Source organism: Eubacterium oxidoreducens (assembly GCF_900104415.1).
GTDB classification, from domain to species: domain Bacteria; phylum Bacillota; class Clostridia; order Lachnospirales; family Lachnospiraceae; genus Eubacterium_C; species Eubacterium_C oxidoreducens.
The window spans coordinates 57,672-115,342 of sequence record NZ_FMXR01000007.1; the positions used below are offsets into that span (position 1 = coordinate 57,672).

Below are 57,671 nucleotides of genomic sequence, written 5' to 3' on the forward strand. Positions count from 1 at the left end.
GCTGGAAATAGATGGAGTGCATTATCTTCACATCATAATCGCGGTGCCGCTGGCGCTGGCTTTATATGATAAGTATATGGATTTTGGAATGGCCAAAAAAGTGTGCATGGCTTTGGGTGTCTTAATAACGATAGCGGTCAGCCTTGTGCCAATCAAAAATTATATGGAGACACTTGCGACGGGGATTCCAAGGGCGCACAGTGATTTCTATGCGGACCTTAAGGAATTTATCAGTAACAATGATAATCCGCAATATGGTATGATAGATACAGATCTTTCTTTCTTTTTGATGATTGATTATATGCCAAAGCAAAAATATTTTACAGATCAGACGAATCTGTCGGCATATCTAGATGAAGTGAGCGAAGAAGTAGAGCGCTATAAGAATCATGAAGAGGAAATAAATGTCTTGCTTATTACGGAGCGAGGATTTAAGGGGCAGGAGTTAGATGGATTTCAATTGGCAGAGGTATATCTCAAGCTAGGCGGAAGTATATTTATTTACGTTTATTAAGGAGAGGGATAAGATGAGAACGAATTCAGATTTTATTAAGCGAGAGTTAGCCGGGGAATATATTCTTGTTCCGACGGGGGAGATGGCGTCGGTCATTAGTGGAATGATTACAATGACGCAGACCGCTGCATTTATCTGGGATCAGTATGATCAGTGCGACAATCTTGAGCAGATTGTGACACGTCTTATGGAGGAGTTTGATGTGGATGAGCAGACTGCGCGTGAGGACGTGTATGGGTATTCGAAGGAACTGTACAAAAAGCAGATGATTATGGAGGTTCCGGAATTAGAGGAAGAATAGGGAAGTTGATTTATGGGAAATAACAATAAGCAAAACGATGAATTTCGTGGGCTTAATAAGTTGCTAAAGTCACAGGCAGTAAAATTCTTGTTTGAGAAGTTTGGCGATGGAACTTATACGGAGTTTATTGATGACTGGAAATGGATCTTTTCATACAGTAAGAAGTATAAGTGGATTATTGTATTTTATACACTATTGGGATTATCCGGTTCTACACTGTCACTTGTTGCGGCGGTTATTGGACAGAAGCTGATTGATATTATTACCGGTTATCAATATTCAAAATTATGGCTGCTGATTTTGGCAATGGTAGCCAGTACTTTATTTAGTATGATCAGCGACAGTATTTTAGGTCGTTTTAATCTAAAAATCAGTATTTATGTGAACAATGATATTCAGGCAGAGATTTTTAATAAGATTATTGACTCCGACTGGCAAAAGCTGACAGAGTATCAAAACGGTGATTTGCTAAACCGTTTTAATTCAGATGTCGGAACGATAGCCGGTAACGCAGTATCCTGGGTGCCGAATGTCATTATTGCGATTTATACATTTGTTGCAACCTTTGTGGTGTTGCTTTCCTATGATCCGGTGATGGCGATTTTTGCATTTGCAACTTCTCCGGTTCTTTTGCTGGTAAGCAGGCGGGTAATGAGAAAGTCACGAGAATATCAAAAACGGGTTATGGAAATGAACTCCGGTATGATGAGTTTTGAAACCGAGACGTTTTATAACTTTGATTCGATTAAGAGTTTTGGCGTTACCAATCATTATGAAAATGAACTTCGCGGATGGCAGCAAAAGTATAAGGATTACAATCTTGAATATAACTTATATACCATTAAGTTGAATCTTGGCTTGTCATCGTTATCAACAAGTGTTAGTATGATAGCCTTTTTGTATTGTCTGTTTCGCATGTGGGAGCGCGTAATTACTTATGGTGAGATGTCGGTTATCCTATCACAAAGCGGTAAGCTGGCAAGTTCGTTTAGCTCCATCATCGGGATTTTCCCGAGCATGATTAGCAGTGCGGTATCGGCACATCGAATTCGTGAAATTGTGGATCTTCCAAAGGAAGTGCATGATCCGGAATCGGCTGAAAAGCTGCGCCCGTTAGCAAAAGATGGATTTACGGTTCGCATGAAGACGGTTGATTTTTCTTATGTAGAAGATAATCAAATCATTACAGGACTTGATTTCGTGGCGCAGCCAAATGAAATTGTAGCTTTGATCGGTCCAAGTGGGCAGGGAAAGACAACAATGCTTCGATTGATATTAGGACTTATTCATCCGCAGGAAGGTGAAGCGTTAATAGAGGCTTCAGATGGTTCGGCGTATCCGATGAATGCCGATCTTCGTGAATTTTTTTCATATGTACCACAGGGAAATACTATGCTGGCTGGTACGGTTGCAGAGAATCTTCGTGTTGTAAAAAATGATGCGACGGATGAAGAAATTGTGGAAGCGCTTAAAATTGCATGCGCCTGGGATTATGTGGAAACGCTTCCGGATGGAATTAATGGAAAATTAGGGGAACGTGGTCGCGGATTGTCAGAAGGACAGGTTCAGCGTATTGCAATTGCAAGAGCGGTACTTCGCGATGCACCGATTCTGCTTTTGGATGAGGCAACAAGTGCGCTGGATGAAGAGACGGAAGCACAGGTGCTTTCCAATATTATCAAACAGCGTCCAAATAAGACCTGCATCGTGTCGACACACAGGCCGAGCGTGCTTTCGATGTGTCAGAGAATTTATCGAATTAATGAAGCGGTACTTGAAGAAGTGCCTTATGAGAATCTATAAGTAATTACCCCTGTCCGGGGTTTCGGACAGGGGTGATTTTTTTACGTAAATACATCTATGTCAAAAGATGGGTTAATGGTTGCATTGCCAAGGGAAATGAGGAGCTTTACGATGGATTCCGATGATTCCTTACAATCGCGTTGTAGCCACTGATGGATAATGCGGAATTCTCCGGCAAGCAGGTATTCCCTTAGGTAGAGATCCATGGTTTTAGAATATTTGCTTAAAGACTCGTTAATCGTGCTTTGAATAGATGTGCGAAATAGCAGTTTCTTTGGAAACTCCGGGTCTACATCAGAAGTCATAAGAAGCTGACAGATTTCAAGATTCTCTTTTAGATAATCAAGCAGGCTAATGAGGGGCGCCGAGTTATCTGCCGGGTCCTGGTCGAGCGTCGCTAGTGTTTCATCAATGCGAAGAAGAAGATCGTCTTCAATTGCATGAAACAGATCGTACTGAGAACCATAATACTTATAGAAGGTAGAACGGTTGATGTCTGCGTGTTCACACAAAGTTCGGATGGAAATCTTGGGTAGCGGCGTGGTCCGCATAAGCTCTAAAAGACTTTCCTTTAACATTTCTTTTGTCATCTTCGCTCTTCGATTATTCTTTACATTCATCTCTTAATTTCCCCCACTTAATGCAATATTTAGAAATTATCGACTACAAAATGCCAGTATGTGTTGCAATAATAGCCAATTTTAAAAAACAGTTGGTTGAAAAAGCAACACATGTCTATTATATTAACACATGTACACTTTTTCAAGCGAGTCTTGACGAAAAGAGAGGAACGAAGATCAAGAGGCGAGGTGGAGAGATACATGAAAAAGCTATCTGAATTTTTAATAAAGAGAAATCGGATCATCCTGGGCGTTTTTATACTCCTTGCGGTGATTTGCGTATTGCTGATTCCAAAGGTGAATGTCATCTACGATATGACAAAGTATCTGCCGGAGAATTCTGCAATGAAGCAGGGGCTTGAGACATTAGAAGAGCAATTTCCGGATGTGTCGATGACGGATTCAACAATTCGGCTGATGTTTACCGGGCTTACGCAGGATGAAAAAGAGTCTATGCAAGAAGAGCTAGAAAGCATCGAATATGTGGATGAAGTCGCCTATGACATCGATGATGAAGATTATAATAACGGTGTTTATACGCTATATGAACTTGCGATTCCGTATGAGGACGGCAGTGATGAATTGGCATCGGTAACCGATGAAGTGAAGACAAGATATGTCGAATCCGAGGATTATACGGCGCAATTTGACTCAACCGCGATGGAGATTCCAATCGGCTCAATGCTGGTTGCGGTACTGGTAATGATTGCCATCTTATTTGTGATGTGTCAGTCATGGGTAGAGCCGATTCTATTTATCATTACGATTGGTGTCGCTGTGTTATTGAACATGGGAACCAACGCATTCTTATCGGGGGTATCGAATACGACGCATTCGATTGCAGCGGTGCTGCAGTTGGTATTATCCATGGATTATTCCATCATTTTGATGAATCGTTACCGGCAAGAGCTTACGATAACGCCAAATAAAAAAGACGCAATGCGAAAAGCAATTCAAAATGGATTTTCTTCTATTACGAGTAGTGCGATAACGACCATTGTAGGAATGCTGGTGCTTGTCTTTATGAGCTTTAAGATTGGACAGGATATGGGAATTGTGCTGGCGAAGGGTGTATTCATCAGTATGATCTGTATCTTTACCGTGCTTCCGGGACTCATTTTGATGTTCCACAACCTGATCTTCAAGACCGGAAAGAAAGTGCCACAGCCGCCGATGAAACCATTTGCCGGATTCAGCTTTAACGCAAAGCATGTGGTCTTGGTGGCATTTGCCGTATTGTTTGTACTGGCATTTATGCTGAAGGGAAATACCGCAATTACCTTCTTAAATGAGTCTCCGTCGGAGATTGACGAAATCTTCCCGGATACGAATGACATCGTAATGGTATATGAAAACGATCAAGACGACAAGGCAACGGATATGCTGACGGCACTCGGAGATGATGAAAATGTAGACAGTGTGCAGTCGTATTCGATTTCAATCGGCAAACAATATACGGCAGCAGAGCTTGCCGACGAGCTGGCGGACATGGACGACGTGGATATGGGAACCGAGCTCGATGAAGATACCATGAAGATGATGTATTATTATCATTTTACTGGTGGGGAAGTCGGAAATATTCCGGCGGCGAATCTGATGAATTTCATCGTGGATGATGTCATGAACAACGATACCTTTGCAGATGAGATGGACGATTCTGTTAAGGATAACGAAGAACAGATCCGCAAGTTTGCGAATAAAGAAGCGCTCTTAGAGGAGAAAACGGCTTTAGAGATGGCAGATTTTTTTGAGATGGATAAAGAGCAGGCTGAGCAGCTCTATCTGTTTTACTATATTGAACATGGAGGCATTAACACCGGTAAGCTTTCGATACGTGACTTTGCTGACTTTATTGTAAATGACGTTGCAAAAGACCCGGATTACAGCAGTGAGTTTTCCGCTGAGAATATCAAGCAGATGAAGCAGCTTCTTACCTACACCGACAAGGCGAAGGTAACGAAGAAGCGCACATACTCAGATCTTGCGGGTATGCTTGAGATGGATAAGTCCCAGGCGAAGCTTTTATATGTCAGTTACTTCGCATCGCAGGATACATCGCTTAGCAAGATGACGTTCCACGACCTGGTGCAGTTTTTAAATACGGATGTGGTAAATGATGAAACGCTTTCTTCTAATATGGATAAATCCGCGAAGAGTCAGCTTGCTTCCTTGAAGCATTATGCAAATAAGAGCGCCATCAGCAAGAAAAAGAGTGCGGCCAAACTGGCAAAGGCATTCTCCATGGACGAAGAGACCGTTACCCAGCTGTTTATGCTGAAAGTCATGTCTTCTGCAACCACGCAGATGACGCAGCAGGAGATGTACATGGAAGCTGCGAAGATGAAGATGAGCGAGTATGAGTTTGTGAATTTCATTTTGACGGATGTGGCATCAAATGAAAATTATGCTGCAATGTTTGATGCAAGTGCGCTGGAGTCATTAGGACAGCTTCAGTCGATGATGAACCTTACCGTATCCGGCACGAAGCTTAGCTATAAGGACGCAGCTGCATTGATGAGCATGGATGCTTCAGATATGAAGATGTTGTACGCTTATCATGACATGGGTTCTAAGAAAAATACCTGGAAGTTGTCGATGCAGCAGGTGGTCAATTACATCTTAAATCACCAGGCTGATTTTAGCGGTTCCATGAGCAAATCAGAGCTCAAACAGATGAAGACGCTTAAGAAGATTATGGACGCGTCCGTGGATGGGAAAACATTTACGGCTTCTGAAATGAGTGATATGATAGGAGTAGGAAATGATGAGGCCAAGATGCTTTATACCTTGTACTTATACGAGAATGATAAAGCAGACAGTTGGACGCTTTCACCGTATGGATTTATCACATTTTTAAATGATGAAGTGCTTACCAATGACGACTACGCGGATGAGATTGATAAGGAAGATGCCAAGGATCTTAAGAGTGGAGCCAAGATGGTTAAAGCCGTTGTATCCGGCAAGGCTTATTCGTGTAAAGAAATGGCCAAGTTGATGAGTGGCATGAGCGATGACATGGATGAAGAACAGCTCGAACTTCTCTACATGTATTACTTTAGCCAGGAAGCGTATGATGATTCATGGACCATGTCTTTTGAAGATTTCATTCATTGCATGAGCGATGAAGTAATGGAAGATGACCGTTTTGATGATGTGATTGATTCGTCCAATAAGGAAGAGCTTGACGATGCCAAGGAAACCATTGAAGATGCGGTGGAATCGCTTGTTGGAAAGGATTACAATCTGGCTATGATTTCAACAACGCTTGATGCGGAATCTGAGGAGACATTTGCTTATCTGGATAAGCTTCATGATTCGTTTGATGAGGAGCTTGGAGAGGATTCTTATTACCTGATTGGTAACACCGAGATGGCGTATGAGATGAATCAAACCTTCTCTTTAGAGCTGAACAAGATTACGCTTCTTACGGCGATTGCAATCTTCATAGTGGTATTGATTACATTTCGAAATGCCGCAGTTCCGGTAATCTTGGTATTGCTGATTCAGACAGCGGTTTATGTGATGCAGTCGAGCATGGGGCTTCGAGATATGAGCATTAATTATCTGGCGCTTTTGATTGTGCAAAGTATCCTGATGGGTGCGACAATCGACTATGGAATTCTATTTACGAATTACTATCGTGAGAATCGTAGAACGAAATCCATAAAGCAGTCGCTATACGGTGCCTATTCCGGTGCAATCCATACGATTATGACTTCCGGCCTTATTATGATTTTAGTTACATTTATTATGAGTTTTGCGTTCAGCGATCCGACGATCGGTCAGATCTGTCAGACGATATCGCTTGGAACGTTAACTGCCGTAATTCTGATCCTGTTTATTCTTCCGGGAACGCTGGCTGTCTTTGACAAGTTGGTATGCGGGAAGAATCGGGCATCGAAGACGGAATAAGACAAAATGTCATGACTAGAAAGGGAGGAGAAGACTATGGCAAAGAATAAAGTTATCTGCATCGGTCGTCAGTATGGTAGTGATGGTAGAGCAATCGGAAAGGCGGTTGCGGAGAAATTGGGAATTCCGTATTACGATAAGGAACTGATGGAAGAAGCGATTAAGGATACGGATCTTCCAAAGGACATACTTCGTAAGGTGGATGAGAAGGTTCCAAACTCGTTGTTCTTTGAAGTGTTTTACGAGGGAAAAGAAAAGAAGTATTATGGCATGAATGCGAGTGAAATTGTTCATGCAATGCAAGAGAAACTGATTTTGAAGAAAGCGCAGGAAAGTTCTTGTGTAATTATTGGTCGATGTGCGGATCAGATTTTAAGCGATGCCAATGAATTTCCGGTTGATGTGCTTTCGATATTTATCTGTGCACCGATGGAAGATCGGATTAAGCGTGTTGTAAAGCGTGAATCATTAGATGGAAAGACGGCGTCTGATTTGATTCGAAAGACGGATAAAAAGAGGAAGAATTATTATAACTATTACACCGGCAAGGATTGGGGGAAACCATCGGATTATGATGTATGTATCAATTCTTCAAGTCGCAGCCGAGAGGGAACGGTGAATATGATTTGTGATTTGTATGAGCATATACAGGAGCATCAGTAGGTGTGATTCGTCTGCGGGGGAGGGAGTGATGGCTTTCTCCCCGCACCGATCTGCCGCTGTTTGGCTTTGGATGGGTAAGATAATATTTCTTGTATAGAGCCGCTGGCTCTAGGGTTTGTAACTTTTTTGTATTGAGGACGGATAAAAGTTACAAAAAAGACGCAGCATGCCGAGCTAGGAGGTACAATTTGTAACTTTTTTAGGATAAAAGCTTTCAAAAGTTACAATCCAACTCCCGGGAACCACCTTCCGCCCGCAATCACAACCAAAACAAACCACTTAATCAATCAGTCCATACTTACGCATCAGTTCAATCCGTTGCTTACCAATCTTAATCGAATCCGCGGCGTTATTATCCGGATTATGCTTAGCGGTCTCCTTACGATATTTGGCGATACGGTCAAGCCAGGCAAAAGGCAGCAAGGCCGGATGCTGCTTTAGCATCGGATACTTGTGTTGCATTGCCGCAAGAGGCGGAAAAGCAGAACGTAATAGTCCGGAAGTGACGGGCTTGCCGTCGCCGCGAGAAGAATACGCCTGTACCGTCATGTTGGCAGAATGTTTACGCGTCATATTGCTGGCGCCAAAGATGCCGGCATCTAGTAAATCATCAAGCAAAGGCTCTATGTCATCCGGGCCTTGCTCTTGCCAAAAGACAGGATAGCAGGCTTTTTCATAATCAAATCCAAGATATTCCTTTCCAATCTGAAATAAACCGGCAGCGAAGATGAAGCTGTGAGAAGAAAGACAGCGTTTATGAAGCTGCACCCAATCAATCTGACTGCCATAAGCTAGTGCATACATACAGATATCAGCTACCAGACGAATACCAAATCCACCACCCAAAAAATGCTTTAAGGCATGAAGAATCAAAAAGAGCAGAGGGTCGGTTGGAGCCATGCTACGAATGTTGGTGCCCTTGCAGTTTATGATAATCGCATTTGCAAAGGCATCTTCGAAGAGATGGTTCATATTACGAAAGGCTTGCGAATCCTTGTTGAACAATCCTTTATGAATTTCAACCTGAAAGGCGGTATTGGGTAGATGATAGCCGACTTCATAGGAAGAGTCTTCGACTTCTTTGCTGTGAGGTAAAAGCTGCATTCCGAGTTCAGACAAAGCCTCCTTGTATGCTTTATAGCTACCTTGCGGAATATAAAGATCTTCATCGGAAGAGATGCGCAGCTCGCTGTTTGGAATAATGCTTCTACAGACGATTCCTTTCACAACAATCGGGAAAAGACCTTTTGCAGATAAGAATTGATACATATGGAGAAAATGCTGGTCATTTTGGGATTGATACGAAAGTGCCTGCATCATATTAGAGCGTAGGATAGGGATGTAATCCGCGCATAACTCGATAAAGGCCGGTTCTTTCAAAAAAGATGGTGTGATATATGGGAGAACGTTTTGGTCGGAAGCCAGCTTAAAAAGCTGTTCCCAATCTTCACGTGTTATGTCGTTTGGAATATGAAGTTGTTCCTCAAAAAGGGAGGCTCTTAATGCCTCCAGGAATAAATACCGGTATTTTGTCATATCATAATCTCTTTCTGGTACTTACGTTGTATAGTTGTCTTTATTATATCGGACTTAAGTTCAACATACAAGAATTTGTAGACGAAAACGGGCGGGTTACCTATAATGAGAAGTAGTTTTATCTTAGACGGGGGATAAGCTTGGATTATGAAAAACGCTGCATGAGGATGCGCAGGGGTTTTCTTGTGAAATAGGTTCGCTACGCGAATGCAAATACCGCGCCATTTCTAGTGGGCGAGACCTAATATGGAGGCATGATATGGCAAGCAGAGACGTTGATACGAAAGAATATGTGACGATGTTAAAAGAACTGATAGAAGAAGGACATCAGGTGAATATGGTGATTAGTGGCAATTCCATGTCCCCGTTTTTGATTTCGAAAAGGGATGAGGTTTGGTTGAATTCACCAAGCAGACCGCTTAAGGCTGGCGATATCGTGTTTTTCACAAGGCCGGGCGGGCAATATGTGTTGCATCGTATTCATCACATTTCACAAGAAGGGCTTTATATTATAGGAGATAATCAGATTGAGATGGAAGGACCGGTGCCGCAGGATGCGGTATTTGCCATTGTTACTTCGGTGAAACGAAAAGGGATTGTTTATGAGCCGGGTGATTTTTGGTGGTGGTTTTTTGCGCATGTATGGCGTCATATGATTTGGTATCGGAAGAGAAAGATGCGAAAAAGAAGAGGCAACCTTCATCGGTAAATTGCCTCTTTGGTATATTACGAAGAATTATTTTTTTGCGGTTTGTGTAAGCAAGCTTACGAGATGGGAAACATAAGGCTGCGAGGAATTGTTCTTCCAGATTGCAACAACATTTAGTGTATTGCCGGTGCTGATAGGAATGCAGCGAAGGGCGGGATTGTTAACAAAATTAGAATTCTCGTCGATGATGCTAAAACAGTTGTTGTTTTCCAAAATCAGCATAGAAGACTCTAAGGAATAAGTGGTGATAATATCCTTAGGCTCAAAACCATGAAGCTGGCATAGCAAAATCATTCCTTCATAACCACAGCTTGACACTTCCGGGCCGATTGTAACGAGAGTATCATTTTTTAAATCCTCAAAAGTAATACTTTGCTGCTCGGCCAAAGGATGCAATCTAGACAAGGCACAGATTGGCAATGAGCGGATAAAGGATTGACAGGATACGTCCATACTGGCTTGATAATCCGGCAGATCAAAACCGAGAGTGATGGCAAGATCAATCTCATCTGCAGCGAGCCAGTCACGAAGTTGCTTAAAAGTACCACGTTGGAAGGTGGCGGAAATATTAGGATATTCTGCACGAAGCTGATTGACGGCTTGTGGCAGATAGTTAGCCGTTCTTTGGGTCTCTAAGATGCCAATTGCCATGCGGTCAGAACCGGTAATGGTGGCAGAGGCCTTTTGAATAGCCTGTTCAATCTGATTTAATGTCTTGGTAAATTCTTCATACAAAATGCTTCCGGCAGGAGTAAGGCGGACTGTTTTTTTGTTACGATTAAGTAAGGTCAATCCGATTTCTTTTTCCAGATTAAAAATGTTACGACTAAGGGATGATTGTGCAATAAATAGTTGCTGTGCTGCCTTAGTAAAGTTTAACGTATCGGCGACTGCCAAAAAGCATTTTATCTGAAATGTTGTCATAAATATTTCCTCCTTCCTTAATGTAATCTTAAAGAATATCATAGCATCTTTTGGAACAAAATTCAAAAAAATATGTTACACTAGTAGCACATTTAAAAGAGGATTGGCAGGAATATGGCGAAGCGAAAAATAAGACTCAGCCGGCGGAAGAAAGCAGTCCGTAACAGAAGAATATTATATATATTGTTTGCGATTGCAATGATCATTATTATCGCGTTGGTTCATGAGATTCGAAAGCAGAATAGCGAGTCGACATCAGTAAGCGAAAAAGTTGTGCAGACAGAACCGGAGATTGATGTACAGTTGCTTGATGTGAGCGAATATACAAGACCACAAATAGCACTTAAAAAAGTAAATGCAATCGTGATTCATTATACCGCGAATCCGGGTACGAGCGCGCAAGCGAATCGTGATTATTTCAATAATCTTGCAACGACGCATACGACAAAAGCAAGTAGTCATTTTGTGATTGGATTAGAAGGTGAGATTATCCAATGCATTCCGACATCGGAGATGGCATATGCCTCCAATGATCGTAATTCGGATACGCTTGCAATTGAATGTTGTATTGAGGATGAGAGTGGTGAGTTTAATGATGAAACCTATGCCAGCTGCGTACAGCTGACAGCGTGGCTGTGCGGGAAGTTCTCGCTGGATCCGGCTACGGGTGTTATTCGCCATTATGATGTTACGGGAAAGAATTGTCCGAAATATTATGTAGAACATCCGAAGGCATGGGAGCAGTTTAAACAAGATGTGGCAGATTATATAGAGGAATATGGAACGGTAATAGATGAAGACGAAGATGAATAACCTGATTAAGCAATTACATACGGAGAATGCCAGAGGTGCAGCATCGAAACTGCGCAGTCTGCTGAAAGAAGAGGGTGCAACAGAGGAATTTTATGAACTGTGCGGCGGTGACTTTAGCTGTGTGCGTAGTCTGTTAGAGCATGAAGATGCCAAGGTACGTAAGAGCGGAGCACTGCTTTTGGGACAGCTTGAAGATGAAGATGCTGTGGAACTTTTATGGAATGCATATGAGAAGGAGACACAAAGGTTTGTCAAAAGCAGTTATCTAAAAGCGATGCAGAATCTGGATTGTGAAGCAATACTTGAGAAGCTTCGCCGGCGTTTGCAGGAGTTGTATCAATTTGAGGCGAAGGAAGAAGAAGAAAAGCATCTGCGGGAAGAGACGCATGAGATGCAAAAGCTGCTTAGCTTGTACGAGGTCAATAAGGGGCATGCGTTTATCGGCAATCATCGTCCAAGTGATTTGCTCCTTACCATGCCGTATGGATATGGACAATTATTGGCTAAGGAGTATCCGGGGGTGCTATCTAAGGTGATGAGCCTTGGAGTCAGAATGAAGAATGTATGTCCGGATGAAGTGATAGACAATCCATTATATGGAGAGATGTTATTTGCGCTTCACCTCGAAAGTAAGATTAGTCTGGATGCAAAATCTGCGGCGAGAGCTCTTGTAAAGTCAGATTTGAAAACAATTTTAAAACATTATCATGAAGGAGAAGAGGGATTTCGATTCCGTGTGCAACTGGCAGGACGCATGGAAGAAAAGGAAAAAGCGAAGTTTTTGAAAGCTTTTATTGCGGAAACGGAAAAAGCATTTGGCGGATATTTGCAAAATGATCCTTCGGATTATGAGATTGAGATTCGTTTTTACCAGACAACCAGTGGTTTGTTGCAACCATTTCTAAAATTGTTTACAATAGAAGAGAGGAGATTTGCTTATCGTAGCAGGATTCTTTCGACGGCTATGCGACCACAGCTGGCGGCATTGGCCCTTACCATTGCAAGAACTTATCTTACGGAAGGGGCACATGTATTGGATCCGCTTTGTGGAACCGGTACGCTGTTGATTGAACGTTATCGGCAAGGCCGGGTAGGAGCAGCTTTTGGAATCGATACTTATGGTGAAGCGATTGAGGCGGCGATGGAAAATGCGACGAAAGCGGATCGACGGATTCATTTTATTCATCGTGATTATTTTGATGCTACTTTTAAGGAAAAGTTTGACGAGCTGATATGCGAACTTCCGCTCGCTAAGCAGAGTGCAGCTGAAGAAGAGGCGTTTTATCAAAAATTCTTCGATGCAACTGCCAAGATTATGAAACCGGGAGCAGTTGTGATATTATTGTCCACGCAAGGGAACCGAATCAAGAAGCAGATTCGACTTCATCCTCAATTTTCTTTAAAAGAAGAACATTTGCTCCGAAAAAAGGATGAATTATTTGAGTATATTTTACGATATAAATAATAGATGGATATGTTAGGAAAGCAGAAAGGTGGTGCTGATATGAAATTTGCAATTGTAAATGACACAACGCTAAGATGTATGATTACCGAGCAGGAGATGGATGAGCTTGGATTTGAACTGGAGGATATTATCAGTGATACAGAGCGTGCACAGGACTTTCTGCATCTTATTTTAGAGGATGCTGAGGAAGAAACCGGATTTCGCATGGGCGAACGGGCAACAGTATCCATGGAAGCAACGATGCTGCCAGGGAAGGGACTTTCATTGCTGATTTATGATGGTTCTCCAACGGCAACAACCGTAAAGGAGAAGATTCGTCGTTTTCATGATGCGATATTAGATTATGCGAAATTAAATGAAGAATTCGATCTGGAGCAAACGGTATCGAAGAAGGAACAGGATGGATTCTTAAAACTGATTGGTGATAAGGTTATGATTGGTTTTCCTTCTTTAAATCTACTGATAGAATATTGCCGTAATGTTTTGGAGGATGGTATTTGCAGTACGGCTTATAAGCTTGATGATGAATACTATCTGGTAATCAAGGCTGAATTTACCAGTGAGCAGTATCGTCATATTGGCGGGCTTGCGTTGGAATTTGGACAAAATCTTGAGAGTGGGCGCAATGTAATTGCCTATTTGGAAGAACATGGTGAAGTGCTGATTGAAAAGGATGCAATTGCAAGACTTCAAAGCCTGTAAAGAATCAGAAGAGAAAAAGCCTTTAAGATGAGGGGAAATGCCCTGTCTTAAAGGCTTTTATTTGTTTTGGGGAAAGGGAGGACCATGTTAGGACTAATGACTCAGTGCGAAAATTCGCGAAACACAATATATAGTATTTTGCGATTGACAATAGTACAAGTTGTGGATATAATTTTCACAGAGGCTATAATTGAGAGCGGAGGCATATTATGAAGGAATTGTACATGCATCTTGCCGGAATCGTGGCGCATTCCATGGTTGACGGACCGGGAGTTCGAATGAGCATCTTCTTTCAGGGATGCATACACGCTTGTGATGGCTGTCATAATCCGGATACGTGGGATGTGGAAGGCGGCGAATATGTCAGTGTTCAGTCGGTCATTGATAAGATGAGAAAAACAAGATATCTAGATGGCATCACATTGTCGGGAGGCGATCCATTTGTGCAGGCGCAAGCAGCTTTGGCCATTGCGCAAGCGGCTAAGGAGATGGGACTTTCGGTATGGGTTTATACAGGATGGACGTTGGAAGAGCTTCTTGCAGGAAAAGCAGGAGATGCGGCAATTGAAGCACTCAATTATGTGGACGTATTGGTAGATGGGAGATTTGTATTGGGCCTCAAATCCTCAGAATGCATTTATCGGGGGAGCACAAATCAAAGGTTGATTGATATTGTGGAAAGTTTACGAAGTGGAAAAAGCGTGGAGATTAGGGAAGAAAGGGAATGTTATGAGTATTGAAACAGTAATCAAACGAAACGGCGCCAGGGTATCATTTGATATCACCAAGATTGAAAATGCAGTTGCGAAGGCTTTTTTGGCAACCGGAGAAATTGATGCCAGAGAGGTGTCAGCCGTTTCTAGAGCAGCAAGTATTATGGCGACAACAGGATCGGATGAAGCGCAGGGGAGTATCCTTAGCGTAGAACAGATTCAAGACAAAGTTGAGCAGATTCTGATGACTTTGGGGTATCCGAATACTGCGAAGGCCTATATCTTATATCGTTCCGAACGAAAGAAGATTCGTGAGACGAAAAAGACCTTGCTCGATTATAAGAAACTGGTAAATGATTATATTGGCGCGGAAAAGGATTGGCGAGTAAAAGAGAATTCGACCGTGACTTTAAGTGTCGGAGGATTGATTTTATCCAATTCCGGTGCGATTACAGCGAATTATTGGTTGACCGAAGTTTATGATGATGAGATTGCACAGGCACATCGTAAATGTTTTTTGCATTTGCACGATCTTTCCATGCTCACCGGCTATTGCGCAGGATGGAGCTTGAAACAGTTGATTCAGGAGGGACTTGGCGGTGTTGCCGGACGAATTACCAGTGCCCCGGCAAAACATCTTAGCACATTGTGCAACCAGATGGTGAACTTCCTTGGAATTATGCAAAATGAATGGGCAGGAGCACAGGCATTTTCATCCTTTGATACGTATCTTGCGCCGTTTGTTAAGATTGATAATCTGGATTATGCAGAAGTAAAGCAGTGCATTCAATCCTTTATTTACGGCGTAAATACCCCATCTCGCTGGGGAACGCAGGCACCGTTTACAAATGTTACATTGGATTGGACGGTTCCGGATGATATGAAGAATCTTAAGGCGATTATTGGTGGCGAGGAACAGGACTTTACTTACGGAGAATGTAAGAAAGAAATGGATATGATCAATAAGGCGTTTATTGAGATTATGATTGAAGGTGATGCGAATGGAAGAGGGTTCCAATATCCGATTCCGACCTATTCCATCACAAGAGATTTTGACTGGAGCGAGACAGAGAATAACAAGCTTCTCTTTGAAATGACGGCAAAGTATGGAACTCCATATTTTTCTAACTATGTCAATTCCGATATGAATCCTTCGGATGTTAGAAGTATGTGTTGCAGACTTCGTCTTGATCTTCGTGAGCTTCGCAAGAAGGGCGGCGGATATTTTGGTTCCGGAGAAAGTACCGGTTCGATCGGTGTTGTTACATTAAATCTTCCAAGAATGGCTTATATGTCAGAAACGAAGGAAGATTTCTATGGAATGCTTGATCACTATATGGATATCGCGGCGCGTTCGCTGGATATGAAGCGTCAGGTTATTACACGACTTTTGGATGAGGGACTGTATCCATATACAAAGCGTTATCTGGGCAAATTTGATGACCATTTTTCAACCATTGGTCTTGTTGGTATGAATGAAGTGATTGAGAATGCAAAATGGCTGAGCGGTACAATTGTGGAAGAAGAAGGTCATGCATTTGCGATTGAATGCTTAAATCATATGCGAGAGCGCCTTTCGGATTATCAGGAACAGTACAATGCACTCTTTAATCTTGAAGCAACGCCGGCAGAGTCAACAACTTACAGATTTGCCAAGCATGATACAGAAGAATTTCCGGATATTATCACAGCTGCAGGTGAGGGTGAGACCCCGTATTATACGAACAGCACACATCTCCCGGTTGGATATACGGATGATATTTTTGACGCGCTTGAGATTGAAGATGATTTGCAGACGCTCTATACGAGTGGAACTGTATTTCATGGTTTTATTGGACAAAATCTTCCGGACTGGAGAACAGCAGCAACACTTGTAAAGAAGATTTCGGACAATTTCCGATTGCCGTATTATACAATTTCGCCGACTTATTCGGTATGTGCAGAACATGGTTATATTTCCGGCGAACATTTTGTATGTCCGACTTGCGGAAGAGAGGCGGAAGTCTACTCTAGAATTACCGGCTATTATCGTCCGGTGAAGAACTGGAACGATGGTAAGGTTTCTGAATATAAGAACAGAAAGACTTATAAGAAAATTGAAATCACCGGCAGTAAATCCGCTGGAAAGGATGAAGTAAGCAATAATACGGCAGCAGTTCAGGATGCATTAAGCGAGTCGGTAGAAGGATTTAATATTCTCCTTGCTACAAAGACTTGTCCGAACTGTGAGGTTGCAAAGCATGCGCTTGAAGGTGCAAATATTGAATATCGTGTGGTTTACGCAGAGGAACAGGAAGGCGCTGAGCTTGCAAAAGAGTATAGCATCTTATCGGCACCGACATTATTGGTACCTAATGAGGGCGGATATGTGACATATTCTAATGTTAGCAATATTATGGGATATGTAAAAAAAGTTGCCGGATAAGGAACACCGGGTTAAAAAAATGAAAAAAATAGAAAATTTATATTGACATTACTTACGCGGTTTGATATTATAATCAAGTCGCGTGAGTGACACGAACTTAATAAGGTTCATGCGGAAGTGTCGGAACTGGCAGACGAGCAAGACTAAGGATCTTGTGATCGCAAGATCGTGTGGGTTCAAGTCCCATCTTCCGCATTATTATTTTAGAACTAAGGTGCATGCCTTAGTTCTTTTTTTATTTATAAACAGATGCACCTAGTTCTAAAATAACAGGCCGAGGAGTCCCTTGAACCCATGGGTTCAAGGTCTCCTCGACCTGGCGGTCTTCGTCGGTCGGTTCGGTGGGAAAAAGGTCCACCGGACCTTTTTCTATTTCCACCTCACCCCATCTTCCGCACGGATGGGACTCCCACTAAAAGAAAGCAATCTGCAGTCGGGTGGGGCGCGGTCGTCCGGTGGACGACCCTTGCGAAGCGAGGAGCGCCGACCGAGGCGTGTTCCAACACGCCGAGAATCAAGTCCCATAGTTTTGGGTTGGTATATCCCTCATTACTAAAACTGGGAAAAATTAGGTTTCATCTATTATTTGGAACGAGTTGGAACTGATTACTTAATTTTTTTTCGTGTTATAGTTTGCTATAGGAATGGAGTTTCAGAGTATGAGAAAAAGACATAAGTTAATATCAGTTTGTCATTGTACCAAGGATTGTAGTATGATTATTAGCGTATTTAACTCAGTCGGAGAAATCCCCCACCTCTAAGCGTTAGCGTAGGTGGGGGGGTATGACAAACTATACTCAGTCGGGGTACAAGCTCCGACTGAGTTAAACGCTCCGCGAGGATGCGCACGGATTCGGACAGGAATTTGTCTGCTGAAGCAGACCCGAATCCGGCGCGCAAGACTCGCGAGCGAGTCTTGACAACCGTAATAGAAAAGTTAGATAACGTTGTTTGAAGGTTTAGGAAACAAGGATAATAGACGATATAAAAGATGAAGGCAGCGGAAATAGTACCAAAAAGGATTTTGGGTAAGTCTACAGGGAGGTAGCGTTATGAATATTCCGTTTGTTAAGCAGGCAACATATTTGTCACAGACGACAACTATGCAAAATCAATTATCCAATCAACCTTCAAGTCAGTCAAAGGAGTCTACAAAGCAGCTCAAGGATCGGCTGCAGGAATTGAAGCGCACACCGGTTCAAAATGAGAAAGCTTATGTAGGTACGTCCGTCAATAAACAAAACGGTTATCTTGACTTGACTTCTACATCCACGACCAAGAAAAACGAATCTTATAAAAAACCAACAAGTTACAATTATAAAGAAGTTGCAACAAAGATATTGCGAGCCAAAACGTCAATCAGCGCAGGGCAGGCAGTTATTGCAGCAAAACGAAAGATTTCACAGATTAAGCGGCAGATTGCAGCCGGAGACGGAGATGCTGAGGAGTTACAGGTGGCATTATCGCATGCAAAGCGTATGGAGATTGTGGCGAAAAAAAAGAAGCGTCATTTGGAATTGGAAGAACTGGTAGAGCATACACAAAAACAGGATGAAAAATTACAAAAGCAGGAAGATGCTGCGGCAGAAATAAAAAATTGCTTGTTGGATGAGGCAAAAGAAGAAATTACAAAGCAAGAGGATGCAATCTTTAAAGAGCGTGAGAATATGCTGGCGCAAGCGGTACAAGAGTATCCGGAGCAAATGCTCGACGAAATGAATGAGATGATAGCGGAATATGGAGAAGAAGAATTAAAAGAACTAGAAGAACTATCGGAGATATTTGACCAAATGGAAATTGTGGATCCGCATATGAGCGAAGAAGGATTAGAAAAACTAAAACGTAAGCATCGCTCATCGGAACAAAAAGATATCGTGAAAGCAGATATGGAATATTTAAAAGATATGATACATATTGCGCAGGAAAAAGGTAGCCAAAGCATGGGCAGCGCAATGGGAATTAATATTCAGGCATGATGGAAATGAAACGTTGAACATACAACAAAGAGCTGCGAGATTACCGATAAAATTGTGAGGGGGGAGTAAAAAAACGGTAATTTCGCAGCTCTTTAAAAAGAGGGAGAATTGTAAATCTTTTCGATTTACGAGATTATGAAAAAGTTTTATATATGCAAGGCTGTCCCAAGCGTTAAAGTCGATTGGTCGACAGCTTCTGCAATTGTTCGAGGAATATGTTTCCTTCGATGGTTATACTATAGCGGCTTAATGTGAATGATAAGTGATTATTGTAGGAAGAATTTTTGAAATAAAATGAAAGAAATGTGAAAATAAATCAGACAGGTGCAAGAGGCAACGTCTTATATCGTTTAAGAAAAAGAAGGAGACATCAAGACGTTTTTTATCGTCTAGGTGTCTCCTTCAAGGTTTTATGAGTTATTCTTCTGGCACTTCAGTTGCTGTGGCTTCCGTCTGGAATTTGGAGGTCGTTTCGATAAAGGAGTTGGCAATTTCTCTGTTTTCTGTCACGTCACTATTGATTTGCGTGATTTCGCCAACAAGCATGGTGGTGTTTTCGGCAGCTGTGGTAACAGCTCCGCTACTTTGACCAACCACGCCGGAAACTTCTTCAAATGAATTTACCATGTTATTAATGATATTATTCAAGGTTTCTGTTTTCTGAGCAAATTCAATCATTTTGGTATTGATATATGCAGCATCATTTTGATATTGCTGACCGGAGTCGACGAAGGTTGTATAGTCATTAAGAATGGTTTCGTCGATGTAGGTGATGATAGCATTTGCACTGTCAACTAAGTGATTTACACTAGTTACAACCATGTTATTGATTTCTTGAATATTGTTGGCAGTTTCACGAGAAGAGTTTGCCAAAGCACTGATTTCATCTGCGACAACGGCAAATCCCTTACCGGCCTCTCCAGCTCTTGCCGCCTCAATAGAAGCGTTTAATGCTAACAGATTGGTTTGGCTGGAAATGCTGAGAATATCTTCGGTTAAAGATTGTACCTGTGTTACGCTTTCAGAATCTTTAATTGCTTGTTTCAAGGTGTCACTGATATCCGCAATGTAGGAGGTTGTTTCGCTGAGATTCTTTTCAGCGGTATCTTTCATTTCGTTCGCACGCTGATTCATTTCATTGGAATACTCTAAGATTTCATCTGCATTTTCTGCAATGGTTGAGACATCGTGATCGGCATCAAGAGCCTGTGTCTTTACCGCATCCATGTGTGAGGATACTTCACCCATCGTAGCAGAAAGTTCTTCCATAACTGCAGAAATGTCTGTTGCATTGGCATTTGAATTTGAAACATTTGACAGGATGTTGTTTACGATTGTGTTCATCTGTCCCGAATTGTCTTTTAACTGTAACATAACATTTTGCAGGGTTTCCATAAGAAGGTTAATACCAGAGCATAAAGCACCGATTTCGTCACCGCTGAATACTTGAAGTCTTGCGGCAAGGTCACCTTTGTTCTCGTCAATACTCTTTAAGATATGCTCTAAGTCTTTGTGTGCAATACGAAGAGGCTTGGTAACGGCTCTGTAGACAACAAGTACAACAAGTGCAGAAATTGCAATAATGATAACAATACAAATCAAAGTAATGATTTTGGAAATGTTATAGGTCTTCTTTTGCGTTTCGATGGTGGCTACGATTTCCGTAGTGTTTGCTTCTGCTAATGTTGAAATATCTGCTTCAACTGCTACTCCGGCAAATGTCAAATCATTGTTTGCTAAGGTAATGGCAGCTTCGATGTTTCCGGAAGTCGCATCTGAAACTGCCTGATTATATAAAGTCATAAAGGTTTCATAATCTGCTTTTAATGTTTCATAAGCAGTTTCTTCATCTGAGCTTTGTGTATAATCAGCATATTCTTCGACGGCTGTATTCGTGGCTTCAATAGCGGATTCGATATCTCCCGAAATGTGCTCTAAAGTATCGGCATTATCATTTAAACAATAGGCAAATATCAATTTTTGAAGAACCTGAAATTGTGTTCCGATGGTATCGATGTGGTCTAGTGAAGCGATACTGACATCTTCAATCTGTTCGCTGGCAGTTTGTACTTTGTTAAGCAATATAGAACTCAAAAGACATGCAACGATTCCGATAATTGCAAGAATACTGATTGGTACAAGTAGTTTGCTTTGAACGCTTCTTCCTTTTTGCATATTTTTTGGACTGCTAGATGGTTTCTTTTTCATGCATTTTACCTCCCTTTGCACTAACAATATAGTAATATATTACCATAAAAAAAGAGGAGTGTCAGCAGAGAGGCTCTATAAAGTAAAATTTTATCTTTTTTTTCTAAGATAATTGTACGTTTTATATAAAGTTAGAGCTTCAGGTAGAGTTGGACTACAAAAATAGTACTTATGTAACAAAAAATATTGACTTTTATTTGTATGCAAAGTAAGATGATACCACTATAAAGAAAATGAGGGTGATTGATTATGAAGAGAAGGAAAATATTGGCTGGTGGGTTAGCGATAGTCATAGTTGCTGGAGCGGTGACTTGGGGAGAAACAGATACTGCTTATGCGAAAGAAAGTGTGCTGCAGGCGCTGGAGTCCGGTAATGCAACGGTGCTTGAGATTGATAAGCTGCAGGAGGATACGCTAGAACTTGCATATAAGCCATGTTTGGAAAGTCTGTTAGAAACATTGCCGGATACGCTTACGGTAACGGTTTCAACGGGAACGGTACTTCAGTCAAGGACAGAAGTTGAGGTTCCGGTTACATGGGAATGTGAAGAAGATTATGATGAGTCTCTTGGTGAGTATACATTTAAGGCAGTGATGGATGACATAGAGGTAGAGGCAGATATGCCGACCATAACGGTTGTGACGGGGAAAGAAGATGGCGGTCCGGTAGAAAATTATTTGCAAGTTGAGGATGCGCATCAGGTACAGACGGTACAGTCAATTTCGGAGAATGCGTCGCTTCCAAGCGCATATGACACCCGTGAGAATGGGGATGGGCTTCCGGCACTTCGGGATCAGTCCGCCTATGGAACCTGCTGGGCATTTGCAACAATTGGGGCATTAGAAGCAGATTTGATAGCAAGTGATTTGGCAGATGAGAACATTGATTTGTCGGAATTGGCATTGGCCTATTTTACAAATAAAGGGTATGACGATCCTAAGGATCTTCATGATAATGATACGATAAGCTCGCAAGAAGATTATCTGAATCTCGGAGGAAATATCTATTTGGCAGTGAATAGTCTTGCCAACAATGTAGGAGCAGTAGCGGAAGCCGATGTGCCATATACATGGGTAAGTAAGAAAGAATTAGACGAGGCGCTGCAAGTAAGGATCGACGACACATATGCATTAAGCAATAATGCGGCAACGATGGTTAATTATTATGATATTGCAATCACAGATCAAGATGGGATAAAGACAGCAATTATGGATCACGGCAGCGTGTATGCTGTAATGGAATATGAGGATGAGTATTATAGTGCAACACATAATTCTTATTATTATAATGGGGAGGAATGCAGCAATCATGCCATTATGCTGGTTGGTTGGAATGACAATTTTCCAAAGGAGAATTTTCTAGATGATAAGGACAAGCCGAATCATGACGGCGCATGGTTGGTTCGCAATTCCTGGCTGGACGGTTCGGATGAAGACAATGCTGATTTTGAAGAGAGCGTATACGGATATTTTTGGATGAGCTATGAGGATATGGGAGTAACCTCAATGAGTGTACATGCATTTGACGTACAGCAAGATGGCTATGACAATTGTTATGCTTATGATGGAGCAGCCGGAATGAACAGCCACAGAGTGAGCAATGGAGCTGTTCTAGAGGAGTCTTATCCGGTAGATGCCGGAGAGGAGATAGAGGCCGTCAGCGTTAGAACGGGAAGCACGGATCTTACTTTGGATGCGACGGTCACTGCAGGAGAACAGTCTGTTACGGGTTCGATTGAGACAACCTACGAGGGAAACTATACGATAGAACTAGAGAAGAAGCTGATTATTGACAAGGATACGAATGTAACGGTGCAGATTGTGCCAACTTCAAAATCCGGTCAGGTTTATATGGGAGGGGAAGATGCAGTCCGAATGGTAGACAGTGATGGCCAATGCCTCTTTTTCGGATATGCGGTTCGAGGCGGAAAGAGTAAGTTAAATGGAAGAGCGGTGAATTATGATTGGCATATAAAGCTGTTTACCAATACAGTGGATTTGACGGAAAGTAATCTGGTGACTGCAGATGTGACACTGGATGAGACGCAGTATTCTTATACCGGGGCAGCGTTTGAGCCAAATGTGACGGTTGTAAAAAATGATATTACGCTGAATGAAGAAACGGATTATCGGGTTTCTTATAAGGATAATATTAATGCCGGTACAGCAACGGTCATCGTGACTGGAAGAGGGCAGTATTGCGGAACGGTATCTCGTACATTTACCATCTTAAAAGCAGATGCATTTATCAAGCTTGCAGCGCAGACAAAGACATACACCGGAAAGACCATTGCCTATACCGGCAAGGTGACAAAGTCCGGCTCAAGTGGCCGGGTTACGTATGCATATTATTTGGATGCGGCCTGTTCAAAGCCGATTCATGCTTCGTCTGTGAAAGAGGCCGGTATATATTTTGTAAAGGCAACGCTTGCAGCAGATGCCAACTATAAAGCGGCAATCAGTGCAGCAACACAATTGCAGATTAATAAGACCGCCAATACCATGAAGGTATCGGCAGTTAAGAAAAAGGTGAAATATAACGCGGTTAAGAAAAGGGCAATCAAAGTTGTCTGTCCGCTGTCAGTAAAGAGAGCGATAGGGAAAATTACGTATGAAAAAGTGAGTGCAGCGAAATGCCTGATATTGAATGAGAAGACCGGTAAGGTGACTGTGAAAAAGGGAACAAAGAAGGGGACGTATGCAATTAGAATTAAGGTAAGAGCAGCAGGAAATGCGAATTATGAGGCGGCTTCAAAAACCGTAAAGTGTAAGATTATAGTGAAATAATGGAAGGAAGAATGGGGCTTTCGCCGAGATGATTTCATCATCTAAGACGAAAGCTCCGTTTTTTAGGATATGGTACAGATTTGATTGAAATTCTTCCGAAATCCGAATTATAAAAACGGCAAAATTTAATAATTTGTTCGCTTTACAAATACGAACATGCGTTCTATAATAACTGTACCAAAGGAGCAGTTGTGATGGAAAAAAAGTTGGATGTGATTTGCGAATTTACAAAAGAAGATGAGATTATCCCTATGCGAATTCGGGTTACAGATTCTGATGGGGAATTTCATGCTTATACGATTAAGGGCTATAAAAATTTGTCCGGACGCGGGGCATATACCACGCCGGATGGAGTGTATGTGACGAATGATATTTTGGTCTTTGCCTGCAAGATTGAGGTATGGGGAAGAGAACAGATCGTTCGCTTGTATTATCATTTAACCAAGAGCAAGTGGTATATGGGATGTTAGATTAACTCAGTCGGGGTACAAGCTTCGACTGAGTTAAACGCTCCGCGAGGATGCGCACGGATTCGGACAGGAATTTGTCTGCTGAAGCAGACCCGAATCCGGCGCGCAAGACTCGCGAGCGAGTCTTGACTAGATAGCGCGTCGAAGGTGTTGGGGATGCTTTCGACGCGCTGTTTTTTTTATAAAAACATGACAAAATAGTGTGGGAGGATTTCCTTTACTCCGGATATACCATTTCTATTTGCGATTAGTTTATATGCAACCGGAGGTGAGAAATCCTTTATAAAATTGTTTAAAGAGACGGAAGCAGTATTGCCAGCTTTTACTTCTATGGGGATTACTGCGCCATCTTTTTCAATTAAAAATTCTAATTCATGATCATCATCAGGCTTGTAGTAATGCAGGTTGTAGCCTCGTTTTATAAGGCATTCGGAGATGATATTTTCGTATATTCCACCTTTGGCATTTCCTTTAATTGTATTATTAAGGATGGCTTTTTTCGTTTCGAAACCATACATGCAGGTAAGCAGACCGGTGTCGTTAATATAGAGTTTAAATTGTGCCGGTTTTTCATTAGCCATGAGAGGAAGGTAGGGTTCAGAAACGTTGTAGCAGGCGTTCACCAGACAAGAATCTTTTAGCCATTGTATGCTTCCGCTGAATTTACGACTGGTTTGCCCCTTTTCTACAGTGGAGTATTGAAATTTTTTTAATTCTTTTGCTAATTGTCTTGGAATGGCGTCATAACACATCCGGACATACTGTTTTTCTTTGCCCTTTGCATGCTTTGAAATGTCATCCTGGTACAGGGCAACAATATTTTGCTGAATCTCCATAACACGGTTGAAGTCTTTGTTTTGAGCAAAGTCCATAACGACTTCCGGCATACCGCCGACAACCATGAATTCGCGGAAAAGTTCCTTATATCGATTGTGAATGCTTTCTGGAATTTGTGAGGAGCTACCCATGTATTCTTTTAGTGCGTAAAGAGTTTTAGAATCATATCCATAAGCCCAAAGAAACTCTTCAAAATCCAAAGAATACATTGTAAGCTGTGTTTCATATCCGACGGGTAGAGAAGAGGGTTCTTCTACCTCGCTGTCGGCATCCTGTCCATAGGAAAGGCCTAGCAGGGAACCTGATGCAATTACATCAAATCGCAAGTCTTCGGCTAAAAATTTGAGAGCTGTGCGGGCGTTGCCACAACATTGGATCTCGTCTAAGAAGATTAGGGTGTTACCCGGAATGAGTTTTATATTCGGAATGTTTGCCGTCATCCTCTTGCAAATCTCAACAGAGGAAAGTTCTCCCTCAAAAATCTGTTTTAGTTGCTTGTTCTTAAAAAAATCAATATTGATGAAGGAGGCATATTCTCGAGCGCCGAATTCCTTTACGATAAATGATTTTCCAACTTGTCGGGCACCTTTTAAAAGTAAGCATTTTTTTAGTTGTTCTTTATGACGCGCAGTTTTCCAATTTTGTAATTCGGTATAAATCTTACGTTTTAACATCCTATCAACACTCCTTACTAATCTTATTGTAATAATAGCTTTGTTTTTAAATCAAGTCAATATAAACGCATAAAATCGGAATGTTAAAATGGCGAAAAATGCATATAATCGGAACATTGGATTGGCTGAAAACGCATAAAATCGGAATATTAAAACACAAAAAACGCATAAAATCGGAACAAATAATGATAATAGTTATAGTTAAATAACAAAGAAAGTGCAGGAAATTATTGTGTTTGAAGGTTCGGATTGGTAAAATAAAACATATAGGATGAGAATTGGGGCGTCATATGTGACAGGGTAATAATAATCAGGGGAATAGTGATTGAAACGCACGGAGAGGCCGGAAGGTATTTGCGTGCGCTTTTTATTTGGAAAAAATAGGACAGTCCGGGTTTTGGGACAAGGAGTAGGGTTAACTAGAGTTAAAAAGTAAGGCTGCTTAATCAGGGGCGGACATAAGATGGGTGAAAAAGAAGGTACAATTTATGAAAAAAGACTTTAGCACAAAAGAAAGCATCGTTCTTCAATTGGAGGTGGCAGAGGATAGTTTTTCGTTTTCGACAAATTTAGCATCAGCATTATCAAAGGCTGAACTGGAACTGTTAGAAATTGAAGGACAGCAAGTTGAAAATGAGGAAAGTCTAAAAAAGGTTACTGCAAATTGCGATAAAACTGATTATATATTGGCTGCATCTAGTGGCGCATTATGCGGGATCTTTGATATCTTTTTAGTCGGAAAACCCGGAGAATCAAAATTAGGCAAAATGACGGATACCTGGGTTGAAGAGCGTGTGAAGAATTTTGCAAAACTATGCGGGGGTGGAAAGGAATGCGATGGTTCTGTATCTGAGGCTAAGAAATTCTTGGAAAGGAAGTTTAAGATTCCATATGATCAAACGGGAGCTGGGGATGCGGGGAGCGAGATATTCAGATTAAATACGAAAAATCATCACTTTAAATCACTCGGGCATAATCCAACCTTGTTAGGATTATTCTTTTCGATTTTGGATCAATTTTGTAATACGTCACATTTTGTGGCAAATGGAGAATTAATATCTTTGAAGGATGCTAAGTCGGGATGGGAATTGCAAGGTAATACGGTACCGGCAAAACTGTTTTGTGGGTTTGTCAACTGGTTTGGGCACATGATATCAGATATGTCCGGTTCCTCAGGTGGTAATGGGAGAGGTATGGGGATACCATCTCCATTTATGTGTTGGACTAACGATATTATTGCTTTGAAGGAAACACGTGAAATCCCGACAACAGATTTTGATAGAGCACTTAACGATATGGCGGAAAAAATCTACGTAGAGGGGTATGATGCAAGATTTCAAGCAACACAAGCCATCCCGGTTTTTGTTAATGAGATGATTGTACGCACATTGTATTCAGTTAGACGAATGTTTTGTTATTTCGGAGATAAAGGCATTGAAAAGTTTTCATTTAAAGATATGTGGAATTCTTGTGAACCATTTAAAAATGCTACAGTTAAACGCATGTTGACGGTAGCGCATGGTACGTTTTGTCTTATAGATATGGGAGATGCAACAATTCGTGGATTTATATGTGGAGGGGGCGCGTTTAATCCACAAGAGTTTGTGATGAGATTAAATCTTGTAGGAGTCGGAAGGTTTACAATCTCTCTTTATAGCGAAGCTATAAATGTGAAAAAGAGAGGGAACGTCGAATACGAAGCGTATTTGCTGGAAAGAAAAAAGAGCGTGCTTGAAGATTATATTCAAGGATTGAAAGAAATGGCGGCTGTATATGATGATCAAATGCTATTAACATTTATTGATGATTTAAAAACAAGCAAGGCTTATAAGAGTGCATTTGAAAAATCTGTGAATCTGGCTGAAAAAAGGTGTGTTCCGATATCAAAGAGATTAATTGATAAAAGAGATATTGATGCGTACTTTAATGGAGAGGGGATATAGTAAAATTGGGAAAAATAAATTTCGGAAAACTAGATGTTGATAAGATAAAAGAAAAAAAGAAGTCGGAACTTCAAATAGCTACAGATCAAATTCAAGATAGAATTAAAGAAACGAATCAGTTAATTGTAGAGTTGGGAGAATATACGAACAATTTAAATGAAAAAATAGAAGAGCTTCAAGCTCAATTTGATGCAATCAGAAATGTGAAATCGGGCGAAAAACAGATTTGCGAGGAAGTAAAGCAAATTCGTGAAAACTGGGTAACGCAGGTTAGAAAAATTAAAAAAGAGTATGAACAAATGAAAATAAATAATGTTGGTGTTGGAGTTGCCGGTGTCGGAGCAGGCGTTGCAGTTGCGTCGATGGGACCAACATTTGCTATGGGAGTCGCTACAACATTTGGAGTGGCTTCAACAGGAGCAGCCATTTCTAGCTTGAGTGGAGCAGCTGCATCTAGTGCAGCGCTGGCATGGCTTGGAGGAGGCGCACTTGCTGCAGGTGGTGGAGGAATAGCTGCAGGAGAGGTACTTCTTGCCATGGCAGGGCCTGTTGGATGGGGAATTGCTGCGGGAGCTGCTGTTGTGTGCGTGGGTGTTTTGTGGAAAAAGAAAAGCGATTATAAAAATTTAGAACGTATCTTTTTGGATATAGCACTAAGAGATTTAAAAAAATATGAACTTGCAATTGTGGAATTACACGAACGAATAACCAAAATTATAGATGAGACAGATAAAATCAAAGATGCAATCGGCGATGTCAAAACATTTGGCTTGGATTATAATTCTATGACAGAGACACAGCAATATACATTGGGGGCATATGTTAATCTCATGAATTCTTCGGCGCAACTTTTGGTAAATCCAATTATAGCATTAAAGGAAAAGTATACGCAGGAGGATTACAATGAGTATGCGTTATGGGATGGGAAAAAAATTAAAGATAATCCATATAAGAGATATAAAAATCAAATAATATTTTTGTCAAATTTGTTTTATGACGTTGAGATTAATGCGAATGAAAAAAAGATGTTGTGCAATTCGTTAAAAAAGAATGAAAAGATGTTGGAAGCAATGAAAATAAAAAAGGAAGAAATGAATGATAATCTAGTGGATGTAGTAAGTGAGACATTGTATTATCAGAAGGAGTTAGAGAATAATTCATGAATTCAACAACCAACCTACGTGACGGCTTAGAATGTGCTTTCATCGACAGTAACTACACGTCGAATCTGGCATACAAGCCGCAATTCGTATCAAACAATTACAAAGAAGGAAAGAAAGTCATATCCTCCATCGAAGAGGAACTGTTGGCGTGCGAACATTTTCAAATCAGCGTTGCCTTTATAACACTAGGCGGCATCACGCCGCTTTTGCAGATACTTCAGGAACTGGAAAGGCGAGAAATTACAGGGGAGATTCTGACCACGAATTACCTGAACTTTAGTGAGCCGAGAGCACTGAAGAAATTGCATGAACTTAAGAATATTACAATCAGGATGTACGACGTAGAGCGAGCTGAACATGGTTTTCACACGAAGGGATATATCTTCAAAAATAAGGAGATTTATCGCGTGATTATCGGAAGCTCAAATATGACAGGACGAGCACTTACGGTGAATAAAGAGTGGAACACGAAGATTGTTTCGACTGAGCAAGGCGAGATGGCGCAGGATATCGTAAATGAATTTCGCGATTTGTGGAACAGTGAGTATTCTCTAGAGTTTGAAGAATTTTATGAAGAATATAAGGAACGCTATAAAATTATCAAACATCAGCGTGAAATTGCAAAGAAAGAAAAGATAGTCTCGTTTGAAAAATACAAATTGCAGCCAAATGCAATGCAGGTCGGATTCATTCAAAATCTTCGAAGAATCATTGCAAATGGAGAAGAAAGAGCGTTACTGATTTCCGCAACCGGAACCGGAAAGACATATGCGTCTGCATTTGCCATGCGAGAGCTCGGGTTTAAGAGAGTACTGTTTTTGGTTCATCGTAATTTTCTTGCAGAGCAGACTATGAAGTCTTATCAAAAAGTATTTGCAGGAAATGTCTCAATGGGGATTGTGGGTGCAGGAAAGCATGAATGTGATGCTGATTATATTTTCGCAACTGTACAGACCTTGGGGAAAGATACATATTTAAAAGGTTTTGCTGCAGATGCATTTGATTGTATCATTCTCGATGAGGCACATCATTCTTCTGCAGACACCTATCAAAAAGTAATGGATTATTTTACGCCAAAGCTTTGGCTTGGAATGACGGCAACTCCGGATAAACGTGACGATAACATCGAAGGCCGTAATATCTACGAGAACTTCCATTACCAGATTGCATATGAGATTCGCTTGCAGCAGGCGATGGAAGAGGAGCTGCTATGTCCGTTTCACTATTTTGGCATCAGTGATTTATCAATGATTGACGATGCGAAGATTACGAATCGGGATTTTAATCTATTGACTGCGGATGAGCGTGTGAAGCATATCGCAGAGCAGGCGGAGTATTTTTCCTATAGCGGGAATCGGGTAAAAGGGCTGGTGTTTTGCAGTCGCATTGAAGAGTCACGCATTCTATCGGAAAAGTTTAATTGCCTGATTAATCCGACGACCGGCAGACATTATCGAACGATTGCGTTAAATGGAGATGCATCAGAGGCGGAGAGACGAGAGGCATTTGACAGACTGGCAATGGAAGAATATGACGCAACCGAAGAGAAGACACCGCTTGATTATATCTTCTCGGTGGAAATCTTAAACGAAGGCGTCGATATTGTGGAAATCAACCAGGTTATCATGCTTCGTCCGACGCAGTCACCGATTGTTTTTATTCAGCAACTCGGGCGTGGTCTTCGAAAGGCGGAAGGTAAGGAATATGTGGTGATTTTGGATTTTATTGGAAATTACGAGCATAACTTTATGATACCGATTGCGCTGTCAGGGGACCGGACATATAACAAGGATAATATCCGGCGTTATGTGATGGAAGGTGGACGTGTGATACCGGGAGTGTCCACAGTTCATTTTGATGAGATTAGTCGTAAGCGAATCTTTGAATCGGTTGATCGTGCGAACTTTAGTGATCTTAAATTGATTAAGGAAAATTATACAAACCTTAAGAACAAGCTTGGAAGAATTCCGGCGCTGTGTGATTTTGATCGATATGGCGAGATGGATGTGCTTCGAATCTTTGACAATCAAAATCTTGGTTCCTACTACAAATTCTTAGTGAAGTATGAAAAAGAATATAAGATTCGTCTGTCACAGGATGAAGAGAAAGTCATCGAATTCATTTCCAAAAAGTTAGCTAGTGGAAAACGAATTCAGGAACTTCAATTACTAAAGAAGATGCTGACCTATACGAGTAAAAGCGGCCTTTTAGAAAGTTTTGCGAATGATGTTTATCAAATGTATGGTAAGAACATTAGCCAAAATCAAATGGAGAATATCATCAATGTTATGACAAATGAATTTCCGGCCGGCTCCGGTAAGAAGACATATGCGCAGTGTGTATTTTTAGAAAAACAGCAGGATGACTATACGGTATCGACGACATTTTCCCAGATGCTGCTTAATGAGGAATTCCGTTATGTCTTGGAAGAGCTGGTGGATTTTGGAATCAGTCGATATGAGAGGGATTACCGGAATAATTATGCGCAAACAGACCTGGTATTGTATCAAAAATACACTTACGAGGATGTTTGCCGTCTACTTAACTGGGAAACCAATGAAGTTCCGCTTAATATTGGTGGGTATAAATTCGATAAAAAGACCAAGACATTTCCGGTATTTATCAATTATGAGAAGGCCGATGACATCAGCGATTCAACAAAATATGAAGACCATTTCACAAGCAGTAAAACACTGATCGCAATTTCAAAATCAGGTCGAAGTCTTAAGTCTGATGATGTACAAAATTTCCTGCAGGCGAAGGAACGTGGAATTCAGGTGGAGCTGTTTGTGCGAAAGAATAAGGATGATAGGATTTCAAAAGAGTTTTATTATCTGGGGCATATGATGGCAAGCGGTAAAACGAGAGAATTTACGATGGCGAATACCAATAAAACAGCAGTGGAAATTGAGTGGATTTTGGATGAGCCGGTAAGAGAAGATTTATATGAATATATCGTCAATGGGTAAGGCGTAGGGAGTAGTATATCACGCATGGCATGAAAAAAACCTGGTATGGCGGTGGACAGGAAAAGCGCTGTATATTATGATAATGCCGAGAAGTCATCAAGATGCAATCGCATAATGAGGACAAGAAAAAATAAGATAAGAGGGTTGGTAACAATGGTAAGAAAATATACAAAAGAGGATTTGCCTCAGATGATTAAAATCTGGAATGAAGTAGTAGGAGAAGGGAACGCATTTCCGCAGGAAGAAGAGTTGGATATGAAAAGTGGCGCAGAGTTTTTTGCATCACAAAGTTATACCGGAGTAGCAGTGGAATCAGAATCCGTTGTGGGAGTATATATTCTTCATCCGAATAATGTTGGAAGATGTGGTCATATCTGCAATGCGAGTTACGCAGTTTTGAAGCATGCGCGTGGAAGGCGCATTGGTGAGCAGTTGGTGATTGATTGCATGAAACAGGCGAAAAAATTGGGATTCCAGATTCTTCAGTTTAATGCGGTGGTTAAAAGTAATACTATGGCGCGCCGCGTGTATGAGCGACTTGGATTTAAACAGATTGGAACAATTTCAAACGGTTTTAGGATGAAAGATGGGCATTATGAAGATATTTGTCCGTATTTTCGTGAGTTATAGGGAAAAGAATATAATTATGAAGACGATACGGGTTGTGGCAGCAATTATAAAGGCTACAAATGAAAATGGTGAGCCGATGATCTTTGCGACGCAGCGAGGATATGGTGACTTTAAAGATGGCTGGGAATTCCCGGGAGGTAAGATTGAGGATGGAGAGTCGCCTAGGCAGGCGCTTAAGCGAGAAATCATGGAAGAACTGGATACAGAGATTTTAGTTGGCGATTTGATTGATACGATTGAATATGATTATCCGACATTTCACCTGTCGATGGACTGTTTTTGGAGTGAAATCGTGAAGGGCAATCTTGTTCTAAAGGAGCATGAGGCGGCCAAATGGCTGACGAAAGATGAGCTTACAAGCGTGGACTGGTTGCCGGCAGATGTGACGCTGGTGGAGAAGATTAAAAAGAATATGTAATACAGATAAAGGCGGTGTTGACGGCGCGGTTTTGACAAAAACTACAAAAGAAACAGATGACGTAATGTGTTATGAGCGAACGCAGACATTTGCCCTGACATAGAACATGCGTGATGAAACTTAAGATTAAATATAAGGAGATGGGAAACATGGCATTAGATCGGGAAGCATTAATTCGCGGATTAAGTAAGGAAATGAAAGAGGCCAAAAGGGAGTCAAATCCGGAGGCTGAGAGGAAAATAGAAAAAGAGGGAAGTCGTTTTCAGGCATCTACAGTGACTTTATTTGGTGAAAGCAATAAGGGCATAGCTGGAAAAGTGCGTGTGATGGTTGATAAAGAAGAGTATGGAAAGATCATGTATGGAAAGAAGAAATTTGCTGTAGTGCAAGATCCAAATGAAGAAATCAAAGTAGGAACCAATGCAGGAATCTTTGAATTAGATGGTCTGCAGCCAACTAATCGCTCATTAATAAAGCCAATCAGCGTGGTAGAACGCGGAGGTATATTGCCGGAAGGCATATGCGTCATTGGCTGGGAAGCATAAAAAACGTATTCGAAAGGCTCGTCTTTGTTGACGGGCCTTTTATAGTTTTACATGGATTTTACAACGTTTTAGCCAGAAAGCCACTGGCTTTAGCCATGGGGATGAATGGTTTTTTATAATTTTGTATTAGATAGCTTGCAGGTATCTAATGTTTATGATAGAATAAGCTATATAAAAAAACAGGAGGCTTTTGTTATGGCAGATGGTTATAAACATAAAAAGGGCATTGTATATAAAAACCAATACCATATTATATTTTGCCCAAAGTATAGACGTAAGGTTCTTATAGATGGTGTTGATATCCGTCTTAAAGAGCTGTTATATGAAGTAGCTGAACGCTATGAAATAGAAATCAAGGCTCTTGAGGTAATGCCTGACCATGTACATATGTTTATTGATATGGATCCAAGGCTCCATGTTCATGAGACCATCAGAGAATTTAAAGGCTATTCTTCAAGGATACTTAGAGAGGAGTTCCCTTGGCTTAAATCAAGAATTCCTTCTCTTTGGACCAGAAGCTATTTCTGTTGTACAGTCGGGCGTATAAATGAAGACACAATAACTAAGTATATCGAGGATCAGAAGAACACATGAATTTTGTACTAACGCTTAAACTTAATACAACTGAATATGATGAAGCTGTACTAGCTAAGCGTTTCTACTATGGCTATAAGATTTCTAATATTGTAACCGCTTATGCCAGTAAACAGCTGCGACTTATGAAACAAGATCCTGTATATCAAGCTCTCCTGTCCGAAAGGTATGCACTTAAGGATTCTGAGGCTTCTAAAAAAGAGATTAACCGCGTTAATAAAGAGCTTCAGGTTGTTCGTGTAAGTTATGGATTATCGGAATACCAACTGCATAGTTTTGTTAAAATACAGCAACACAAATATAAAAAGCATATTGATTCTCATGCAGCCCAAAAGATAGCTACTCACGTATGGAGGTCTGTAGAAGAAGTTCTCTATAGCAATGGAAAGCGTCTACATTTTCATAAATATAACGATTTTCTATCTATGGAAGGTAAGAAGAATACTTCCGGCATCAGATACAAGGATGGTCGTATTGAATGGAATAAGCTTTCTATTCAGGTCCAGATGCCTAAGCATGGTACATTGGGCAGTTCTGCGTTTAAGGAATACGAATATACTAAAGCCTGTATGAAACATAAACTTTGTTATAATCGTATTAAGCGTATGCAGGTAGGTAGTCGCTGGCATTATTATGTACAGTTCGTTTTTGAGGGTGAACCACCTGTAAAGCCTAATTCCCATATAGGAACAGGTCGTGTTGGTATAGATATCGGCACATCAACAATAGCCGTGTCTCATTCAGATGGAGTTATCCTTCAAGAACTAGGTTCTGATGTAAAAGATTATTCAAGAGAACTTAACAGGATTCAGAGGGCTTTAGATAGATCAAGACGTGCTACTAACCCTGGCAATTATAATCATGATGGTACTATTAAGCGAGGTATTAAGCTTCGCTGGTTTATGTCAAATCATTATAAGACTTTAGCTGCTAAAAAGCGTTCTCTAGAACGTAAACAGGCAGCTGCATTAAAAGACAGCCATGAAGCATTAGCAAATGAAATCATTTCTCATGGAGATGATATCTATGTAGAGTCTATGACTTTTAAAGGATTGCAGCATCGATCAAAAGAAACAACTTATAGCAAGACCGGTAAGATTAATCGTAAAGGTCGTTTTGGAAAGTCTATTAAAAACCATGCTCCTGCTAAGCTGATATGTATTATTGAAAGAAAGCTTAACTATGAAGGGATTAAGCTTCATAAGATTAATACCCGGACATTTAGAGCCAGTCAATATAATCATATATCTAATGATTATATTAAAAAGCATTTAACCATGAGACATACATGGATAGGTAATAACTGTGTACAAAGAGATTTGTACTCGGCATTTCTCTTAATGAATAGTGATGAGACTCTTAATCACACTAGTAGAGACAGGTGTAATGATACTTTTAAAGACTTTCTGAAGAACCATAACGATTTGATTATAAAGATGCAAAATGATGACGCCAGCTATCCATCATCATTTGGGCTAAAGCATATCAAGGTAGCATCGTAACTATTAATACAGTAAACGGGTTCGACTGGATCCGCAGGTGCTAATCATCCGTAGGGATGTTGCCTGAAAATTCCATTTAAGAACAGCTAGTTATACCGGACAGTACACTTATATATAAAAAGAAGTCTTAAATCCTTTTAGGACACAAAGCTTCTTTGTATGTAAGAATCTTAAGTGATACTAGATCTGTTTTGGAACCCCGCGGCTTTAGCCGTCGGGAGCAGTCAGTTTCGATGCGTATCATTTAGTAGGTTGAAAAGAAGAAATGATAAGAAAAGAATCGAGGTAAAAAGGAATAGTAATCGGGGCGGTTTTGACGGCAATTATTCAAAGCTCGTCTGCATCGGTGGGAATCTTGCAGCCACTACTTATCGTTAAGGATAATGGAATTGGGATTCCGGCGGCAGAGCAAGAACGTGTATTTGAGCGATTCTATAGGGTGGATAAGAGCCGCTCGAAAGCAACCGGCGGAACCGGATTAGGGCTTGCTATTGTAAAACATATCATAGAGATTCATGATGCACAGATTGCGCTAGATAGTGCACCGGGTCTAGGGACAACAATTTTGGTCTGTTTTTAGGATGACTTTGATGTAGCGTGCGTCAATAAAAATTAATTATTGGTTATCAAACAGTATAGATGATATAATATCTATGTTTTAGGGGGCTAGTCGAGGGGGGCATCGACTAAGCTAAGTTGTCCTGTTAGGGACATTTGCAGATTTATAAGTGAGGAGTGAAATTATGAAATGTAAAAAAACGTGGAAAAAGCTGGTTTCCATCGCACTTGCGCTGATGGTTGCTACGGGATTTACTTTAGTTAGTGGGACGGGAGATGGAAGTGTTACAGCTTACGCTTCGGTTACGAATACCGACGCAGATCATGCGATTGCGGTATCTGAAGGCGAAACGTATGAGGTAGTGATTGATGAGGACAATTCGTCATTGTGGTATAGTTTTACGCCGTCTGAGACAACGATGTATACGATTTACAGTAGCAATGGAATTGATCCTAAGATGTTTCTTTATGCAGATAATTTAGATGATACTTATATCGCGTTTAATGATGATGGGCTCGACGGTCATAATTTTAAGCTGGTGAGAACCCTTGAAGCAGATACTACGTATTATATAGAAGCCGTAAGCTGTGAAGCATCGGATACGTATAACCTTCAGGTTGAAAAAACACGTTATTATGTAGATACAGCACTTCAGGAGTTGGAAGCACATCCTGGTGATACACTTACGCTGTCGCCGGAGGTGTTTATACGGTATACCACAACAACGTCGGCGGAATATGCGTGGTATGATGTAAACGGAGGTGTAAACTTAAATTGTAGTAACAGCAGTTATAGCATGACAGTGTCACAAAGCAGAGATATATACTGTGAAGTCAAGATAATCGAAGACGAGGAAGTTGTGTCAACTTACAGTGTCGGGTTTTTGATTCGTGTTGATTCGGGATTGGAAGTGGACGATGAGGATAAGACGTATTATGTAGCACGAAATACAAGTAAGACTCTATCCGTGGAAGCATCCGTTGACGTAGGAGCACTTAGTTATACCTGGTATCATCGGGATGAGAATGCAGGTGAATATACCGAAATAAGTGGAGCAACATCATCTAGTTATACGACCGATGCCATCACAAGCAATCAGGAATATCGATGCAAGGTGGTCGATGACTATGGAAATTATGAATACGTGTATTTTTATATTTATATCGACAGTGGATTTGAGGTAACATGTGATACGGATGGAGACTATTTTTTTAAGTATTATGTTGCGGCAAATGAAAGTAAAACGCTGTCGGTAAATGCGTCTGTAAACGATGGAGAACAACTAACCTACACCTGGTATCTGGATGATGAAGATGATGGATATACCAGGATAAGCGAAGCAACATCATCTAGTTATACGACCGGTGCCATCACAGGTAATCAGAGATATCGATGTATAGTGGCCGATGACTATGGAAATTATGAAAACGTGTATTTTTATATTTACATCGACAGTGGATTTGAGGTAACACGTGATACGGATGGAGACTATGAATTTGAGTATAATGTTGCGGCAAATGAAAGTAAAACGCTGTCGGTAAATGCGTCTGTAAACGATGGAGAACAACTAACCTACACCTGGTATCTGTATGATGAAGATGATGGATATATCAGGATAAGCGAAGCAACATCGGCAAGTTATACGACCGGTGCCATCACAAGCAATCAGGAATATCGATGCAAGGTGGCCGATGACTATGGAAAGTATGAATACGTGTATTTTTATATTTCTATCGACAGTGGATTTGAGGTAACACGTGATACAGATGGAGACTATGGATTTGTGTATTATGTTGCGGCAAATGAAAGTAAAACGCTGTCGGTAAATGCGTCTGTAAACGATGGAGAACAACTAACCTACACCTGGTATCTGTATGATGAAGATGATGGATATATCAGGATAAGCGAAGCAACATCGGCAAGTTATACGACCGGTGCCATCACAAGCAATCAGGAATATCTATGTACGGTAGTAGATGCTTATGGAAATTATCGAAACGTGTATTTTTATATTTATATCGACAGTGGATTTGAGGTAACACGTGATACGGATGGAGACTATGAATTTGAGTATAATGTTGCGGTAAACGAAAGTAAAACACTGTCGGTAGATGCGTCCGTAAACGATGGAGAACAACTAACCTACACATGGTATCTGTATGATGAAGATAATGGATATACCAGGATAAGCGGAGCAACATCAGCTAGTTATACGACCGGTGCCATCACAAGCAATCAGAAATATCGATGCAGGGTAGCAGATGCTTATGGAAATGAGCAAAAAATATATTTCTATCTTTATGTGTTAAGGGGTAGTGGAAATGTGAACTATGGATATTCATCTTCTAATCAATTAGAAGGTATTACGATGAGTGTGAAGCTAATGGCATCTTCCGGTGCTATTACATATCAGTGGTATAAATATAACAGCAATACGGGCTATGTGAAGATTGATGAGGCGACAAGCGCTTCTTATACAGTTGCGACAACAAAACGAGAAGAGTATCGTTGCAGGGTTAAGGATGCGTTTGGAAATGTGCAATATAGCTATTTTGAACTTAATAATTGCTCTCATAGCTGGGGTGAAGGTAAGATCACTAAGGCAGCAACAACAACGCAAGAGGGGGTAATGACGTATACCTGTGAGAAATGCAATGTTACAAAGACAGTTAAGATAGCAAAACTTTCTGTTACATCGATGAATGATGTGACGGTAACCGGAATAAAAAATATGACATATACCGGTAAAGCAATAACGTTGTCATTGGTTGTAAAGAAGGGCGCAAGAACCCTGAAAAAGGGAACTGATTATACGGTTTCGTATAAGAATAATAAAGATGTCGGAACCGCCACAGTAACAATCACGGGTAAAGGTGAATACAGCGGAACGCTTGCAAAGAACTTCAAAATCACGAAGGCAAAAAATCCATTAACAGTCACTTATACGAAAAAGACGTATAAGCAAGATCGTTTGAAAAAAACAAAGACCTTCTCAATCGGTGCGAAAAAAGCAGAAGGAAAACTTCAATATACACTGAGTAAACAAGCAAAAAAAGCTAAAATCACCGTGAACACGAAGGGAAAAGTGACACTGCCAAAGAAATGCAAAAAAGGAACTTATAAGATTACCGTTACAGCTGCAGGAAATCATAATTATAAAAAGCTTACAAAAACAGTGAAGATTATTGTGAAATAATTTTATCGAGATAAAGGTCGCGCTTTGTGCGCGGCCTTTTCGTTAGTTTGCGCGCTATGATGGGTGAGAAAGGTACCAAAAAGTTAGAAAAAATAGTAAAAACTCTCCGCAAGATGGTAAAAAAGTATGGTATTTCGCGAATGAAGTGTTATAATAAAAAAGGTTTTCGCCGAAATAAGATAAAACTAGGAGTATTAAAATGAAGAGGAAAGAAAAGAAAACAAAAAAACTAGTAGCACGAGTCATGCTGATTGCCAATTTGGCCACGATATTATTAGCAATCATTCTGACAGTATTTAGTATTGCGGAATATACAAACACCTATAAGATGTTGATTGAAGAAACACTTCGCACCGCAGCAGAGCAGTTTGATAGCGAGGCAGATAACTCTTATGAGGGGGATTGGACTTATGATGAAGAACAGGGATTACAAAAGGGAGATCAGCAAGTCGCAACTGATTATGAGATCATTATGGATCAGTTAAAAGAACAGACCGGATTGGATTATACAATTTTCTATCAAGGGACGAGAGTTGTCACCACCATTATGAAGGAGGGTTCACAGGAAAGACTTGTCGGTACAGATGCGAATGAGGAAGTTGTAGAAGAGGTATTACAAAGTGGTAATAACTACTATGCACCGAACATAACAATAGAAGGAGAAAAATATTATGGGTATTATGTACCGCTGTTAAATGATGATGGGACAATTGTCGGAATGATCTTCAGCGGTCGTGAAAGTTCGGATGTGACAACAGCTATTTCACGGATGACGATGATGATGATTATCGTTGCGGTTGTATTGATTGCAATTGTTTCGATTATTAGTATGTTCATATCAAGAAAAATATCGAAACAGATGAATCAAGTAGCAGATGAAATTATCGGTTTGTCGCAAGGCGGATTGAATAGACAATTTGACGAGGAGGCATTGACTAGAGGCGATGAGCTTGGCACGATTGCGGAAAGTGCGAAGATGCTAGACGATAAGCTAGAGGAGGTAATCAGTGCAACAAAGAAGATGTCGGCTGAGTTAAAGGAATCCGGAGATGAGCTTTCTTCTTCTGCCTCTGTGGCAAGTAGTGCTTCCGCACAGGTATCAGCAGCTGTGGATGAAATCACAAAGGGCTCTGTATCCCAGGCTGAAAATGTGCAAGAGGCTGTATCAGATACGAATGATATTGGGGATGGGATAGAAGTTATTGCTTCAAATGTTCAGCGGCTAGATGATTACGCAAAGGATATGAAGGCTGCGGCAGACAGTGCGTCCGGTGCAATGGAGCAATTACTCATCCAAAGTGAAAATGTGACGGCTTCTGTTCATGCAATTGGTGATACCATAGATTCAACCAATAATTCTGCGCAGGAGATTTCTCAGTTTACGCAGGCGATTACAGATATTGCGACGCAGACCAATCTGCTGTCACTGAATGCTTCGATTGAGGCAGCAAGAGCCGGAGAAGCCGGAAAAGGATTTGCTGTTGTTGCAGATGAAATTCGCGAGCTTGCAGATCAAAGTGCACAGAGTGCTGATAGTATCAAGGAAGTTGTGAATAAACTATTATCTGACGCAGCAGCTTCGGTTGAAGTAATGAAGAATCTGAATGAAAACTTCACAGCGCAGGCAGATCAGATTACGAATACGCAGGAGGATATCGTGCTGGTATCGCAGAAAGTGGATAGTGTTTCTAAGAGCACCTATGAGATTGCGACGCAGGTACAAGATCTGCAAAGTGCAAAAGAATCGTTGCTTGGGATTATTGACGATTTGTCTGCAATTTCCGAGGAAAATGCAGCTTCCACAGAGGAGACCAACGCTTCTATGGAAGAGCTGAATGCAACATTTTCCACAATATCTGAAGCGGCAGCGCAGTTACAGATTCTAGCAGAAAATATGCAAGGAAAGATGGATTATTTTTGGTATTCGTAAGAATCTATTTGAAATTAATAGGCAGATTGTGTAATATTAGCACAAAATGGTTTACGACAGAGAGTAACTTGATTGGTCAATAGACAATAGAGTGCTGATCGGGTTTGCGATGAGGATATCAGGATGATAAATATTGATAAAATAAGACAAAATGTTGGAAATGCAATTAGAAGTTTGTATCAGCTCATTTTGATGGTGAATGAACAGACGTATGAATGTTATGTGATTGATTATAACTGTGAGCTGCGTAATCTATCAGATGAGATGCATTCATTTGACGGTTTTTGTGATGACTTATATATCAATATTCATCCGGAAGACAGGGAAGGATTTGTGCGCTTTACAGATCCGGATTATTTTCCGGGTGAGCTTGCAAGGAAAGTATATACATCGTACGAGTGCCGCATTCGTCAGGCAGACAGCCGGTATTACTGGTCGGAAATAACATTTTGCAATGCAACAAAAGAAGATAGTGCACAAGGGCATGATTATCTGTTCATGCTTCGAGATATTCACGAATGGAAAATGAGAAAGCTGCGAGAAGAGGCTGAGCATAGGGCGCTTATTAAAAAACTCGAAGATGAATATGCTGCGCTTTATGAGGAAAGTATGCACGATGCACAGACTGGTTGTTACAATCGAAAAGGCTTAAAGTATCACAGTGATATTGTGCTGGAGGAGGCTCGTACATCAGGTAAATATCTGTTTGTCTGTGTTGCGGATCTCAATGGTCTAAAATATCTAAATGACACTTATGGTCATTGTGAGGGGGACAAGGCAATTGATGCGGTTTGCAAAGCGTTATCAAAAGCTGCACCAAAGGGGGCTGTAATTGTTAGGACCGGTGGTGATGAATTCTTGTTAATAGGCGCTTTGGATAAGCAAAGCAAGGAACCAATGGAGATGGGTGCAAAGATCGATGCGGAACTAGAAGCCTACAATAGGGAGCAGTCATCATCGCATCTGGTTGGCGCAAGCTATGGCTGGGTATTTGAGCCGATAAAGGAACATATGGTTTCTTTGGATGAGTACATTGAAAAAGCTGATGCCAAGATGTATGAAATGAAGGTACAGCGTGATAAATATCGAAGGGATTTGTTATGAATATTCAAAGACAATGGGCACGTGCGCATGACTCGCTTGTTCGGGCAATCGTGAATCTGGGATTTCCGGAGGAACTTGGAGACCAGATTGCAAGAGGGCTTGGAAGTCCAAAAGCTATGCAAAGGATGGAAGCCTATCTTTATCATGTACAGCCGCGCAGCGTCGAGTTGGTGGTAGATGAGATGCTGGCAATCTGCAGTGAGATTGAGGCGTGGCGCGAGAAGAAAGCAAGTGAACAGGCAAATGCCCGATACAACGAAATCTTAAATTATGGCTTGGATAGAGAAAAATAGGGGATTTTTGACACGAAAGATGGTTAAGAAAGCCGCCCGGTTGAGCAATCAACTGGCGGCTTCCATTTTCTTTCTTAAATGTTTATTCAGCAGATTCTATTTTGACATATTTAGCTGACATGGATGGAATCGTAATATCTCCTCCAAGAACCGACTCGTAGGTTGTGGTTCCAAGGCATTCTCCCCAGACCGTAATCATATCGTCTTCCAAAATTTTAGAATCTCCGTCTGCATATGTGTAGGCAACAAGAACAACATCATCATAATAGCCAAGATATTCTTCTTCTTTGGTGGCAATTCTAAGAGTGACATCATTTCCGGATTCCATTACCTGGATGACCTGTCCGTAGAACTTAATATTCTTCCCGATGTAGCTATCCGGATTGCGGGCAATCGCCGTATATTCGACAGATTCGCAGCTCTTTTTGTACTGCTTTTTGGTCTGCGTGGTACAGGTAACGGTAAGATCACAGGTGACATCTTCATATTGAATCTGTACCGTGGTGTCTTTACCGGCTTTTAGCGTCTTAGATTCGGCAATTTCCCAGTCAGATATTTCCTCAGAGGAACCATCTTCGTAGGTAGCAGTGACTGCAATATCAGAATTATCGGTGCTTAGCGTTACGCCTGCTTCCGTAGAACCAGAGTATTGGGCGGCAAGTGCTGTAACCTTGTTGTCGGCCTGTGATTCGGTTTGTGTCTGGCTCTGGTCGGAGTCAGAGGTAGAATCGACATCGCTTGTTGCGGCCGAGATAATGATTAGAAAGATAATCACAATGACAATCCAAAACCATACCTTTTTGTAAAATGGTTTTGATCTTCTAGCTGCCAGTTTTTCTGCTTTCGCCAATGCTTTTTCCTTTTGCTTTAGTTCTTTTGAAGCAGCATACGGATCAGTCGGTGATTTTGGCTGCGTTCCTGTGACGGATGATACAGCCTGCGTGGCGGCATCATCTGAAGGTGATGCTTGCGTTGTTGCGGAGTCGTTTGCAAGAATCTTTTCTTTTTGATTATCGAAATCTTCTTGATTAATGATACCTGCATCAAGCAGTTCTTTGAGTTGCTTGAGTTTTAAGATTTGTTCGTCGTTCATAAACAATACCCTCCTTATGTATGAATGCTGTTTTGGGGATGTATAAAGAATAAATTAATAAAAGTACGATAATACGGGCTGAAAATGGGGAGGGGAGGGGGAGGGGATTGAAGGGCTCGTCTCGTAAGAGGCGGTATTTTTGAGATTTTTGTGAAAGACGATTCTATAGTATTTATAAACTGTTTGCAAAAAAAGTGTGAACCTGAAGTTTAGTAAAAAAACTCTTGCATATGTTTTTCGAACGTTATATAATGAAAAACCATCAACAAAATAAAGTAACTATAACAAGCCTTAACATCCCCCGGAGGCAGCGGTGCCGAATGTCCTAGGACAGAGGATGATTGTAATGAAATGTAACATAAACCAGGTAACACTATTTACAAGGAGGCAATCTACATGGAATATCCAATAATTGATGTAGTGAAAACAGGAGAACGAATTCGAGAACTTCGCATATCTCATCATCTCACCGTGGCTCAGGTCAGTGAGTATATGGGATTTAACTCCGAGCAGGCCGTATATAAGTGGCAGCGAGGAGATTCCCTTCCGACAGTCGACAACATGTATGCGCTAAGCAGACTGTTCGACACGACCATAGATGACATCATCTGTGGCGACAGGGATAACGAATCGGTTCATAGAGAAAAAGAAGAACAAGCAGAGGCTGAGGCCTCTGCTTGTTGCTTTTATTTAGATTATTTAGCTGTAAACTCATCAGGGCTACAATATTTGTCAGGGCTATATGCCATACCAACATTCCATACAGCGGTAAGATAGATGGTTTCGCTACCATTTTCCAGTGTCAGATAGCAGACGCCGTCTTCAAACTTGTCGGTGATGTCAGTCACCTGATCCATATAATATAAGATAGCTTTGTTGTTTTCGGTATCCCATTCGATTTCAGGAGCCGTCGCATCTAAAGCAGCAGATTCGGTAAGTTCTTCCTCGGTAAGCGGACGTTCTGTGCCATCATCTTCAATGGCAATACCACCACCTTCCATCACAACTTCTTCCTCGCCGTCTTCATTTTCGGTAGTGATTTCATAGGTACCGTCACCGGTGAAGTTTAAGGTTCCGGTAGTTTTGTCGCCGTCGAGCCAGATCTGGATGGTACGCTGGATACCGCCGACATTGTTGGCATAAGCGGCCGTTCCGGCACTTCCGGCTGCGATAATACATACGGCAATAGCCGCAGCTGCAATCTTCATAGTTCTTCTTTTATTTGATTTTTTCATTTCCTCGACCTCCAAAGAAAAATTATCGGAGGTTTTTAAAACTGAAAATGCCTGTTTGTATCGTTGCTTATTCGTCATCTTCCCAAGCCTCCTTAAGTGTTTCTTTGAGCAGTTTCCTCCCACGCGATAGTCTGACTTTTACATTACTTTCTGAGATTTTCAGAATATCTGCAATTTCTCGGATGGCGTAATCCTCGTAATAATATAGGTGAATGGCGATTCGATATTTCGCCGGAAGTTTCATCACAGTTTCAAATAGATCTTGCGATTCAGGCGAATCGAAGGCCAGTGTTTCCATGTAGTCTTCATAGGGAACGTTGTGGTTCCGCCAAAAACTCTTTGCCACATTCTTTGCTTTATTGATTGCCACGCGAATTAGCCAAGCACGTATGTGCTGCTCTGTTTCAAATTGTTTGTTTGATGAATAGTACTGAACAAATGTATCTTGCACAACGTCTTCCGCATCAGACGCATTCTTACATATATTAAATGCCGCCGCATAAAGGTTGTTTTTATATCGCTTGATCAGCTCTTCAACAGGTAGTCTCATGAGCTACTCCTTTGTTTTGTTTTTAAGGATCCTTCACTAATAATACAATTGTACAGGCAAAAAGGTTACAAGAAAAATAAAAAAATATAAAATCTGACAATCGATTTGCTTTTCTTGACGGCATGGTACATATTGCCTATAATTAAAATAACTTGCAAAAGACTTGAGTTAAGGATATAGAGAAAATATGTGGAGAAATGGGGAATGGACGAAAGAAAAAATTATAAATCGAAGCAAATCACTGCGAAAGTTCGGAGCGGTGGTTTGTTTTTGTATGTGTTGCATGATAGCTTTACCCATGTATGCTTCACAGACGGTGTCGACGGATACACAGGATGAGCAGCAGTCGACGTCAGGCATTGAACGACAGACGGTACGCGTTGGCTATTATGAAAGTGAAAACTTTATGGAAGGCGCATTTGATGGAGCGAAAAAAAGAGGTTATGCATATGAATATTTGCAAAAAATCGCATATATTGCCGGTTGGCAATATGAATATGTCTATGTAAAAAATCGTGCATCGGCAATGAAAGAACTAGAAAGTGGAGATATCGATGTGCTTGCCGGTGTGGATAAGACCGAAGAGAATATGAAAGTGGCAGATTTTCCATATTCCGGCATGGGAAGAGAATATTACTATATCTTTATTCTAGAAGAACAAGAAGGTCAGTTTTCGGCAAAAGAAAAAGTGAAGGGCATAAGTGTAGGCGTGGTAAAAGGAACTTCACTGGTCAATCGCCTTAAGAGATGGAACAAGGAAAACAAACAAAATATAGACATTGTTTCATATGACAGCGATGAACAAATGTTAGAGGCTTTGGAGAATCATGAAATTGCGGCGATTGCGGATAGAGACAGTGCGCATGTGGGAGATCATAATCTGATGCCACTTGCTAGAATCGGATATGCGGATTTTTATCTTGCTGTGAGTACCCAAAGAAGTGATTTGCTGCAGCAGTTAAATGAGGCACAGGTGGAAGTGGAAGAGTCTGAGCCATATCTGACAGCGCACCTGTCCGAAAAATATTTTGATACTGCCGGTGTAAAGACACAAGTATCCATAAATGAAAAAGAGTGGTTAAATGAGCATGATTCGATTACAATCGGATATTTAGAATCATTTGCGCCATTTTCTTCCTTGCGAAAAGGGAAGGCAGTTGGAACATTTATTGATGTTGTGAACAAAGCTTTTGAAGAAAAACATATTGATGTAGAGATTAATTTTGTTGCGTATGCAGATAATGAAGAGATGCTTGAGGATCTTAAAAGCGGTAAGCTGGATCTGATTGGGCCTGCCGCAGATGATTTGTCGGCAACGGAAACGAATGGTCTTATGCAAAGCAGCAATATTCTTGGCAGTCAGATGATTTTGGTATATAAGGATAATGCAGAGGCTATGGAAGATGGAAAGCTGGCGCTTATCAAAGGAAGCCCGATTCAAAGAACTTATCTGTCTGATTATTATCCGGAGGTAGAGTATGATGATTCGTATGCTTCTGTAGAGGAGTGTTTGCAAGCGGTAAGACGCGGCGAAGCAGACGGGACAATCTTAAATACTTATACGGAAAGCTTGGAACTTCAAGGTGGCACTCAGTTCAAAAAGACACAGCTAGAAGGAGCGGTAGGGCTTTGTTATTATACGACGGTGGATAAGGCTCCTCTTTTGACGATTATCAATCGCGGCATTACCTCGTTGGGAGAAGATGAGATTGCAGTTTCGATTCGAGAGCATACAGACGAGGCATATTCTTTGTCTGCCGGAGAGTTTATTAGAGAATATGTCGTGCAGATTGTAATAGGAACAATTATCATTATCACACTTATTGTGGTATTGTTCTTACTTCTTTTTGTTCGAAATAAACAAAAAAAGCAGTTTGATTATATGGCACATCGCGATAGTATGACCGGAACGTATAATCGGCGTGCCTATGAAGAAAAGCTGAATGAACTTGGACAAGAACCTCTTGCAGAGGATATTGTTTATGCAAGTTTTGATATTGATGATTTGAAAGGAACCAATGACACACTTGGACACCAGGCGGGAGATGAACTGATTATTGGAACTGCCACGAGCCTGAAAAAAGTAATATCGCCATTCGGTGACATTTATCGTTTGGGCGGAGATGAGTTTGTGGCAATCTTCTTCGTTACGAAGGAGCAGTTAGAGGCAGTCAAGTTGCAGCTTAAGGAAGAATTGTCCAATTGGAATGGGGAATATATTGACAGTCTTTCGGTATCCGCAGGATTTGTGGAGGGAAGAGAATTTAAGATTGCGACCTTAGATGAACTTATTAAGCATGCGGATCAAAGAATGTATCGTGAGAAATTTGCCGGAAAGGATGTTTATACAGTTCGCTCAAGAATGGGCAATGTAAAGACGATTAATGGATATGGTAAGCTTGCTAAGAGTGAAGAAGAGACAGAAATGTTAGCAGCATTTGTGGCGGCTTATGAAGCAAGATACGATTTGCTGACGGGACTTCCGACCAGAGAATATTTTATGGAATTTGCAAATGATGCAGATAATCCGCTTTGTGATAAGTCGCTTATTCCGACAATTATTTCATTTAACTTCAATGGGTTTAAGGGATTTAATGCAGAATATGGCTTGACGGAAGGCGATAATCTTTTGGTTGCATTTGCCAGGATTTTAGAGGATATCTTTGGTAAGGAATATTGTGCAAGATTTGCGGAAGATCGCTTCTATGCAATGACGAAGCGAGAAGGATTAGAGGAACTTTTGAAACGCTTGTTTGAGCGTATCAGCTATGCGAATCATGGCCAGACACTTTCCATCAGAGCCGGTATTTATATTTTCAATGATGCAGATCCGGTAAATATCCATACGGCATGTGACCGCGCAAGAATTGCCTGTGATTTTGAAAAACGCAGTTATGAGTCTCGCTTTACTTTCTTTAATGAAATGATGAAGAAGGAGACGCAGAACAGAGAATATATCATTAACAATTTTGACGCAGCGATAGAACGAGGTGATATTAAGGCGTATTATCAGCCTAAGATCTGTGCGAAAGATGGGAGCATTGTTGGATTTGAGGTTCTTGCAAGGTGGATGGATGCAGAGCTTGGAACCATCTCTCCGGGAGTGTTTATTCCGATTTTAGAAGAATATATGCTTACACATAAACTTGATGGTTATATTATCAGCAAAGTGGCAGAAGATCTAAGATGTGCAATGGATCATGGAATTCAAGTGGTGCCGGTATCTTTCAATGTGTCTAAGGTGGATTTTGTGGTTGTGGATCCGTTCACGGAGCTTATAAGAACCTTAGAGCAATATGATATTCCAAAGGAATTGATTCAAGTAGAGATTACAGAGTCTAATGTCATGAGTGCACCGCGTAAGATGCGCGGGGAGATTGCGAGATTTAGACAGAATGGATTCCAGGTATTAATGGATGATTATGGAAGTGGTTATTCTTCTCTTAGTACACTTCGTGATTTTGAATTTGATGAAATCAAAATCGACATGGGATTTATGAGAAATTTTGGAGAGCGTTCTAAGATTATTCTGAGAAATACCGTGCAGATGGCGCAGGAGTTTGGAATCCGTACGTTATGTGAAGGTGTGGAAGAACAAGAGCAGGTGGATTTCTTAAAGGAGATTGGCTGCGAGCTTATACAAGGATTCTATTATGGAAAAGCAGAGCCGTATGATGTTGTACTTGAAAGATGGTTATCAGGGAAGTCCTAAGTGGCTTCCTTTTTTGTAGACGAATTATTCTAAATATACTATACTTTACTCATTATGGAAGCGAGATTAAGTAAACTGAATGAAAATGAAATATTGATGTACCTTGGTCATCGCGGACAGGAAATTACCGATGAGATAAAGGCGCAGATAACATCTTGTATCAGGCAGGTAGAAGAAGTTGTAACGCCGCGACTTGTATATCGGATTGTCCCGCTTGAAGATGGAAAGACGCAGGAATTTTTATTAGATGGAAATGATGTTGCAAGGGAATTGGAAGGTTGCAATAGGGCAGTCTTTTTGGCAGTGACGCTTGGCAATCAGATTGAGCAGTTACTGATGAAATTGGAGATTCGCAATCTTGCAGATGCGGTGATTATGGATGCAGTGGCAAGTGTTGCAGTTGAAAATATTTGCAATAATTTTGAGCAGGATCTGAGGGTGAAAGTCGGACTGGAAGGGGAATATCTAACAAGCCGTTTTAGTCCGGGGTATGGTGATTTGCCGCTGACTGTGCAAGGACAGTGGTGCAATGCACTGAATACGGAAAAGAGAATCGGACTTGTTGTGACAACGAATCATTTGATGATTCCGCGAAAATCCGTGACGGCGGTAATGGGAATATCTGATACACCCCAAAAGCTACGCCCAAGCGGTTGTGAGACTTGTAATATGTTTAGGAATTGTGAGTATAGAAAGGATGGAAAACACTGTCATGAATAAGTTGTGGCTGTTAGATGGAGCGATGGGAACTATGCTGCAAGGAGCAGGCCTTGCAATTGGAGATCGACCGGAGATTTTTGGAATGGAGCATCCGGATATTCTTGAGAAAATACATAAAAGTTATATTGAAGCTGGAAGTAACGTAATCTATGCGAATACATTTGGAGCGAATTCGCATAAATTAAAAGGAACCGGTCACAGCGTAGAAGAGGTGATTGGGGCGAATATTGCCATTGCGAAAAAAGCGGCGGGGAACAATGCGCAGGTGGCACTCGATATCGGACCGATTGGAGAGATGTTAGAGCCGCTTGGAACACTGGCTTTTGAAGAAGCTTATGAGATATATCGGGAAATGGTTGTAGCCGGGGAAAAGGCTGGTGCCGACAGAATTGTTTTTGAGACGATGACGGATCTTTATGAAGTAAAAGCAGCAGTGTTGGCGGCAAGAGAGCATACTTCGCTCCCAATCTGGGTGACAATGAGCTTTGAAAAAAACGGCCGTACATTTACCGGAACGACGGTAGAAAGTATGGCGGTCACGTTGCAGGGGCTTGGCGTAGATGCAATGGGCATCAACTGCTCACTTGGACCAAAAGAAATCTTTCCTTTGATTGAAAAGATGTCGGAATGGACCAACCTGCCACTGATTGTAAAACCGAATGCGGGATTGCCGGATCCTAAGACCGGTGGATATGCGATGGACGCAGCCGAATTTGGAAGTCAGATGCAGGCATTTGCAGGTCTTGGTCTTACTATTATGGGTGGCTGTTGTGGTACGACGCCGGACTTTATTGCTTCTTTGCGGAATCTACAGCCGGCTAAAGTGCAGCATAAGACATTGCGAAGAGGTGTGTGTTCATCCGGTCAGATGTGTGAGTTTACGGGAGTCAATGTGATTGGAGAGCGCATCAATCCTACCGGTAAGAAGCGGTTTCAGCAGGCGCTGAAAGAACATGACTTGAATTATATTATGAATCAGGCCATTGAACAGGCGGATGGCGGTGCAGATATTCTAGATATCAATGTGGGACTTCCGGGAATCGATGAGCCGCAGATGATGGTGGAAGTCGTAAAGGCTGTGCAAAGCGTTGTGGATCTTCCGCTTCAGATTGATTCTTCCAATCCGGAGGCAATTGAGGCCGGGCTGCGCGTGGTGAATGGTAGGGCAATTGTCAATTCGGTAAATGCAGAGCCGGATAAGATTGCATCTATTTTACCGATTGTTAAGAAATATGGCGCTGCCGTGATTGGACTTACCATGGATCAAGATGGGATTCCGCAGTCAGCTGAGAAACGATTTGAACTTGCAGAATATATCTTAAAGGAAGCTTTGCACATCGGCATTCCAAGGGAAGATTTGTTAATCGATTGTCTTACGTTGACAATATCAGCTCAGCAAGAGCAGGCGGTGGAAACGCTTAAGGCAGTTCGAAAAGTGCATGAGGAGCTGGGGCTTCATTGTACTTTGGGCGTGAGCAATATTTCTTTTGGATTGCCTAAGAGAAATCATGTAACGACCAATTTCCTGACGCAGGCGATGTGCTGTGGTCTTGATTTCCCAATCATTAATCCGAACTCCAAGGAGATTATGGATACCGTTGTTTCCTATAAGGCTTTGTCCGGTGAGGATGCAGGATGTGCTTCTTATATAGAGCGTTTTGCCAACGAGAAGACGGAGCAAAAGGAGACGACCGGTCCGCAGGAGATGTCAGTGGAAGGTGCAATCTTAAAGGGGCTTAAGGAGGAGACGAAGAATCTGACTAAGCAGTTGCTAGAATCTATGTCGGAGCTTGATGTGATTAATAAAAAGCTGATTCCGGCGCTAGACGTTGTGGGTGAGAAGTATGAAAAGCAGGAGATCTTTTTGCCACAGCTTATTAATTCGGCTAATGCGGCCTGCGCCGGCTTTGATTATATCAAAGAGGTGATTGCAAGACGCGGCGGTGAAAATGTATCTAAGGGAAAGATTATTGTAGCAACTGTCGAAGGCGATATTCACGATATTGGTAAGAATATTGTGAAGGTTGTTTTGGAAAATTATGGATATCAAGTGATCGATTTAGGCCGTGATGTGCCGGTGCAAAAGGTTGTGGAAACGGCTATTGAACAGGATGTGCATCTCATTGGTTTGTCGGCGCTTATGACAACGACAGTTGTATCTATGAAAAAAACCATTGAGGCACTTCGGGAAGCGGCTCATCCTTGTAAGGTATTTGTAGGAGGAGCTGTTTTAACACCGGAGTATGCCAAGGAAATTGGAGCGGATTATTATACCAAGGATGCAAAAGCCTCGGTAGATGTTGCAAAAGAAGTATTGGAGTAAAATTATGAATAGGGTTAATTTATTATTTGATGGTGGAACAGGTACCTATTTTGCGCAAAAGAATCACAAGATGGGACTTGGTTCGGAATATGCGAATCTTAGCAATCCAAAGTTGATTCGTGAGATTCATACGGAGTATCTGGAGGCTGGTTGTAACGCGATTAAGACGAATACGTTTGCAGTAAATCGTATTGCTATGGCCGGTGATGAGGAAAAGGTGAAGGAAATCATAGCTGCTGCATGGGAGAATGCCTGCGCTGCGGTAAAGGATTATGAAGCTGAAATATTTGCAGATATCGGTCCGATTTCAAATCTTTCGGAGAAATCAGATGTTGCAAAGGAATATTGCTTTGTGGCGCAGATTTTTTTAGAGCTTGGTGCCAAGAAGTTTTTGTTTGAGACAAATGCAAATACCGAAGGTTTGAAAGAGGCGGCGGCCTATATTAAGCAGCGCTGTCCGGACGCGTATATTATTACCAGTTTTGCAGTCCTTCCGGATGGATATACCAGAGACGGTGCGATGGTATCGGACTTATTAGAGGAGATAAAGGCGTGCAAGGATGTGGATGTGTTTGGATTAAATTGTGTCTGTGGCGCGCGTCATATGCTTTCGCTGATTCAGGATTTGAATCTGGAAGGTGTCACATTTGCTGCCATGCCAAATGCCGGATATCCAATTGTTATTAACAACAGGACTTTTTATGATGGAGATCCAAAATATTTTGCAGAGCAGTTGGCTAAGATGGCAGCCTTGGGAGTGAAAATCCTTGGCGGGTGCTGTGGTACGACGCCGGCACATATAGAGTTTACAAAAAAAGCACTGGATGGCATACCGCAGATTGTCAGCAAACCGGCAAACCACAAGGAAGAGGAAAGTCTTAGTGCGCGTCTGGAAAGTCCGTTTTGGAATCGATTAAAAAGTGGTAAGAAGGTAGTAGCCGTAGAACTTGATTCGCCGGCCAACACGAACCTCGATAAGTTTATGAGCGGTGCCTGGGAATTGAAGGGCGCCGGAGCAGATATCATTACGATTGCAGATTGTCCAATCGCCAGAGCGCGTATGGATTCGACGCTTCTTGCTTGCAAGATCAAAAGAGAAATGAATCTGGATGCGATGCCGCATATGACCTGTCGGGATCGTAATTTGAATGCAACCAAAGCGTTGCTTCTTGGTTCTTATGCAGAAGGAATCCGCAATGTACTTTTGATTACAGGAGATCCGATTCCGACGGCGGAGCGTGATGAGGTCAAGAGTGTGTACCAGTTTAATTCGAGAAAACTGGCAGGATTTGTTGGTTCTCTTGGCAAAAATGTATTGCCGGATGAGTTTCATATGTTTGGTGCGCTTAATGTGAATGCAGTGAATTTTGATGTGCAGATCCGCCTTGCGAAAGAGAAGATGGAGCGAGGTATCATTGGCTTTTTGACGCAGCCTGTTCTTACGAAGGAAGCTCTGGATAATATAAAGCGAGCCAAGCAAGAACTTGGTGCCTATATTCTAGGAGGCGTGATTCCGGTAGTCAGTGCAAGAAATGCAAGATTTATGAATAGTGAAATTAGTGGAATCAAGGTTGCACCGGAGATTATCGAGCGTTATGAAGGGAAGGATCGTGCGCAAAGCGAACAGCTTGCAATTGAGATTTCGGTTGACATTATGAAGAAAATCAGCCCTTATGTAGATGGTTATTATCTGATGACGCCGTTTGGCAGAACAAGATTGATTGCAGAGATTCTTAAGGCATTTGCAGAACAAGAGGAAGTATGACAACACAACAGATAAACTAGAGAAAAAAGGAGATTATGTGAGCAAAACTGCTTACATAATCTCTTTTTTCACTTCGAAAAGTGTGCAAGACACATCAGTTCATTTGTTTTGGCATAATCACAACGGCACAATAGCAATCTCCATCAGCGCTATTGAGCGCAATCATGATAGCGCCATCATCCAAATTATACCGAACAGGACAAATTAAATCATCTAACATGGCCTGCTTTTTATACTCTACACGCAGTTCGCGCAGTTTAAGATTAGATGGCAGATAAGAAAATGCAATTTTGATATATTGTCCATTGTTAACATGATGATTGGTATCAAGCATATCAGATGTAACGGTGATGGGTTTAAGCTTTTCACCGGTAAGATCAGTTGGAATCTTGATTTTGCGTGGAGCGTAGTCCATTTCAAGCTTTTCGCCAATGCCATAAGCATCCTTCATCTCCTCAGATGCTCTGACAGGAGTCATAGAATTGGTGTTAATATGGGACCAGACCGAATTACCGTAGGCAAGACGGTTGCCATTGGCATCATCAAGATAGAAATTGCGATGTCCCCAAAACCCTTTGATGCTGTGTGCAATCGTACCAACCGTGACAACATCGCCGCCTTCAGGCATATCATGAATCAGGATTTGCCAGAAATTAACCATCCAGACAAGGTGATGCTCGCGGGTAAAGTTAACACCATATCCGGCGTCCTCGGCGTGGAAGATGGAACAGTCCTGGAAATAGTCCATTAATCCTTGTATTGTCAATTTGTTGTTTTCGTCGGATTCACTATATCGAATCCGAGCCTCGAAACTATAGCTTTTATCTTCGTTAAACATGTCGGTTATTCTGCGAAAGAGTCTTCGTTAAGACCTAGCAGTCCTTTCAATTTAGTGGTTTCCCCCTCACGAACTTCCTTAGAAAGTGTACCGGTTTTAAAGACAATGTCTTGTACATGCATAAAAAGTGCGAAGATTGTTTCGTTCTCGTCGGATACGAAATTCGTCTTAGAACGATTGTTGTTCGTCACCTTGCGGAAAATGCTTTGCTTGACAGCCATGGCAGATAATGATCTGGCTTCCCAGCCATTGTGCTTGGCATTTTGAAGATTCTTAGGCTTTAGCGCTAGAAGTCCCTTTTCTGATTGTTTATAGATGTCTTCTAGAACCGGACCGGATGAGAATTGCTGTTTGAATTTATCTAAAGTGCGAAGTAAATCTTCCGGATTCATACCTGGAATGTTGTAGTTTTTCAATTTGTTGCGATTATGAAATAACCCCATTATAGTGACCTCCGATTGTTTATAAAAATATTATAACATAGATTTTATTTTTGTATTGTTGTTATAACTATAAGGTGGTAAAATGAGAAAAAAGTACCAAACTCGAAAGGTGTGATGTTATGAACCTTAAAGACTGTTATGAAGCAATTGGTGGGGATTATGATGATGTAATGAGCCGGTTGCCCAAGGAAGATCTTGTAGAAAAATTTTTAAAAAAGCTGGTGGAAGGAGAAGAATACGGGCAATTGCTTAATGCGGTGCAGCTAGCAGATTACAAAAGTGTTTTTGCCGCTTCACATACACTGAAAGGAGTGTGCGCAAATCTAGGATTGAAAGAACTTTGTGAAGTTGTCTCACAATTGTGTGAAAACGTTCGGGGAGGTGAACCCAAAGAGGATATCACACCGCTTGTTGACGCTGTAAAAAAGCAGTATCTAAGACTGAAAGAAAACGTCACACAATTGTAAAAACATGTATACCGAGTATACAACAAAAGGTAAAATACACAAATATTCGCGAAAAAAACACGTAAATGTACAAATAATAATGCGAAATCACTGTGAATTTAGACAAAATAGGAAAAAAGGACGATTTTAACTTGAATATGTATAGCCTATTACTTATAATAAAGTCTAGGCTAGGAAATTTCTAAATTGCGGAAGGAGAAAGAGGGAAGATCAATGAAGAAAAGTATAGGAGCAAAAGTCTTTACATGGCTCATTATAATGGGTATTATCATGGCTGCAGTAATTGCAATTAACATCTACTCATTGAAAGAAATTCAGAAAGATAATGAGAAAATGTCAGGTTATCTTTCCACAGAGCAGGTAAAGGGTGATTTGTCAACAGCGTTCCAGCAAGCGCAGCTTTATGCTAATCTTTGCTATTTCAAGCAAGGAACGGAAGAAATTGACACCATGAGAGAAAAACTAGGCGCAGCAATCGAAACAATGAATGCAGACGCTGCAACGCTTTCTGAGACAGCGAATGCACTCGCGAAAACCGAATCCGATGTTTCAGAAGTTATGATTACCTGGATGGAAGGCGTACAATCCTTCTCCGACTATTGCCAGGGAATTTTGGATCTTGCAAATGAAGAAAAATTTGATGATGTTATGACACAGGTAAACGGCATTAAAGAAGCTAAGACTGCAGCACAGGATGCGGAGACAGCATATAATGAGTTGTTAGTGGAAAAGCAGGCTCAGCTTGAAAAAGCAAGTGCAGGTCAGATTTCAAAATCTATAAAATTGGATTTGATTTTGCTTGTGATTTACATAATAATCTTTATCATTGCCATTGTAATTGTACAAAAGAGAGTGGCAAAACCGGCTAAAGAATCCGGAAGAATGATTGAAGATATCGTACAAAAACTTCAAAATAACGAAGGTGACTTAACAGAAAGACTTCCTGTTAAATACCAGGATGAAATCGGACAGATGTCTAACGGCATCAATGGATTTATTGAACAGCTTCAAGGAATTATGTTAACACTTAAAGAAGATGCAGAGAATTTGAGTGCAGCAGCAGAATCTGTAGCAAATGAAGTTGGAGAGTCCAATGAAAATGCCAGCAATGTATCTGCAACAATGGAAGAGATGTCAGCAAGTATCGAAGAAATCTCTGCAACACTTGGACAGATTGCAGAAGGCAGCGACAATGTACTTGCAGATGTTAATAATATGAGTGAGAACGTATCTAACGGCGTAGGTCTTGTAAATGAAATCAAGGGACGTGCAGCATCTATGCGTGCTGAGACAATTGAAGGCAAAGAAGGCACTTCAGAGTCTATGAATGAGATGCGCGATACGCTTACAGGCGCTGTAGAAGAAAGCCGTAGCGTAGAACAGATTAATGAATTGACAGGCGAAATCTTAAATATTGCTTCACAGACGAATCTTCTTGCGTTGAATGCATCTATCGAGGCAGCTCGAGCAGGAGAAGCCGGTAAGGGATTCGCAGTAGTTGCGGATGAAATTTCGAAACTGGCAGCTAATTCAGCAGAGACAGCAAACAATATTCAGGATATCTCGAATATGGTTACCGGTGCTGTACAAAGACTTGCTGATAAGGCAGAAGAGATGCTTAGCTTTA

44 protein-coding genes and 1 tRNA gene (2 of these 45 cut by a window edge) are annotated in these 57,671 nt (G+C 41.2%); 35 read left to right on the forward strand and 10 right to left on the reverse strand.

Annotation, left to right across the window (positions count from 1 at the left end; all coding sequences use genetic code 11):
• The 3 genes in view from BLS20_RS04575 to BLS20_RS04585 are tightly spaced (at most 13 nt apart) and all read left to right on the forward strand, a layout consistent with a single transcriptional unit that may run on beyond the window.
• Positions 1-514: the 3' end of a hypothetical protein gene (locus BLS20_RS04575; protein WP_090172718.1), read on the forward strand. 902 nt of this gene lie to the left of the window's left edge; the window shows 514 of its 1,416 coding nt (coding positions 903-1,416); the start codon falls outside the window, past its left edge; it ends in the stop codon at positions 512-514.
• A 13-nt stretch (positions 515-527) separates the two neighbouring features.
• Positions 528-815, forward strand: a complete 288-nt coding sequence (locus tag BLS20_RS04580; RefSeq protein WP_090172719.1) for a PqqD family protein — start codon at positions 528-530, stop codon at positions 813-815.
• A gap of 12 nt (positions 816-827) precedes the next feature.
• Positions 828-2,618: an ABC transporter ATP-binding protein gene (locus BLS20_RS04585; RefSeq protein WP_090172721.1), complete on the forward strand. Its 1,791-nt coding sequence runs from the start codon at positions 828-830 to the stop codon at positions 2,616-2,618.
• A gap of 41 nt (positions 2,619-2,659) precedes the next feature.
• On the opposite strand, the gene BLS20_RS04590 is transcribed toward BLS20_RS04585, so the two are convergent.
• On the reverse strand, positions 2,660-3,238 hold the full coding sequence (locus tag BLS20_RS04590) for a TetR/AcrR family transcriptional regulator (RefSeq protein ID WP_090172723.1): 579 nt from the start codon (positions 3,236-3,238) through the stop codon (positions 2,660-2,662).
• A gap of 201 nt (positions 3,239-3,439) precedes the next feature.
• Between BLS20_RS04590 and BLS20_RS04595 the strand changes: the two genes are divergently transcribed.
• Positions 3,440-7,150 carry an MMPL family transporter gene (locus BLS20_RS04595; RefSeq protein WP_176762289.1) on the forward strand — a complete coding sequence of 1,237 codons (3,711 nt, stop codon included), beginning with the start codon at positions 3,440-3,442 and terminating at the stop codon, positions 7,148-7,150.
• Positions 7,151-7,186: 36 nt separating this feature from the next.
• Positions 7,187-7,813 carry a cytidylate kinase-like family protein gene (locus tag BLS20_RS04600; protein WP_090172728.1) on the forward strand — a complete coding sequence of 209 codons (627 nt, stop codon included), beginning with the start codon at positions 7,187-7,189 and terminating at the stop codon, positions 7,811-7,813.
• A 279-nt stretch (positions 7,814-8,092) separates the two neighbouring features.
• Here the strand turns inward: BLS20_RS04600 and BLS20_RS04605 are convergent, their stop codons facing one another.
• Positions 8,093-9,349 (reverse strand): nucleotidyltransferase family protein, encoded by a 1,257-nt coding sequence (locus BLS20_RS04605; protein ID WP_090172730.1) that lies wholly within the window; start codon positions 9,347-9,349, stop codon positions 8,093-8,095.
• A gap of 259 nt (positions 9,350-9,608) precedes the next feature.
• Here BLS20_RS04605 and BLS20_RS04610 point away from each other — a divergent pair, with 259 nt between their 5' ends.
• Positions 9,609-10,058: a S24/S26 family peptidase gene (locus tag BLS20_RS04610; protein ID WP_090172732.1), complete on the forward strand. Its 450-nt coding sequence runs from the start codon at positions 9,609-9,611 to the stop codon at positions 10,056-10,058.
• Between the two features lie 27 nt (positions 10,059-10,085).
• Here BLS20_RS04610 and BLS20_RS04615 read toward each other — a convergent pair whose 3' ends face one another.
• On the reverse strand, positions 10,086-10,982 hold the full coding sequence (locus tag BLS20_RS04615) for a LysR family transcriptional regulator (protein WP_176762290.1): 897 nt from the start codon (positions 10,980-10,982) through the stop codon (positions 10,086-10,088).
• Positions 10,983-11,096: 114 nt separating this feature from the next.
• Here BLS20_RS04615 and BLS20_RS04620 point away from each other — a divergent pair, with 114 nt between their 5' ends.
• The 7 genes from BLS20_RS04620 (at position 11,097) to BLS20_RS04655 (ending at position 19,076) form a co-directional block, all read left to right on the forward strand.
• A complete protein-coding gene (locus BLS20_RS04620) occupies positions 11,097-11,795 on the forward strand; it encodes a peptidoglycan recognition protein family protein (RefSeq protein ID WP_090172736.1) in 699 nt (232 codons plus the stop codon).
• A complete protein-coding gene (locus BLS20_RS04625) occupies positions 11,776-13,260 on the forward strand; it encodes a methyltransferase domain-containing protein (RefSeq protein WP_090172738.1) in 1,485 nt (494 codons plus the stop codon). The genes BLS20_RS04620 and BLS20_RS04625 overlap by 20 nt, the downstream gene beginning before the upstream one ends.
• Before the next feature lie 39 nt (positions 13,261-13,299).
• On the forward strand, positions 13,300-13,962 hold the full coding sequence (locus tag BLS20_RS04630; RefSeq protein WP_176762291.1) for an adaptor protein MecA: 663 nt from the start codon (positions 13,300-13,302) through the stop codon (positions 13,960-13,962).
• A gap of 209 nt (positions 13,963-14,171) precedes the next feature.
• On the forward strand, positions 14,172-14,702 hold the full coding sequence (gene nrdG, locus BLS20_RS04635; RefSeq protein WP_242870527.1) for an anaerobic ribonucleoside-triphosphate reductase activating protein: 531 nt from the start codon (positions 14,172-14,174) through the stop codon (positions 14,700-14,702).
• Positions 14,692-17,100 (forward strand): ribonucleoside triphosphate reductase, encoded by a 2,409-nt coding sequence (locus BLS20_RS04640; RefSeq protein ID WP_423230169.1) that lies wholly within the window; start codon positions 14,692-14,694, stop codon positions 17,098-17,100. Before nrdG ends, BLS20_RS04640 begins: the two co-directional genes overlap by 11 nt.
• A gap of 111 nt (positions 17,101-17,211) precedes the next feature.
• Positions 17,212-17,295, forward strand: a tRNA-Leu gene (locus BLS20_RS04645).
• Between the two features lie 857 nt (positions 17,296-18,152).
• Entirely contained in the window at positions 18,153-19,076 is a 924-nt protein-coding gene (locus BLS20_RS04655) for a hypothetical protein (RefSeq protein ID WP_090172744.1), read from the forward strand.
• A gap of 417 nt (positions 19,077-19,493) precedes the next feature.
• On the opposite strand, the gene BLS20_RS04660 is transcribed toward BLS20_RS04655, so the two are convergent.
• On the reverse strand, positions 19,494-21,284 hold the full coding sequence (locus tag BLS20_RS04660; RefSeq protein ID WP_090172746.1) for a methyl-accepting chemotaxis protein: 1,791 nt from the start codon (positions 21,282-21,284) through the stop codon (positions 19,494-19,496).
• 249 nt (positions 21,285-21,533) lie between these two features.
• Between BLS20_RS04660 and BLS20_RS04665 the strand changes: the two genes are divergently transcribed.
• Positions 21,534-24,071 (forward strand): C1 family peptidase, encoded by a 2,538-nt coding sequence (locus BLS20_RS04665; protein ID WP_090172748.1) that lies wholly within the window; start codon positions 21,534-21,536, stop codon positions 24,069-24,071.
• 194 nt (positions 24,072-24,265) lie between these two features.
• A complete protein-coding gene (locus tag BLS20_RS04670; protein WP_090172750.1) occupies positions 24,266-24,541 on the forward strand; it encodes a hypothetical protein in 276 nt (91 codons plus the stop codon).
• Positions 24,542-24,720: 179 nt separating this feature from the next.
• Here BLS20_RS04670 and BLS20_RS04675 read toward each other — a convergent pair whose 3' ends face one another.
• Positions 24,721-26,052: an ATP-binding protein gene (locus BLS20_RS04675; protein WP_090172752.1), complete on the reverse strand. Its 1,332-nt coding sequence runs from the start codon at positions 26,050-26,052 to the stop codon at positions 24,721-24,723.
• 488 nt (positions 26,053-26,540) lie between these two features.
• On the opposite strand from BLS20_RS04675, the gene BLS20_RS04680 reads away from it, so the two are divergent.
• The 13 genes from BLS20_RS04680 to BLS20_RS04740 all read left to right on the forward strand — a co-directional run bounded on the left by BLS20_RS04680 (position 26,541) and on the right by BLS20_RS04740 (position 42,898).
• On the forward strand, positions 26,541-27,995 hold the full coding sequence (locus BLS20_RS04680) for a hypothetical protein (RefSeq protein ID WP_090172754.1): 1,455 nt from the start codon (positions 26,541-26,543) through the stop codon (positions 27,993-27,995).
• A gap of 5 nt (positions 27,996-28,000) precedes the next feature.
• A complete protein-coding gene (locus BLS20_RS04685) occupies positions 28,001-29,158 on the forward strand; it encodes a hypothetical protein (protein ID WP_242870528.1) in 1,158 nt (385 codons plus the stop codon).
• Positions 29,155-32,127, forward strand: a complete 2,973-nt coding sequence (locus BLS20_RS04690; RefSeq protein ID WP_090172757.1) for a DEAD/DEAH box helicase — start codon at positions 29,155-29,157, stop codon at positions 32,125-32,127. The genes BLS20_RS04685 and BLS20_RS04690 overlap by 4 nt, the downstream gene beginning before the upstream one ends.
• 153 nt (positions 32,128-32,280) lie before the next feature.
• The gene (locus tag BLS20_RS04695; protein WP_423230170.1) at positions 32,281-32,757 is read left to right on the forward strand and encodes a GNAT family N-acetyltransferase; all 477 of its coding nucleotides are present in this window, start codon (positions 32,281-32,283) and stop codon (positions 32,755-32,757) included.
• A 16-nt stretch (positions 32,758-32,773) separates the two neighbouring features.
• On the forward strand, positions 32,774-33,175 hold the full coding sequence (locus tag BLS20_RS04700) for a (deoxy)nucleoside triphosphate pyrophosphohydrolase (RefSeq protein ID WP_090172761.1): 402 nt from the start codon (positions 32,774-32,776) through the stop codon (positions 33,173-33,175).
• A 149-nt stretch (positions 33,176-33,324) separates the two neighbouring features.
• Complete coding sequence (locus BLS20_RS04705; RefSeq protein WP_090172763.1) at positions 33,325-33,720, forward strand: hypothetical protein; 396 nt, start codon at positions 33,325-33,327, stop codon at positions 33,718-33,720.
• 195 nt (positions 33,721-33,915) lie between these two features.
• Positions 33,916-34,314 carry an IS200/IS605 family transposase gene (gene tnpA / locus BLS20_RS04710; protein WP_090172765.1) on the forward strand — a complete coding sequence of 133 codons (399 nt, stop codon included), beginning with the start codon at positions 33,916-33,918 and terminating at the stop codon, positions 34,312-34,314.
• Positions 34,311-35,816: a hypothetical protein gene (locus BLS20_RS04715; protein ID WP_090172767.1), complete on the forward strand. Its 1,506-nt coding sequence runs from the start codon at positions 34,311-34,313 to the stop codon at positions 35,814-35,816. Before tnpA ends, BLS20_RS04715 begins: the two co-directional genes overlap by 4 nt.
• Before the next feature lie 313 nt (positions 35,817-36,129).
• Complete coding sequence (locus tag BLS20_RS04720; RefSeq protein ID WP_479723607.1) at positions 36,130-36,396, forward strand: sensor histidine kinase; 267 nt, start codon at positions 36,130-36,132, stop codon at positions 36,394-36,396.
• Between the two features lie 163 nt (positions 36,397-36,559).
• Complete coding sequence (locus tag BLS20_RS04725) at positions 36,560-39,571, forward strand: RHS repeat domain-containing protein (protein WP_090172771.1); 3,012 nt, start codon at positions 36,560-36,562, stop codon at positions 39,569-39,571.
• Positions 39,572-39,770: 199 nt separating this feature from the next.
• The gene (locus tag BLS20_RS04730; RefSeq protein WP_090172773.1) at positions 39,771-41,501 is read left to right on the forward strand and encodes a methyl-accepting chemotaxis protein; all 1,731 of its coding nucleotides are present in this window, start codon (positions 39,771-39,773) and stop codon (positions 41,499-41,501) included.
• Positions 41,502-41,624: 123 nt separating this feature from the next.
• Positions 41,625-42,605: a GGDEF domain-containing protein gene (locus BLS20_RS04735; RefSeq protein ID WP_090172775.1), complete on the forward strand. Its 981-nt coding sequence runs from the start codon at positions 41,625-41,627 to the stop codon at positions 42,603-42,605.
• Positions 42,602-42,898, forward strand: a complete 297-nt coding sequence (locus BLS20_RS04740; protein ID WP_090172777.1) for a hypothetical protein — start codon at positions 42,602-42,604, stop codon at positions 42,896-42,898. The genes BLS20_RS04735 and BLS20_RS04740 overlap by 4 nt, the downstream gene beginning before the upstream one ends.
• Positions 42,899-42,980: 82 nt before the next feature.
• Here BLS20_RS04740 and BLS20_RS04745 read toward each other — a convergent pair whose 3' ends face one another.
• Complete coding sequence (locus BLS20_RS04745; protein WP_090172779.1) at positions 42,981-43,991, reverse strand: SHOCT domain-containing protein; 1,011 nt, start codon at positions 43,989-43,991, stop codon at positions 42,981-42,983.
• Between the two features lie 396 nt (positions 43,992-44,387).
• On the opposite strand from BLS20_RS04745, the gene BLS20_RS04750 reads away from it, so the two are divergent.
• Positions 44,388-44,768 carry a helix-turn-helix transcriptional regulator gene (locus BLS20_RS04750; RefSeq protein WP_090172781.1) on the forward strand — a complete coding sequence of 127 codons (381 nt, stop codon included), beginning with the start codon at positions 44,388-44,390 and terminating at the stop codon, positions 44,766-44,768.
• Here BLS20_RS04750 and BLS20_RS04755 read toward each other — a convergent pair.
• Together BLS20_RS04755 and BLS20_RS04760 are read right to left on the reverse strand one after the other, a co-directional pair.
• Positions 44,687-45,226, reverse strand: coding sequence for a hypothetical protein (locus BLS20_RS04755; protein ID WP_207645148.1), 540 nt, complete (start codon positions 45,224-45,226; stop codon positions 44,687-44,689). The two genes, BLS20_RS04750 and BLS20_RS04755, sit on opposite strands and share 82 nt — an antisense overlap.
• A 67-nt stretch (positions 45,227-45,293) precedes the next feature.
• Positions 45,294-45,776, reverse strand: coding sequence for an RNA polymerase sigma factor (locus BLS20_RS04760; protein WP_090172785.1), 483 nt, complete (start codon positions 45,774-45,776; stop codon positions 45,294-45,296).
• Positions 45,777-45,963: 187 nt separating this feature from the next.
• Here BLS20_RS04760 and BLS20_RS04765 point away from each other — a divergent pair, with 187 nt between their 5' ends.
• Genes BLS20_RS04765 through BLS20_RS04780 form a run of 4 tightly spaced genes read left to right on the forward strand, consistent with a single transcriptional unit; the run spans position 45,964 to position 54,296 of the window.
• The gene (locus BLS20_RS04765; protein ID WP_090172787.1) at positions 45,964-49,488 is read left to right on the forward strand and encodes an EAL domain-containing protein; all 3,525 of its coding nucleotides are present in this window, start codon (positions 45,964-45,966) and stop codon (positions 49,486-49,488) included.
• Positions 49,489-49,542: 54 nt separating this feature from the next.
• Entirely contained in the window at positions 49,543-50,208 is a 666-nt protein-coding gene (locus tag BLS20_RS04770; RefSeq protein WP_207645149.1) for a vitamin B12 dependent-methionine synthase activation domain-containing protein, read from the forward strand.
• A complete protein-coding gene (locus BLS20_RS04775; RefSeq protein ID WP_090172792.1) occupies positions 50,201-52,531 on the forward strand; it encodes a homocysteine S-methyltransferase family protein in 2,331 nt (776 codons plus the stop codon). The genes BLS20_RS04770 and BLS20_RS04775 overlap by 8 nt, the downstream gene beginning before the upstream one ends.
• 4 nt (positions 52,532-52,535) lie before the next feature.
• Positions 52,536-54,296, forward strand: coding sequence for a bifunctional homocysteine S-methyltransferase/methylenetetrahydrofolate reductase (locus tag BLS20_RS04780; protein ID WP_242870529.1), 1,761 nt, complete (start codon positions 52,536-52,538; stop codon positions 54,294-54,296).
• Between the two features lie 94 nt (positions 54,297-54,390).
• Here the strand turns inward: BLS20_RS04780 and BLS20_RS04785 are convergent, their stop codons facing one another.
• Positions 54,391-55,134 (reverse strand): acyl-[acyl-carrier-protein] thioesterase, encoded by a 744-nt coding sequence (locus BLS20_RS04785; RefSeq protein WP_090172797.1) that lies wholly within the window; start codon positions 55,132-55,134, stop codon positions 54,391-54,393.
• 5 nt (positions 55,135-55,139) lie between these two features.
• Positions 55,140-55,577 (reverse strand): hypothetical protein, encoded by a 438-nt coding sequence (locus BLS20_RS04790; protein WP_090172799.1) that lies wholly within the window; start codon positions 55,575-55,577, stop codon positions 55,140-55,142.
• 119 nt (positions 55,578-55,696) lie between these two features.
• Between BLS20_RS04790 and BLS20_RS04795 the strand changes: the two genes are divergently transcribed.
• Complete coding sequence (locus tag BLS20_RS04795) at positions 55,697-56,044, forward strand: Hpt domain-containing protein (RefSeq protein WP_090172801.1); 348 nt, start codon at positions 55,697-55,699, stop codon at positions 56,042-56,044.
• Between the two features lie 213 nt (positions 56,045-56,257).
• Positions 56,258-57,671: the 5' portion of a methyl-accepting chemotaxis protein gene (locus BLS20_RS04800; protein WP_090172803.1), read on the forward strand. The gene runs 320 nt beyond the window's last position; only the first 1,414 of its 1,734 coding nucleotides appear in the window; the start codon lies at positions 56,258-56,260; the stop codon falls past the right edge of the window.

What these genes read in the sequence shown, in the direction of transcription:
- BLS20_RS04580 (WP_090172719.1), top strand. Translation starts at nt 528, where the DNA reads ATGAGAACGAATTCAGATTTTATTAAGCGAGAGTTAGCCGGGGAATAT.
- BLS20_RS04585 (WP_090172721.1), top strand. Translation starts at nt 828, where the DNA reads ATGGGAAATAACAATAAGCAAAACGATGAATTTCGTGGGCTTAATAAG.
- BLS20_RS04590 (WP_090172723.1), bottom strand. Translation starts at nt 3,238, where the DNA reads ATGAATGTAAAGAATAATCGAAGAGCGAAGATGACAAAAGAAATGTTA.
- BLS20_RS04595 (WP_176762289.1), top strand. Translation starts at nt 3,440, where the DNA reads ATGAAAAAGCTATCTGAATTTTTAATAAAGAGAAATCGGATCATCCTG.
- BLS20_RS04600 (WP_090172728.1), top strand. Translation starts at nt 7,187, where the DNA reads ATGGCAAAGAATAAAGTTATCTGCATCGGTCGTCAGTATGGTAGTGAT.
- BLS20_RS04605 (WP_090172730.1), bottom strand. Translation starts at nt 9,349, where the DNA reads ATGACAAAATACCGGTATTTATTCCTGGAGGCATTAAGAGCCTCCCTT.
- BLS20_RS04610 (WP_090172732.1), top strand. Translation starts at nt 9,609, where the DNA reads ATGGCAAGCAGAGACGTTGATACGAAAGAATATGTGACGATGTTAAAA.
- BLS20_RS04615 (WP_176762290.1), bottom strand. Translation starts at nt 10,982, where the DNA reads ATGACAACATTTCAGATAAAATGCTTTTTGGCAGTCGCCGATACGTTA.
- BLS20_RS04620 (WP_090172736.1), top strand. Translation starts at nt 11,097, where the DNA reads ATGGCGAAGCGAAAAATAAGACTCAGCCGGCGGAAGAAAGCAGTCCGT.
- BLS20_RS04625 (WP_090172738.1), top strand. Translation starts at nt 11,776, where the DNA reads ATGAAGACGAAGATGAATAACCTGATTAAGCAATTACATACGGAGAAT.
- BLS20_RS04630 (WP_176762291.1), top strand. Translation starts at nt 13,300, where the DNA reads ATGAAATTTGCAATTGTAAATGACACAACGCTAAGATGTATGATTACC.
- nrdG (WP_242870527.1), top strand. Translation starts at nt 14,172, where the DNA reads ATGAAGGAATTGTACATGCATCTTGCCGGAATCGTGGCGCATTCCATG.
- BLS20_RS04640 (WP_423230169.1), top strand. Translation starts at nt 14,692, where the DNA reads ATGAGTATTGAAACAGTAATCAAACGAAACGGCGCCAGGGTATCATTT.
- BLS20_RS04655 (WP_090172744.1), top strand. Translation starts at nt 18,153, where the DNA reads ATGAATATTCCGTTTGTTAAGCAGGCAACATATTTGTCACAGACGACA.
- BLS20_RS04660 (WP_090172746.1), bottom strand. Translation starts at nt 21,284, where the DNA reads ATGAAAAAGAAACCATCTAGCAGTCCAAAAAATATGCAAAAAGGAAGA.
- BLS20_RS04665 (WP_090172748.1), top strand. Translation starts at nt 21,534, where the DNA reads ATGAAGAGAAGGAAAATATTGGCTGGTGGGTTAGCGATAGTCATAGTT.
- BLS20_RS04670 (WP_090172750.1), top strand. Translation starts at nt 24,266, where the DNA reads ATGGAAAAAAAGTTGGATGTGATTTGCGAATTTACAAAAGAAGATGAG.
- BLS20_RS04675 (WP_090172752.1), bottom strand. Translation starts at nt 26,052, where the DNA reads ATGTTAAAACGTAAGATTTATACCGAATTACAAAATTGGAAAACTGCG.
- BLS20_RS04680 (WP_090172754.1), top strand. Translation starts at nt 26,541, where the DNA reads ATGAAAAAAGACTTTAGCACAAAAGAAAGCATCGTTCTTCAATTGGAG.
- BLS20_RS04690 (WP_090172757.1), top strand. Translation starts at nt 29,155, where the DNA reads ATGAATTCAACAACCAACCTACGTGACGGCTTAGAATGTGCTTTCATC.
- BLS20_RS04695 (WP_423230170.1), top strand. Translation starts at nt 32,281, where the DNA reads ATGGTAAGAAAATATACAAAAGAGGATTTGCCTCAGATGATTAAAATC.
- BLS20_RS04700 (WP_090172761.1), top strand. Translation starts at nt 32,774, where the DNA reads ATGAAGACGATACGGGTTGTGGCAGCAATTATAAAGGCTACAAATGAA.
- BLS20_RS04705 (WP_090172763.1), top strand. Translation starts at nt 33,325, where the DNA reads ATGGCATTAGATCGGGAAGCATTAATTCGCGGATTAAGTAAGGAAATG.
- tnpA (WP_090172765.1), top strand. Translation starts at nt 33,916, where the DNA reads ATGGCAGATGGTTATAAACATAAAAAGGGCATTGTATATAAAAACCAA.
- BLS20_RS04715 (WP_090172767.1), top strand. Translation starts at nt 34,311, where the DNA reads ATGAATTTTGTACTAACGCTTAAACTTAATACAACTGAATATGATGAA.
- BLS20_RS04725 (WP_090172771.1), top strand. Translation starts at nt 36,560, where the DNA reads ATGAAATGTAAAAAAACGTGGAAAAAGCTGGTTTCCATCGCACTTGCG.
- BLS20_RS04730 (WP_090172773.1), top strand. Translation starts at nt 39,771, where the DNA reads ATGAAGAGGAAAGAAAAGAAAACAAAAAAACTAGTAGCACGAGTCATG.
- BLS20_RS04735 (WP_090172775.1), top strand. Translation starts at nt 41,625, where the DNA reads ATGATAAATATTGATAAAATAAGACAAAATGTTGGAAATGCAATTAGA.
- BLS20_RS04740 (WP_090172777.1), top strand. Translation starts at nt 42,602, where the DNA reads ATGAATATTCAAAGACAATGGGCACGTGCGCATGACTCGCTTGTTCGG.
- BLS20_RS04745 (WP_090172779.1), bottom strand. Translation starts at nt 43,991, where the DNA reads ATGAACGACGAACAAATCTTAAAACTCAAGCAACTCAAAGAACTGCTT.
- BLS20_RS04750 (WP_090172781.1), top strand. Translation starts at nt 44,388, where the DNA reads ATGGAATATCCAATAATTGATGTAGTGAAAACAGGAGAACGAATTCGA.
- BLS20_RS04755 (WP_207645148.1), bottom strand. Translation starts at nt 45,226, where the DNA reads ATGAAAAAATCAAATAAAAGAAGAACTATGAAGATTGCAGCTGCGGCT.
- BLS20_RS04760 (WP_090172785.1), bottom strand. Translation starts at nt 45,776, where the DNA reads ATGAGACTACCTGTTGAAGAGCTGATCAAGCGATATAAAAACAACCTT.
- BLS20_RS04765 (WP_090172787.1), top strand. Translation starts at nt 45,964, where the DNA reads ATGTGGAGAAATGGGGAATGGACGAAAGAAAAAATTATAAATCGAAGC.
- BLS20_RS04770 (WP_207645149.1), top strand. Translation starts at nt 49,543, where the DNA reads ATGGAAGCGAGATTAAGTAAACTGAATGAAAATGAAATATTGATGTAC.
- BLS20_RS04775 (WP_090172792.1), top strand. Translation starts at nt 50,201, where the DNA reads ATGAATAAGTTGTGGCTGTTAGATGGAGCGATGGGAACTATGCTGCAA.
- BLS20_RS04780 (WP_242870529.1), top strand. Translation starts at nt 52,536, where the DNA reads ATGAATAGGGTTAATTTATTATTTGATGGTGGAACAGGTACCTATTTT.
- BLS20_RS04785 (WP_090172797.1), bottom strand. Translation starts at nt 55,134, where the DNA reads ATGTTTAACGAAGATAAAAGCTATAGTTTCGAGGCTCGGATTCGATAT.
- BLS20_RS04790 (WP_090172799.1), bottom strand. Translation starts at nt 55,577, where the DNA reads ATGGGGTTATTTCATAATCGCAACAAATTGAAAAACTACAACATTCCA.
- BLS20_RS04795 (WP_090172801.1), top strand. Translation starts at nt 55,697, where the DNA reads ATGAACCTTAAAGACTGTTATGAAGCAATTGGTGGGGATTATGATGAT.